We start from the raw sequence: 56374 nt of genomic DNA, 5'->3' as shown, positions 1-56374 counted from the left end.
AATAATAGTGTTCTGAACACGATATCCACCTCCCTAACATCCCGTAGGTTGTTTCGAATCCGGGGCATGAGCAGGTCTCCTGGCTTAAGTTCCTCATTAACTCCCGTCTTCCCGGATATAACTATCCAGTGACCTTATGGTGAGTTAACTCCCTTCTACAGTGGCGGGCACCGCGTCAGCTTTGACTGACTTCCCTTAAGATTTTTCCTCTGAAAAATCGTACTCGTCCCCATATGAAATTATAGATAGAATAAGAAATTTCTTGCCCAATTTCAATGCATTTTAGAGAATCTTTAGAATTCTTCAGAATTACCTTCTTCAGAATCACTCAATCTAAAACAAAAAAAGCGGATACCTCCTGCACGGGGATATCCCTTCTTTTCTTGAAAGCTTAGCCCGAAAGCAATGCCTCATAGCTGCACAGGCTGGTCAGGCGCCCCTGTTCGGTCAGTTTGACCACGCTGTTGTTTAACTCAATACATCCTTCCTTTTGCAAAAGGGCTATCAGATTTTTTGTAAGCTCCCCATCCAGGCGCAAATAACTTTGTATCTCAGCAAGGTTTGCTTCACTTTCCTCATGGTGATAAAGATGAAACAACAGTATCATTTTCGCAAAGCCTATTTTTTGATTGCGGCGTCTGCTCAGCGTGCTCACAAGCCCCCGGCCGGGAGCAAAGATAAAGACCAGCAAGAAAGAAATTCCCGTCATCATGGCCATACAACCGGCGATGGATACGTCCAGCAGGGCTGCCGCCCGATAGCCTAATAAGCCGTTGATGGCCCCGATCGCTCCGCTTAAAATCAACATCCGCTTTAAATCATCGGTAAGCAGATAGGCCGTAACCGGTGGGCCAATCATAAACGCTACCACCAAAATGGAGCCCACCGCCTGAAAAGCCCCTACCGTGGTAAGGGAAACCAGGGTCATCAGGCCGTAATGGACCAGGGTCGGCGCAAAACCCAACACAGAGGCCAGCATGGGATCGAAGGTGGCAAGTTTCAGCTCCTTGAAGAAGATGATGATCACCGCCAGGTTAATAAGCAAAAGAGCCCCTGTGGTATGAATGGCTTTCGCGCCGAGATCCACTCCCCCCACGATCATGCGGTCAAAGGGAGCAAAGGCCAGCTCCCCCAGCAGCACCGAATCAGTGTCCAAATGCACTGAACCCGCATAGCGCGTAATCAAGATAATGGCTATGGAAAAGAGGAGAGGGAATACGATACCGATGGCTGCATCTTCCGCCAAAAGCCGCGTACGCCCCAGCATTTCCGTCAGCCATACGGTGACGACGCCCATTAACGCCGCACCGGCGATCAGAAACGAGGAGGAAAGATCATGGGTGACGAAAAAGGCCAGCACAATGCCCAGCAGAATCGTATGGGTGATGGAATCCGACATCATGGCCATTTTCCGCAGCACCAGAAAGACACCGGGCAGAGCGCAGGCCACCGCCACAATGACGGCAATGAGTTGTATTTCAAATTGTGGGGACATCAGGCCCACTCCCTTCCAGTTTCAGCATCAGCTTATTCTTCCTGTGCCGGTATACCCTGTGCAGAATACCTCTTCCCGGAGCAAACAGAACACTGATCACAACGAGGAGACTGGCGCACACCACAATGGCCGGTCCTGTGGGCAATTTAGGCACCGCAGAGCTGGCGGCGGTTCCCACCACACCGGACACAGCGCCGAAAGCGGCGGCAAGCCAAACCATCACCCCTAACTTATTGGTCCATTGGCGGGCGGCTACGGCCGGACTAATCAACAGTGCACTCATGAGAATGACCCCTACCGTCTGCAGACCGATGATAATGGTCAATACAATCATAAACGACAGCAGTAAGTTCAGCTTTTTGGGGGAAAAGCCCAGATTATGGGCAAAATCACTGTCAAAGACAAAGAGTTTAAATTCTTTCCAGAACACCAGGACAAGGAGCAGCAAAACCGCACCGCAGACGCTCATCAGGATAATGTCCCTTTGCAGTAAGGTGGAAGCCTGGCCGAAAATGAAGCGCTTGAGCCCTGCCTGGTTGGAATTGGGGATCTTTTGCACATAAGTCAGCAGAACCATCCCCAAGCCGAAGAAGAAGGACATCACCAGGGCCAGAGCGCTGTCAAATTTGATGCGGGTGTGCCGGACAATACCCACGATCAGCGCCGTGGCGATCAGTCCGGAGAGCAAGGCCCCCAGAAGCAGGATTTCCGTATTTTTGCTGCCGAGCAGGATAAAGGCGATGACCACGCCGGGCAGGGCGGAGTGGGAAACCCCGTCGCCCAGAAGGCTTTGCTTCCGCAATACGGCAAAGCTTCCCAATACCCCGCTGATCATCCCCAAAAGAGCCGAACCCAAGGACACTGTTTGAAACGTATAGTCATTAAGTAAGGCAAGCCAAGTGTTCATATCACACAACGCTCCTCAAAAGGGCACCGGTACTCCGGTAAGCCATTTTCAAGTTTTCCTCATGAAAAACCTCTTCCACCGGTCCGCTGGCAATCACCCGCAGATTGATCAGGGTCACCCAGTCGAAATAATCGGCCACTGTCTGAAGATCGTGATGGACCACCACCACGGTTTTTCCCTGCTCTTTGAGTTCCTTCAGGAGCAAGACAATGGCTTTTTCCGTTTGGGCATCCACTCCTTTGAAGGGCTCATCCATGAAGTAAATCTCGGCCTCCTGGGCCAGCGCCCGGGCCAGGAACACCCGTTGCTGCTGGCCGCCGGAAAGCTGGCTGATCTGGCGGGAGGCGTATTGCTCCATTCCCACCTTTTTCAGCATTTGAGCGGTCAACTCATAATCTGCCTTGCGGGGCCGCCTGAACCAGCCCAGCTTACCGTAACAGCCCATCAGGACCACATCCTGCACCGTGGCCGGGAAATCCCAGTCCACACTGCCGCTTTGGGGAACGTAGCCGATACGGTTTTTCAGGGAATGGCCCTCGCCCTTTCCCTCGCTGAAGCAAATTGCCCCGGTGACGGGCGTCAACAGCCCCAGCATCGCCTTAATCAAAGTTGTTTTTCCTGCCCCATTGGGCCCGACCACCGCCATCAAAGTTCCCTTGGGTACCTTAAGATTAACATCCCATAAAACCGGTTTGGCATCATAGGCCACGGTGAGAGTTTCCACCTCTACCGCATGCTCCATCCCCTTCATATCCACATCTATCCCTCCTATGCTTTTAAAGCATCCACAATCGTGTCGATGTTGGAGCGGAAGGTTTTGATATAGGTCTCGTCGCCGGATCCTTCCCCGCCCAGGGAATCGGAATACAGCTCCCCGCCGATGGCCACGTCAAATCCTTGGGCCTTAACCGCCGCCTGCAAGGCTTGGATGGTTTTGGGCGGCACCGAGGACTCCACAAAAATCGCCTTGATCCGCCGTTCGACGATAAAGCTTGCTAAGGCGCTGACATCACTGGTTCCCGCTTCAGAATCCGTGCTGATGCCCTGAAGGCCCCGAACCTCGAAACCATAGGCGTTGCCAAAATACTGAAAAGCGTCATGGGCCGTGATCAGAACTCTCTGCTCTTTGGGCAGCTCAGCAGCCCGCTTTTGGATATAGGCATTCAATTCATCAAGTTCTGCAAGGTACCGTTCCAGATTGGCTATGTATGAGTTTCCATGTTCCGGATCAGTCTGGGCAAAACCTTCTGCTACACCTTGGGCCGCTTGTTTCCAGAGTGTCACATCAAACCAAATATGCGGATCATAGACTCCTCCATCGTCTTCGGATACCAGCAATCCCGATTTGTCTATCCCTTCTTCTACGCAAATAACAAAGACGTTCTGAGCAGATAGATTTTCAAACAGTTCGCTCATTTTTCCCTCAAGGTGCAGCCCATTGTAGACTACAACATCCGCCTTTTGCATCCGCTCCACATCCCCTGCACTGGCCTGATAGAGATGGGGGTCAATTCCCGGCCCCATCAGACCGTTTACACTAACATGCTCTCCACCGATCACACCGGCTAAATCTGCAAGCATAGTCGTCGTGGCCACGACATTCAGCGAACCTTCCCCGGATTCCGTTTTGTCAGCTGTCTGGGAGCAGCCTCCCGTCAACAGAATCAAACTCAGTACAATACCCAACATTTTTTTAAACTTTTTATTCATAGCGAACCCTCCTGTTATGTTTTTTAGTCTTGGTGTTAGGTAAGGGAAATACCCTTTCTCTTGACTAATCCAATCTATGAATCCTAAGGAGGGAGTGTTACGAATAGACTAGACTAAAATTAAAAAAAAGGATTTGATAAGCTATGGATAACAAGTCCGGCTCTGAGTATCGTACAGTACGCGGCTATCAAATAGCTAACTATCAGGAAAACAAGCTGACTCCTGCCATGGAGGATTATATGGAAATGGCTTGCCGGCTTTGTCTGGAAAATGGCTATACACGGATCAATAAACTTGCGGAGCTATTAAATGTGCGTCCCTCTTCAGCATCAAAGATGATTGCCAAGCTGAGCGAGCTGGGCTATTTGCAATATGATCTTTACGAGAGCATTCTCCTGACCGAGAAGGGAAAGGAAACCGGTACCTATCTTCTCTATCGTCATGATACGGTGGAGCAATTTCTGAGACTGATCGGAAATATTAATCCTCTGGAGGAAACGGAACTGATTGAACACTCCCTCAATGTCTCTACCGTATTGCAACTCCATACTTTGTTGAACTTCTTTGCCCAAAACACTGCTATTCAAGAAGGCTATGAGACCTTTAAAAAAGCTGCTAAAGAAAACCCGGCTTCGCCGAGCCTTTGATTCATATCCCTAGTGAAGTGAAGCCGTTAATTGCACCAGTGAAAAAATAAACGGACTTTCCCTATGCCGGATTCATAGGAAAAGTCCGTTTATTGGTGTTTTTGCTGCAGTTTCTGGCAACTTTTGTGCTATTATACAAATAGAAAGGTACTACGTTAGGCGAGGTAGAACTTATGAAATTTAAAAGAGTGACCTTAGACAATTTGGCTTCCGAACATATTTGCTGTGCCCTCACCGATAAAAAAGGCGAAACCTGTGTCGCATCAAAAAAGGCCTGGCTTAGTCAACGCTTAGGCGAGGGATTGGTCTTTGACAAACTCGATGTACGGGGAAAAGTTTTTATCGAATATATCCCGGCTGAAAAAGCCTGGTGCCCCATTACAGCCAATCATTATATGTTTATTAACTGTTTCTGGGTTTCCGGGCAATACAAGGGTCAGGGCTATGCTAACTTATTGCTGGAGCGTTGCCTGGCTGATGCCAAAGCAAAAGGAAAGCAAGGGCTTGTGGTTTTATCTTCCGAAAAGAAAATGCCCTTTCTCTCCGATCCGAAGTACCTGAAATACAAGGGCTTTCAGATCGCCGATCAAGCGCCTCCCTATTACGAACTGCTTTATCTTCCTTTCAGTCCCCAAGCAAGTGTTCCCCAATTTAAAGCTTGTGTGAAAAACGGCCCTATTGATGAGGAAGGATGGGTTGTCTATTATACCAATCAATGTCCCCATACCGAAAAATATGTTCCGCTCCTCATCGATCATTTAAAATCAAAAAAGCTTGCCGGCAAAGCCGTCAAAATTGAAACAAGGGATCAGGCACAAAAAGCACCCAATCCTTTTACCACCTATGCTCTTTTTTATAACGGCCAATTTATTACCAATGAAATCCTTACCGAAAAAAGTTTTGATAAGCTTTTTACCAAATTAAATCCCCGCTGAAAACCCTTCCCATCATCATTATCTCTAAAACTACAGCTATCGGCCCGAGCCGTTTTTCATCCTTTGCTGGTGGTGCTGTAGCAGAGGCATGGGGGCCTATTCTATATCCTGCGCACTGAGCAGACCGGCGAAAGGATGGGCACTCCGTTTTCGTCATAGGTTATATTGGCGATCACCCCATAAACTTCTTTCAGCATGGAAGCCGTAATGACTGCCCTGGGTTCCCCCGAGCTGTAGAGGGCGCCCTTTTCATCAACCACCACAATATGCTGGGCATATCTTGCCGCAAGATTAATATCATGCAGAACCACAATCAGATCCACATTTTGCTCGGCCACTATTTTCTGCAGAAGTTGACACAGCTCTAACTGCTTTTGCAGATCAAGGGAGTTGACCGGCTCATCGAGAAGCAGGACTTGAGGATTTCTGACCAATGTTTGGGCAATAAAGACCAGCTTTTTTTGCCCTCCGCTTAATTCCGAAAAATTGCGGGAGGCCAGATAGTCTATATTAAGGGAACGCAAAGTATCCATAACAATGCTTAAATCTTCATCCGCTACCTTATAACCCAGTTCAGGCAATCTCCCTAAAATGACCATTTCCAAAACCGTAAGGGTCGATAGCTCCACATCCATTTGGGGCAAATAGGACATGAGCTTGATTTTATCCTCCGTACACATGGCGGTAATGCTTTCTTGGCCGTAAAAAATCTCCCCCTCATAATCCAACAGACCGAAAATGGTTTTAAGCAGGGTGGATTTTCCCGCCCCGTTAGGACCAAGGATGACATTAAAGCCTTTGGCAAAGGTAAGATTAAAATTGGCAAACACCTTAAGGGGTGCTTTGCTTTTTTTATAGGTTTTATAGGAGAAACTTAAATTATCTACCCTTAACATCACATACTCCTCATTTTTTTACTGAATATAATGGCAATAAAGAAAGGAATACCAATAACTGAGGTAACCAAGCCGATGGGCAGGATAACCCCTCTGACCATCAGCTTGCTGATGACAAAAGCCAGACCCATGACAAAAGCACCCAACAGCCCTGATAAAGGCATAAAAAATCGTTGATCTTCACCGACCAGCTGACGGGCAATATGGGGGGCGATCAGACCGACGAATCCTATGGTCCCCACAAAGCAGACCGATACGGCAGCCAGCAAAGAGCTTACGAAAATAACCATTCTCCGCACTTTGGCCGTATCGACACCGATACTTCTGGCTTTGGTATCATCCAGGGTCATTGCGGTCAGTTTCCAGGCATTTTTGAACAAAACCAAAAAACACACTATCAGCACCACAAGGACAATAAAAAATTTGCCCCAGGTGGTTTTCAATAAGCTGCCGAAATTCCAGAAGATTAAACTTTGCAGTTTATCCTCGTCGGCGACATACTGCAAGATCATGGTCAGAGAGTTAAACAAGAAATTTAACGCTACCCCAAAAAGAATGATGGCCGTTTTATTGATTTGTCTCTGCCTGGAAAAGGTATAGATGGCCACTGCCACCAAAAGGGCAAAGGCGAAAGCATTGACCGTCACAGCCAGGGTTTCCGGGACCTTCAGCACATTAGCGTTCAAAATCAATCCCATGGCCGCTCCGAAGGAAGCGGCGGCGGAAATTCCCAGGGTATAAGGACTGGCGATGGGATTGCGCAGGATGGTTTGCAATTCACAGCCGCTGATACCTAAGGATGCACCCACCACGATGGCCATAAGAGCCATGGGTAAACGGATATCCCTGATGATCATGGAGTTATGTCCATCCCCTTCTCCCGTGAGCAGCACCCGCAATACTTCACTAATCGCTATGGAAGAGGAACCGATGGAAATATTCAGGACCACTAAAACGATCATTGCTAGTGAAAAGCTCATAATCAAAAAGATTCTTCTCTTGATCAGCTGATTATATAATTTGCGGTTGGCATTTTCTTCATGCTTAATCTTGATTCACTCCTTAGCCTTTCTTGGCTGAAATCAGCTCAAACCGGCATCCAAAAGGGCTGCGGATCGTTGGCGCCAACTTTCCGAAGCCCTTTGCCGTTTTTATTTTTTTAAGGAAGTACTGTTTTCAAGGCCCGTAAACCAGGTGCTGATATCGCTGTCCACCAGCATAAATTTATCGAAAAATTCATCAAGGACCACCTCCGGATCAAGGTCTGCGAATTCTTCAGGATAGAAGAGCTTGGCCATCTTCAGACAAGGATAAAAGGCATAAATGGAACGGCTGGTTGAATGGGCAAATTCATAGACCTTGTTATTTTTAACCGCCTGCAAATTGCTCCAGCCGGTTCTGTTGATAATATCGTACTGTGGGGGTTCTTTCTTTTTATTAAGGCTGTCCAGCCAACCGTCATTGACACCGCTGAGAATGATATAATCCGGATCAGCTTTGATGACATACTCGGGATCAAGGGTATTGCTGCTTCCTCCCGCGGATGCCTTATCTAAAAGCACGGCATCGGCAATATTGTCACCGCCGGCAATAGCAATGGGCAGACCCCACCCGGAAACGCTGGTTCCTGTGCTCCCGAAGACCTCGGAGTAGCCTGACTTTTCATAATAAACCGTGGGCTTATCCTGACGCTGGGCAAGATTCTTGGCAGTAATGAGTCCATACTGCTTATCCATGAACGCCACGACTTCGGCGGCTTTTTCTTCTTCCTGGAATATCTTGCCCAAGAGCTTCATGGTCTCCTGAACCGACTTATCTAATTTTTTGCCGGGTACATCGATGAGCACGATATCGATTCCTGCCGCCGCAAGCTGATCTTCTATTTCCAAGGCATATTTATGGGCAGCCATGGCTGAGTTGACGATGAGAACATCGGGATTCATGGACAGCACCATTTCCAGGTCAAAGGGCGCGTTATGATCGGAGATCTGGCCTATATGCTGGGTATAGTCCCTAACCAGGGGCTTATACAGCTGGGCATATTTTTGAATGCCACCGCCGCCGTCCTGTCCGGAAGCAACCAGCATTGAAAAGGCCTCCTTCCCTTTCAGCGGTATAATATAGTCGATGACATCCATGGTGCTGATAGCATAGGAGGAAATAGGCAGGTCAATGGTTACCTCTCTGCCTTTGACATCCTTTATGGTTATAGAACTTGTCGTCTCTTTTTTAACGGGCATGGTATCCTTATTCAGAGGGGATATTACATTCGCGCTCCCCTCTTCAGCAGCGACATAGCCGTATTGAACAGGATCTTGACCGGCTTCCTTTAAAGCCGCGGCCACCCCATTGATAATCCCCTTACTGGTCAGTGTCGCACCGGCAACCACATCCACATCCAGGGACTGAGCTTCAATAATACGCTGGGGTATTTTCTCGATGGCGATGCCGCCAACATCCTCAGTTTCCGTATTTTCGCCTACAGTAATCTTCGTGATTTTTCCTTCCTTATCCACGTCCGCTGTCACTTCAAGATCCCCGTGATAACCGGGCGCTTTCGCCGTGTAAGTCCCGGCTGCAACTGCTTTTTCAGCAGGTGGGTTTTCCGCCGGTTTGTTGGCAGCTGCTGAATTGCAGCCCCCCAGGAGCACCATCATGACGATGACCAATAAAGCAGCTGTTTTTTGTCTATAGCTTTTCTCCATTGTTCTCCACCTTTCTTTCTGACTTCTTCTCGTTTGAGCATCCAAGCTTCTGCCCTGGTTTCTTACGTCTTCCGCTTGATTTTGGGCAAAGAAAATAAACCACCCTCCCCTCCGGAAAATGAATTGTAGTTTTATCAACAGGCAGGTCTCCTGGCTCGCGCCTTTATTTATCGCCTTCCCAGTCTTCGCCAGTGGCATGAAGATAAATAAATCTTTAACGGCGCTTACAGTAACGGGGGTTGCTCAGGATTTGCACCTGATTCCCTTTTCATTACTTACGTAAACCTGTCAATAGTTTCTTATTCAGCTTTAAACAACCAAACTATATCCCTTTATCGCTGAAACCAGTCTCGTTCAATTGACCAGTGGTTAGGTCGATATAAGGCTTAATATCAAGTACAGGAGTATTATCCAACATATCCACTCCTTCGAAAAACAAGCGGTTACCCTCTCTTTTCCTGAACCGGACTATGGACAGGCCGATGCCGTTGGGCCGGTTGGGAGATCGTGTGGAAAACACACCCATGACCTGATTGTTTCTGCGGGAAAGGGTCGTCAGCTTATATCCCGGGGATTTATGAAAATAAAACAAAATGGCCCCATAGCCCCCTGCTTGGATATCGGCAATACCTTCCTGGTATTCTTCGAGAACTTCAATAACAGCCATCGTTTCTCCCGAAAGAGTGCTTTGCCTGGGGGCGTCGCCCTTTTCCTTATAAGGAGACCGGATATATCCGATCGGTTTCATTAAGATCTCCACTGACTTCTCCTCCTCAGACCGTCTTTTTACCTGTGCCTGCGTTCATAATCGGCGATATTATCCAGCATTTTATATAAAATCCGCCTGGCGGTTTCCCGCTCCTCCTCTGTAAAATCTTTGGCCAGAATTCGGTTCAATCCTTTAAACACTTCATGAAATTCCTCTTCAAAATCCCTTGCTTTTGCTGTAACATAGACAATTTTTTTACGGCCGTCTTTAGGATCTTCTTCCCTGTATACATAACCTTCTTCTTCAAGCTTTTTCAAGGCTCTCGCTGTGTTTGCCTTATCGATATTGAGTAGTTCGCTTAGCTCTTCCTGGGTTATGCCATCGTAATTAAACAGCAATTGGGTCAAAAATGCCCATTGTCCCTGTCCGATGTTATAGTCTTTGATATTTCTGCCGATATAGGTCTGACTATAACGATCGATGGCTGAAATAGCCTTGATCAGTGATTTTCTTTTGTCTATACGCTCGTTCATGCTCTTCCCTTTGCTTATGTAGTTAGTAGTTCTGAATAACTAGTTGCGAAAGCAACGAATTATTCCTAATAAATTTACTTTATTTGATGCTTTTCAACACACGTTATTAATATGCTATACTATTCAATCAAATCTGTCAATCATCCTATTCAAGGAATATGACTTTTTCTATAACAACAATGGGCGGGTCGTACATGACAAGAGTTGAGGAGACCATCCCACTGAGAAAAAGATTGAATCCTACTTTACCCGATAAGAGATCCACGCTGCCAGCCGCCCTACGGTTCTCATGAGGATAATCCGCGCCAGCGCCGATGTAAACCTACCGAATTTACGGTATAAAATATTAAATAAAAAATAAGATTTGCGCTGGGCCTTATGTTCCGGCCTACGGCGCCATATATTGGGAAAGGAATAAAACTCAAAGTAGATCCATAGATAGCCCTTATCTAATTCCTCTGCCGTCATTCCCTTGGGCTGAAAGACCACATGAGCAGTATTGTACTTTGACAGCTCATGATCGAGTATGCGGCCTTCCTCTTTCATCCGGCCATGCAACTCTGTGCCGGGATAGGGAGTGAGAATATGAGAAGTTAAGGTTTCAATTTTGTTCCTGACCAGCCAATCCAGTGTTCTCTGAAAAACATCCGGTTCATCCCCGTCCAGACCAAAGACCATGCTGGCATTGATCATAATGCCCCGGCTGTGAATTTCCGTGATAATCTTTTCATACTTCTCGAACTGGTTATCCTTATTTACTCCATGCAATGAGGAATTATTGATCGATTCAAAACCGATAAAAAGGCTCTGGCAGCCCGTCTCCGCCATCAAATCCAGCACATCGGGATAGTCGGCAATTTTCGTCGTGACGGCAGCACTCCATTTTAACTCCCTGCCCTGCAGATTATTAAGCAGTTCACGAGTATAGGCGGGCACACCGATGAAATTATCGTCAATAAAAAGGATATGCCGGGTTCCCAGGCCTTCAATATCTCTGAGCACATCCGCAACAGGGCGACGGATATACATCCTGTTCCGGCAGCTGTTATAGCAGAAGCCACAGCGGTTGGGACAGCCGCGGCTTGTGGTAATGATATTGGTATAGAGGTAGCGGTCTTTATCGATTCTGTTATAAGCCGGCGAAGCAATCTCCTCGCCCCGGAAACCTGCCATATCATGATAGACCCGTTGTAATCTGCCTTCTTCCGCATCTTCGATCATCCGTGTCCATACCCGCTCGGCGGCGCCAATACAAATAGCGTCGAAATATCCACTGCACTCGTCCGGGCTGCTGGTAACATGGATCCCCCCGGCCACGACAGGTATCCCCAGCCGGCGAAACTTTTCAGCAATCTCTACAGCCCTGGGCATGACATCCAAAGTAATGGTGATGCCAACCAGCTCCGCGCCGCAAGCATAATCTATTTTCTCCACATTCTCATTTACCATAATCACCTCGTGACCCTCAGGTGTGAGACCCATCAGAGTAAGCAATGACAAGGGAGGAGCCATCCGGGTCTTTAGATCCGTATCCATAGGCCTTTTATTCATTTTAGGCTGGATCAGTACAATTTTCATAATCTCTTATCTCCACTGCTGTTTTCCAGCTTCTAATTTCCAGCTACTATCTTCTATCTTTTAGCTTTTATCTACTATCCACCAGCTTCTATCTTTTACCTCCATCTGCATATCAGCACATAAACCAGATCCGCCAGGACTACCGTCACCCAATGGATAACGATAAACAGCGTAAACTTTTCCACAATACCGTTAGGTTCACTTAAAACCAGCAAATAGAATATGGCAATAGCGGCGAGAGTAAGAATCGTCGCTACCGCCAAGCACTTGAGCAGGACGTCTGTGTGATATTCATCATAAGGGTGCCTGCGCGTCAAAAGCATCAACACAACCAAAATAGACAGGGCTATCAGGGTATAGGCGATGTAAGCATGATATCCGGACGCCAGAAAATGGCTCCAGCCGGTCCAAAAGGAATCTCTGCCGTCCGACCGGTCGTAGTACAAAATATTAACAAACTCAACATGACCGGAAGTTATCAGAAAGATTAAACTGTAGAAAGCAGTAAAGAGGCTTAGTCCGATAGCATTGGTGGCCGGATTCTTAAGCAGTTGCTTCATTTTCTATCCTCCTCAATGAAAAGAAAGAGTTCCTCAATGGACACCTTAAAAAGTTTGGCCAGATCATAAGCAAGCCATAGGGAAGGATCAAATTTACCTGTCTCTATGGCATTGATGGCTTGACGGGAAACTCCCACTTTTTCTCCCAGCTCTTTTTGAGTAAGTCCCCATTCTTCGCGAAGACGCTTTACATTATTCTGCACGGCATTACCCCCTGTTATGATGTCAGGTACACCTTACATAAAAATAGCAGATCGGCGGTATGGTGTCAAGTCAACCTTACATTATGGATAAAAAACACTATATTCCCTCCATCCTTCTCTATTTTTGCTCTAATAAAAAAACCGCACGAACTAATCATGCGGATCTTTTATGCTGAGAATCAGGTGACAAAAGATGTTATGGATAAATTATTGCCCCAGCATTTCATCAAGATAGGTTTGGGCTTTTGCGGGGTTAGCCATTGACTTATCCATCGGCAGGTCAAACACGACGCTTGCCCCATCAAAATTCGGGTCGGCTGTCAGCACACCCGTATTTTCATCATACTTAAATGCCTCTGAATTGTAGAACGAGCCAGTATTAACGCCGAGATATAAGCCTCTGTCAGCAAACATGGCTACTTCGTCGCAGTCAATGATTCGGTACATTACGCCATCCACGACATTTTCGATATAGCCGCCGTTCAGGGTATGGGCATTGACTTGCCACGGCTTCAGCCCCTTGATATAGGGGGAAACATAGAACGACGGGTAATTCTCATCCTGCGCAGCCGGCATAGGCCTCCCGTCCTTCTTTTGGATGGCAACCACGGTGTAGGTGCGGTCGCTGAGAATATCGCCATTGCTGTTGTAGGTGGGGTTATCGGTAATGTCCTGGCCCGACACAAGGCCGAGCAGGGTAAATGTATAATCGCCTGATGAAACGGACTGATTGATGTGCCACCAATCCTTTCTCGACAAGTTTTCTCGCTTTGAATAATCTGCTCTTGACCGTACCGGCCGGTAACTTCAAGGTTACGGCTATATCCGGCACACTCATTTCCACCGTATAGTACAGGATTGTCGGGATTTTGAATTTATCAGGCAAGGCTTCAACCAATTCCTGGACGATACGAATTTCCTCCTGCTCCATAAAGCTGACTTCCGTACTGACGTTACTCGGCACATTTTCGTCTAACGGCTCTGCGGGAGCCAAGCGGTTGCGGCGGGCATACTTGCGTTTCCAGCCTTTCCAGATAAAAACGGCTGTGGAAAAGATAAAGCCTTTGGGATTGGCCGAATCATTTAATTTGGGTAGTTGTTCAAATATCTTTGAAAATGTTTCTTGAAATAAATCGTCTGCATCCTCTCTGGAATATGTAAGGCTGCGGCAAAACTTATAAAGGGAATCGCCGTACTCGTCCACGAGGCCGGCAAGCATAACAAGTTCCAATGTAGACCTCCTTTCGAAATCCCGTACACCTGTAAATAGTCGCGGAATCATGAACGGTTCACTTATATATAAAGATTCCTAATCAAAGAATAGGTATCAGGTATGTAGATGAATACAAAGCAGGGCTGATGCAAAACGAAAACTATTGTTCGTTGAGCAGCAGCCCCTTCTATTCCCATATCTTTATTTTTAAGCATTTTTTTGTTTGTCCATATACATCAATTGATCTATTCTTTTCAGAAAAGCCGTGGTTGTCGTTTCCGGTTCCTTTGCACAGCAATCATAGCCGATGCTGAGGCAGATCTCATAGGGAGTTATCTTTTCCAGATTAAACTGCGACACTTTTTCACTAAACCTCTGCACCGCTGAGATAAGCTCCGCCCGGTCATCAATTTCCATAACTATAACAAACTCATCTCCACCGTATCTGGCGATAAAATCCGTTTTTCGGAAAGTTTTTCTAAGAATTTGCGCTGTATATTTTAATGCCTGGTCGCCACTGTCATGCCCATAGGAGTCGTTGATGGTTTTAAAAGAATCTATATCAATCATAATACCGGCAATCAGATGATGGCGCTGATTTTTTATCTTCTCCTGAAGATAATTATCAAGATATCTCCGATTATAAACACCTGTCAGATAATCCGTATTCAGCTGATCTTTTTGGATATTGATAAAGATAATCAAGATAGATAAGGTTGAAGCTATCCAAATCATGACTGCTCCGGGAAACATGAATTGAATAACCCCGCCTACCATCGGCGGAATGGCAAAAAAGAGCAGGTACGCATACTCTTTTTGATCGATTTTTTTCCTGTTCCTGATTAAGAATGCGCTGGTGTAAATGATCATATAAAGGCATATTCCTAACAGAAGAAAAATAAAACGGCCTCGATGATAACCATTGTCCTCGTCAAAGATAAAGTAAATATTCGTAAAAATACTGGCAACGGATAAAATCAAGTTGACTAAAACCGGAAGGAGTATGGGGAATAACACTTTGGTCAAACGCTCTTTGCTGCTATAAATATAAAAATCCACATAATAGTACCAGATCATACAAATGACCGGATTTAAAGTATTATAGAATATGATTGACGCTATACTCAGCGTTCTCGCCAGGCTGCCCGGCTCACCATCTAAGATCCATAGCATCGAGTCCAACACCAAAAGAAGAACATTGGTGGAAATCAAAAGAAAAAAAAGCTTCTGATCCAGTGAATACTGACGGTCTGGGCGACGCATGTTCAAAAAAATTACGCATAAGATGGTAATCGCAAAAAAATTTAATTCCACATAGTGTACTATCAATGGCATCATTATAGGGTCACTTCCTCAGAACTTTAAATCTTCCTATTTTCCAGCGCCATGCCACAAACAAGTGAAACTGAGAGCCTTAATATCTTTAATTCTACAAAATAGATCATAAAACCTTGTCGTGGCCGTTTTTTATATATTCCAGAACACGATCAGCTCCTAATCTATAAAGAAAACCCCGGCTTCGCCGTGCCTTAAACCCATGCTTGCAAATGAGGCGAAGTCGCTGGTTGCCCTTATACTAACTGGAATCTTGTCTTTCCCAATACTCCTTCAGTTGTTGAATTGCCTATAGATTTACTATATAAATAAAAAAGCCTGGCCTAAAGCCAAGCTTTTCTATTCGTTTAAATTTCAGTTGAATCCAGTTTAAAGTTTTTCTTATTATTGGCCGGTAACCTGGGATTTAGTCTGCTGGACTTCATCATCTTTAGCCATAAGAGCAGGCTTATAATACCCTTTAGCCTGGGCCATCTGGAACAGCTTATACTGGGATGCTTCATCGTTATTGCGGATCTGTTGAATGGTAGAACGCAGCTCGGGGTTCGCGCATTCGGAAATAGTGTTGGCATAGAAGGTCAGACTGCTCTTTACAGAGGAAAGAGCATCATTGACCATGACTTTTTCGTCTATCATTTCTTATTTCCTCCTTTAGTTCAAAAAGCCTAACAATTGTTGTTTGGTTTTCATAGCATCCTGTGCACCATCTGAAAAAAATTGCTTAATTTCAGGATCGGTCGCTTGCTGGGCATAAGCCTGCAATTTTTGGTGGGCAGTTTCATGAGCACCAATCAAATGGCGCAGATTTTGCAGTTCAACTTGGTTTAATTGTGACATATTAAAAACTCCTTTCAAGATATTTCCGTACTTAGTATTTCAGAATGCAGGCATAATATTCATGATAAAACACTCAGTTTCCAATCATACCGTTTCGGTATATCAAATTCATCCTATGACACGGGGCTTTCACTATATCTCTATACTTTCAAATCTTGTTGCATAATGAAATTTTAATAGCTTGGTCATTTGTGTGTTGACGATTTCAATATGATCCATCTTTCCAAAATTCACTAAAATCTCCAAGCGAATTTCCCGCTCATCCCCTTCATTAAGATCATAGTAGGGGGGTTGATGGTTTTGCGGAGGAAGCATCCAGGTACCCCCATCAGGATTATAAGTCAAATGATTCATACGGAGACTGCCTTCAATCACAGTAATTTTATATATACATTTGCCGACCTGAACCGGAAGCAGACAGGAATTTGGTCCAAGGCTGAGCTGCCCACTAAGGGTGATGATATCGTCCAGGTATTCGCATTGGTGCATTTTTCGCGGGGATTTTTTAGTATCACTGTTTTCCGGAACAATCATAACGATGCATTTTGCATATTTAACGACATGTTCTGTAACAGAACCGATTTTCTGAACCCATCCTATCCTGGTCGATTTCGTCATCACGATAATATCTGTGTCGTTTTGCCTGGCACAAGTTAAAATTGCCTCGCCGGCATGCCCAAATACGACTTCCTTTTTGAGGTCATAACCGTTTAATTGATATGCCACGGCATCCAAAGTTGATTCTAACGGAGATTTTGCTTTTTCAACTTCTTTCTCCGAATACAAATGTTCTACATCTTCCCGGACCATTAAGAGAACGATTCTTACATCATTTGGTTGATAAAGTGACTTCACCAAATCGACAGATTTCATGCTTCGCTCTGTCCCATCAATAGGAATCAAAATGTTTCTCACCATTTTTCATCTCCTCAAATAAAGAAGCTGACGATTCTGCTCCAGGCAGAAGTCATCAGCTTTAAAAGCGGTTCCGGCAATGCCGAGGGAGTACTTCATTCCCTTTGCGTTATTGTAGCATATATACAGCCTTCTTTTCAAGATTCCTTCGTATGAACCTTGACACCCCATTGGGCCAGTTGCATCAGAATAGGCATCAGATCGTCGCAGGCCTCGGTGAGTGTATATTCGACCCGCACAGGCATCTCCATATACTGCCGGCGGACGATCAGCCCGTCCTCCTCCAGTTCCTTTAATGAACTAACCAGCATGGTGTTCGTGATCCCGGCAATTTTGCGCTTCAGGGTATTATATCGCGTCGTCCCGTCCTGATGGAGCGCGCATAGTATGGACAGCTTCCACTTCCCGCCGATGATCTTCAGCGCGCTTCCCAGCGGACAGTACTCCATGCAGGGGCATTTGGTTTCGCAGGAGACGACACACTTTACATCTCTCTCAGTCATATTTTCCTTACCTGCCTATAATTTTCTGCGTACTTGAATTTAATTTCTATTATACTAATATTGTACTAGGTAGCAATTTAAGAGTAAATAGCTATCTAGTACTTTACATAAGGAGAGGATAAAATGATTATCAACGACGACATCAAAGCTGTTATTGAGGGTTCCGCCTTTGTTACGCTTGTCACAGTAGGATCAGACGGAACACCACACCCGATCATCGCCGGCAAAGGTGAGGTTTCGGGAGATCAGGTGATTTTCGGCATCTATAAGATGGAAGTCACGCAGAAGAACCTGAAAACAAACGATAAGGCATGGATTGTCGGCGCTACCAAAGAAGGCGGCCCGAAAGGTTATCGCCTTTCCGGCACAGCCCAAGCCGTCGACAAACAGCTCATCTTCACTGCACAAACAGCGGAGAAGATGCTATAAGGTGAGGGTTTAATCTTAATCTTTCCAGCTGATCAAAAAGCCACCGGGCTAATAATACCCTGTGGCTTTTTATGTATATAAATTTGCTCTTGGGTCATAGTGAGGACATATTGGTTTGTTATACTGTCGGAGAAATTTACCCCAACTATACCCCGGAAAGGTGATACAGCCGATGTTTAGAATATTGGTGGTTGAGGATAACAAAAATCTTAGAACACTCATAGCGGCCCGCCTGAAACAAGCCGGCTATCAGGCTTTTCAGGCAGTGGATGGAGAAAAAGCGCTGGCGATTCTTGACAGTGAACAAATCGATCTCATGATAACCGATATCATGATGCCGGTCATCAATGGTTATCAACTGACAGAAATGCTGCGGCAGGCTCATTATGATCTGCCGGTTCTTATGGTTACTGCCAAGGAAAGTTTTGCAGACAAGGAAAAAGGGTTCCGGGTCGGTACGGATGATTATATGGTAAAGCCCATCAATATGAATGAATTGATCCTGCGGGTGGAAGCGATTTTACGGCGTGCAAAAATTGCCAACGACCATAAACTGCAGATTGGGAATGTGGTGCTGGATTATGATACCTTAACGGTTACCGCACCTGATATGACCTATGAGCTTCCTAAAAAAGAATTTTATCTTCTGTTTAAATTGTTAAGCTATCCGAAAAAGATTTTTACCCGCCAGCAGCTCATGGATGAAATCTGGGGTATGGACTCGGAAGCCAATGACCGTACGGTGGACAGCCATATCAAGAAGCTCCGCAAGAAATTTGAAAGCCGGCCGGAATTTCAAATTATAACCATCCGCGGACTGGGCTACAAAGCGGAGAGAATGCTATGATCAAAAAAATATCCCGTTCTATCCGTGCCAAATCCACACTGATCGCTTTGGTTATTCTGTGCTTTTCCTGTGCCGCCTCCTTGGGGCTTGCTACAGGATATTACACGCTGTTTTTGAACGACGGCCGGGAATTGGCACCAGGCACGCTGATTTGTTTGCTGGCAGGGGTCGTCGTGGCTTGCTCTGTTATCGGCTTTATCCTGCTTTATTTTGCCGCTAAATTTATCTCCGATCCTCTGATTCATATGAGCACCGCAACCAAGGAGATCGCGAAGGGCAACTTTGACGTTGTCATTGAGCATAAGAGCGAAGATGAATTAGGAATACTGGCCAAAAATTTCACCCTAATGGCTGCTGAGCTAAAAACAATGGAGTACCTGCGCAAAGACTTTATGAGCAATGTCTCCCACGAATTCAAGACCCCCATAGCCTCTATTCAAGGTTTTGTGGAAATGCTCCAGGACAGAAATCTTTCCGATGAAGAATTTGATCAATATACTCAGATCATTATCGAAGAAACAAGCCGCTTAAATCGTTTGTGCTCCAATATGCTGAAAATGTCACGGCTGGACAATCAGGTGATTTATGATAAATCGGTGTCATTTTCCCTGGATGAGCATATTCGCAAGGTGGTCCTCCTGCTGGAAGAACAGTGGAGCAAAAAAAATCTTGATTTGGATATTTATCTGGAACCGATTATGTATTGGGGTGATCCGGAACTGCTGCAGCAACTCTGGATGAATTTGATTGAGAATGGGATCAAATTCTCCCCTGAGCATAGGACCATTACGATTACCGCCAAAGAACTATCGACCACCATATTGGTTAACATAGCGGATGAGGGAATCGGGATTGCCGAGGAAAACGTCAGCCGGATTTTTGAGAAATTTTATCAGGCCGACACATCACATGCCCAGGCGGGAAACGGATTGGGGCTGGCTATTGTGAAACGGATTGTAGAGCTGTGCGGCGGAACTATACAATGTGAAAGCAAACCAGGTGCCGGAACCACGTTTACTGTAATCTTGCCTAAATAAAATTCCATAGGCCATATTGAGGTCACAAACCAGATGTACAATAGCCTTACAAAAATCAAAGGAGGCCTCACTATGAAGTACACTACTCCACCTAAAGGGTTGCCCCAAAAATGTTTAAACCGCAAATCTCCTTACATGGCCGGAACCCGGATATGGTGCTCATTTTGCAAATATACCGGCGGCAATTTATGCTCACCGGTATGCAAACTTATCGGTTACAAAGATTAAATAGACAGTCTGTTCGTTCATCGTCATAATAAAAAACCGAGGCCGCAGAGTCTCGGTTCTTTATTGCCCTCTGACATCTGAAATTTTACATTCGTAACCATCAAGTCCTTTAGTATACTTTTTATTTCTTGCGTAATTTCAAGGTGATGTTTCGCTGTTCCGCCATTGCCTGCAATAAACCAACCGCAGAGGCCGCTTTTTCTTTTAAAGGAGCATCCGATCCTGTTTCAGATATAAGCTGCTCCAATACCTGTTTTATATCTTCTGCTTCCAAAAGGTTGACCGCAAGACAAAACAAACTCTTCCGCCGTCCATCATCGTAGTTGGCCAACAGTTCTTCCAACATACCGACCTTTTCGTTCAATTCCTGTCTATAGGTGTCAATCCCCCATCTTTTCGCTTTCTCCATGTCTCTGAACTGATGCAAGTGAGTGATGAAAGAATCCGCTTGGTCAGCACCCTCATATTTTGGGCAGGGAAATTGATTACACTGATAACAATATTCAAACCCCTTGCGCTGACTGCAAGATAACACCCCGCATTTAGGATGTTTGGCAAGAAAATCTTTCCCGGCACAACCGGGACATTGTGATGCTCCATTCATTTGATAACGTGGGCACAGTCCGCAATTTAATCCACAAGCTGAGAACAATGAATAGTCTCTTTGTTTATATTCCATACTTAACCTCCCCTAATTCTCTCAATTGTTATGAGGATCATTGTTTTACAAGTGAAATCTATTATAATTGGCTATAGGCCTTGCTGAAGGTAGGATCAAAAAAAATTAATCTAAGCCTCAGACAAGACAAAACATGGCATAAAAAGTCGGACCTAACTCCATGAAAATTGATAGGATATATCTACAGACAGGAGGTAACAATTGTGGGCTGGATTGAAGGTATCAGTGACGCAATCAACTATATCGAAGACAATATCACCGAAGAACTGACCATAGATAATATTGCAAAACAGGCATTTGTGTCCTCGTTTTATTTCCAAAAGGGCTTTGCCATGCTTTGCGGTTTTACGGTTGGAGAGTATATCCGGCAGCGCAGGCTCACCCTTGCCGGCAGTGAGCTTGTTTCTACTGATGGAAAAATTATTGATATTGCTTTGAAATACGGTTATGACTCACCGGATAGTTTCACGAAAGCATTCCTTCGTTTCCACGGTGTCACACCTACTGCTGTTCGAAAAGACGGAGCAATGATCAAAACTTTTGCTCCCCTAAAAATCAAATTTTCATTGGAAGGCGGTTTTATCATGGATTACAGAATTATTGAAAAAGAAGCGTTCACTATCATGGGTATATCTAAGGTGTTTAAGTATGATACTGCGGGAACAGAAATTCCGAAGTTCTGGACAGAACATTATCAAACGGGAAAAAACAAGATTGTCTGCGGAATGTACGGAGTATGTGTAGATGAGAGCATGGGCTCAGATGAGTTCGAGTATCTGATCGCGGACGATTATGCTTCCTCCAGCGAACTTCCGGATGGCTTTATTACAAAGGTTATTCCGAAACACTCCTGGGCTGTTTTTGCCTGCAAAGGCGCTATGCCCCAATCCCTGCAAAATACGAATCAAAAAATCTTCTCCGAATGGCTGCCTAATTGCAAGGATTATGAAATTGCAGCGGGGTACAATATTGAAATGTACACCAATATAGCGGATTATCCGAACGGGAACCAGGATGAAAACTATTACAGCGAAATTTGGATTCCTGTTCAGAAAAAATAAGCGTTAAGATGGAACCAAGCAATTCTCTCAAGAGGATGCATGGTTCCTCTTTTTTGTTACAATGCTTTATGTCATCCCTGCTCATATCAAATTCACCTGCTTTTCCAACGGTGACCTTATAACCACGGCGTAGCAGTTCTATAAAAACAATATTCTTAAAAATGAGGCTAATATCCTTCAATGTAGTATTTTTCATTGACAGTGAGAATCTTCTTTCCCTGCAAATCCTGTCTGCGGACACGATAGAAAAGAAAGGCATCCTCACCAGCCTTAATATAGTTCAATATTGTTTCTGGTGCAACAGTGCGTCCCTCACTTTTGAGATATTTTGAAATTGCCGTAGCAGAGAAGGTCATCCCAACATTTGCCATCATATAGGAATTGATGCACTTTTCCCAGCCGGTGACTCCCTGAATCTCATCAAAAAACAGATATACCTTAGATATATCTTCATTCGAAACGATAAAGACATACCCTAACCATAGGCTGTTGGCTATGTAAAATATAGAATTATTGAATTGGATATATGGTATCTTATAAAGTATTATTTAGATATCACGAAGAAAGATGCCATTCTTTCTTGTATTTAAACCATTAATGGCGATAGAAAGGATAAACATGATTAGTGCAAGAAATCAATTTACGGGGAAAGTTGAATCTATCCAGGAAGGTACAGTAAACTCCATCGTGACCTTAAAAACCGACAAAGGTGAAACAATTACGGCCACGATTTCCCTGGCATCAGTAAAGGACTTGGATCTTGCTCCTGGGAAAACAGCGACAGCAGTGATCAAGGCCACGGAAGTGATGATCGGCGTCGGTGAAATGCAGCTCAGCGCACGGAATCAGCTTGCAGGTGAAATTGTTAAGGTAGAAAACGGCACAGTAAATGCGATCGTGACCTTAAAAACCGACGGCGGAATGATGATTACTTCCACGATCTCTATGCTTGCCGTGAAAGAACTTGATCTTGAGCCCGGCGTCAAAGCCAAAGCGATTATTAAAGCGACTTCCGTAATGATTGCCGTTTAAGACAGAACATATTTCCGGCCATCTTAGAATCTCCTGAAACATAAAACCCCGGAGGATTCCCAAAGTAAGCTATGCTTAAGGGATCCCCGGGGTTTTATCTTGTTTATGCTTCGTGGCATATTTTGATGAAATCCTGCATGGCGCTTGTCAGAAACTTATTTTTATGATAAACAACCATCAGTTTTCGGTTGAAGTTAATCCCCTTTACTTCGATTTCCTTCAATGAACCTGAAGCAATGTATTCTTTGACCAGGTGATAAGGCAGTACGGCAATGCCTATCTTATTAATGGCCGCGTTAATCAAAGCCGTTGTACTGGTGCTTTCCCAATAGGGTTTAATTGCGAAACCGAGCTGGTTCATTAGTTGTTCAAAGAGGTTCCTGACACCCGCACCTTTCTCGCGCAGCAAGAGATTTTCATTGACGATATCTTGCCCAGTTATCGCCGTCTTGTTTAAAAGGGGATGGTCCGGGCAGGCAACAATAACGATATGATCGTTATAAAAGAAATCTCCCACTAAATCAGATTCATTTGGTACTTCTTCCACCAAGGCCAAATCCAATTCATTTTTCCTGAGTTTATCCAAAAGAATCGAGGATTTGTTTACCATAACCATGACATCTGAGTCAGGATAAAGGCTTTTGAATTGTGCGATATACTGATGGATCAAAACGACACCAACAGTATAATTGGCACCGACGACCAGCTTCTTCCGATAGGCATCCTGCTTCAGGACATCATCCAATTCATCAAATAAGTTAATAATATGGCATGCATATTGATATAATTTTTCTCCTGACGAGGTGGCATATAATTTCCGGGACAGCCGCTCGAAAAGGATTACTCTGTAAAAATTCTCCAGTTCTTTGATAGCCTGACTGACAGAAGGCTGTGTCATAAAAAGCTTAGCAGCGGCAGCCGTCATATTTCGCTCGTCATAAACTGTGATAAAAATTCTCAGATGCCGGATCGTCATTCACCTTAATCCCCTTTATCTATTAAAGTTCAAATCTCCCCATAAGCTCCTGAAGCTGTTGAGATTGATGTGCTAAACCGAAGGATAATGCGTTTCCCTATAAAGCGGCATCCCATTTATAATTAAGTAACCAAGTATAAATTAACACAACCATATTTATATCAATTCAAACCATCACATATCATTGCAATTATAATAGTTTTGATTCAGTTGTGTAAAGTTTTATTTAAGATTAAGATGTCCCAAATCCATATGCCATCCAAGTCACGGTACGCATGAGGTAGTAACCTTACTGAATATTTATTATCCAGTCGAAAGCCGTGTTGAAAATTCGCCCTTTTTAAAAATTAGGAAGCAGGCTTCGCGATTTTCCAAATTGCCGGATTTTAAGGGAAGAGACAAAAAATCCGTATTAGCTCGCTAATACGGATCTCGTTTACAATGGCGGAGGAGGTGGGATTCGCTCCGCTCGGATTCCCTCGCTATCACGCCGGGTCGGGAAAAATGCTTCCTAAGGGCGCATTTTTTATCTCCCTCCCGTTCGAATCCCACCTCTTCAACCCTCTCTATTCCAACAAAAAATCCGCATTAACTTACTAATGCGGATCTCATTTACAATGGCGGAGGAGGTGGGATTCGAACCCACGGACGGTTGCCCGTCAACTGATTTCGAGTCAGCCCCGTTATGACCACTTCGATACTCCTCCACACTATAAAGCTTAAATGACAATCACTACTTTATTCTCATTTAAGCAAATTAAACTTTACCTTAGCTTCCGAAAGAAATCCTTCAGAATCTGGGCACACTCTTCTTCCAATACCCCCGCCACCACCTCCACACGGTGGTTCCAGCGGTTCACATCCAGAACATTGGTCACAGAACCTACTGCTCCGCCTTTAAGATCAGCCGCGCCAAAGACAAGGGTTTTTAGGCGGGCCTGAACCAAACTACCGGCGCACATTGGGCAAGGTTCCAGGGTCACATAGAGAGTGGCTTCAGAAAGACGCCAAACTCCCAAGGCCTGAGTTGCCCGCTGTACAGCCAAAACTTCAGCATGGGCCGTGGGATCCTGCCTTAGCTCTTTTTCATTATGAGCCTTGGCAATGACTTCTCCCTTATGCACCACCACTGCCCCGATGGGAACTTCTCCCTGGGCAAAGGCGATTTCAGCTTCTTCAAGGGCTAAGCGCATATAGTCCTGATGATTCATAATACCTCTGTATTAATGGTGGCCCCGGGAGGACTCGAACCCCCGCAAGACAGGGTTTAGGAAACCCCCGCTCTATCCACCTGAGCTACGAGGCCAAATTTGGTTTGCACAACCACATTATTATTGTAAAAAAGTCCGTAACTCGCGTATCGAACTACGAACTTCAGAACTCCATAATGGCGGAGGGGGTGGGATTCGAACCCACGGCCCCTTGCGGAGTCACCGGTTTTCAAGACCGGCTCCTTAAACCACTCGGACACCCCTCCGTGACGTGACGAAATTTAGTATAGCATAAAATTTTTCCTCTGTAAATGTTCAAGATCTATCTAATTTTAGGGAATCGAGAAAGCACGCAGAATGATTCCTTATGTAAACTTTCTCTTCTCCATGTTTATTCTTGTAAATTTACATAAGCACTATAATACAACAACTATAATCTAATCACTATTACCTAATCACTATAAACCTTACCAGCTAATGCAACTACCCAATATACTCGACGCCCAAATAAGGCTGAAGCGCTTTAGGAACTCTCACTCTGCCGTCAGCTTCCTGATAATTTTCAAGAATGGCGGAAACCGTGCGGCCGATGGCTAAACCACTGCCATTGAGAGTATGGAGAAACTCAGGCTTGGCTTTCGGTGCCCGGCGGAAGCGAATATTGGCCCGGCGGGCCTGAAAATCTTCAAAATTGCTACAGGAAGAAATCTCCCGGTAAGTATTAAAGCTGGGCAGCCATACTTCCAGATCGTAAGTCTTGGCTGAAGTAAAGCCCAGATCCCCCGTAGATAGAGCCATCACCCGATAGGGAAGCTCAAGCTCCTGGAGAATACTCTCCGCATCCCGGGTTAAGGACTCCAGTTCCTCATAAGAATTTTCAGGAAAGGCAAACTTCACCAGTTCCACTTTATTAAATTGATGCTGCCGGATCAGACCCCGGGTATCCCGGCCTGCCGAACCTGCTTCCGCACGGAAACAAGCACTATAGGCACAGTGATGAATCGGCAATTGCTCGGCTTCCAGGATTTCTTCCCGATACATGTTGGTGACCGGGACTTCGGCAGTAGGAATTAAGAAATAATCGGTTCCCGCCACCTTAAAAGCATCTTCTTCAAACTTAGGAAGCTGCCCGGTACCAATCATAGAATTGCGATGAACCATATAAGGAGGCAGAACTTCCACATATCCTTTAGCGCTATGCCGGTCCAGCATAAAGCTGATTAAGGCTCTTTCCAGCTTAGCACCTAAACCTTTATAAAAAGTAAAGCGAGCTCCTGTAACCTTCCCTGCCCGGGCAAAATCCAGGATGTCCAGCTTTTCACCGATCTCATAATGAGCTAAGGGCTCAAAATCAAAGGAACGGGGATTCCCCCAGGCGCGAACCTGAACATTGGCCTCCTCATCAGCTCCTACAGGAACTGATTGATGAGGAATATTAGGAATCTCATAGAGCACAGCTTCCATGCTCTGCTCAATCTCACCTAATTTATCTTCGAGATTCTTAACTTTTTGTCCCACTTCCCGCATCTCTAAAATAAGCTGTTCCGCATCTTCCCCATGTTTTTTCCGGCGCCCTACCTCTTCAGAGACCGTGTTTCGCTTGGCTTTTAATGATTCCACTTCAAAAAGAAGCTTGCGGCGCTCTTCTTCTTGTTCCAGAAAATCATCCAAGCTGACATTGGAATTTCTTTTTTTAAGCGCTTCCTTAACTATTTCGGGGTTCGTGCGTACAAATTTGAGATCTAGCATCTGAAATCCTCCATATCTGACCACTTCCATTTAGATTTGTCCATTGACGATATCCAGAAAATAACGGTAAATGCGGTCATCCTCTGTTTGTCCAGGATGAAAGGCACTAGCTAACATGTTGCCTTGTCGTACAAAGACTATTTTACCATTATATTCTGCTAAAATCCCTACATTAGGGGCAATTTCCTGAATATAAGGAGCATCATTGAAGATCGCCTTCAGCGGTGTGAGTCCTAAAGCCGGAATGGTTAAATAAGCCTCCGTCCTTCCCGCCATAGGTTCCTTAGTCACCGTCAAATCCATCAGCCCCAGCCGATCATTTCCCTGACCGGGAGATTCTTTGCTCAATAAAACCATTCCGGCCGATAGCCCGAAAATAGGAAAATCCGTCATGGCTAATTCCTTAATCCTATCTCCCAGACCAGGTTGCCCAAGATTGTTCGCCTTATTTCCTGTGCCTGTCATGATTAAACCCTGAATATCGATTAAATCTTCCCTTTGCTGAACCTTAATCACTTCGCACCCTAATTGCCTCAAAAACCGGCAAGGATCATGATCGGTTCCCTCCAGAGATAATACTCCGATCCTCTCATTCATGGATAATCAGCCCCATTCTGCTCGTACTCTGTACCACAGTGGTACAGAGTACTGACTCTCTGCACAGTGAGACGGTTCCTACTTAAAACACTGGCCTTATATTATATTGAGATTATTCCTCAGATTCTATTTCTTCTAATTCTAATTCTGGTTCTTCAGTATCTTCTTTATTGTCAACGACAGCAATAGCTACCACTTTGCTTTCACCGGTTCTCATGGCCATAACTCCCTGGGCTGAACGACCTTGTTTGGAAATACCGGATACTTCCTGACGGATGATAATTCCATCTTCAGTGATGATCATCATATCGTTTTCAGGTCTCATCACCTTAAGCCCCACCAGTTTACCTGTTTTAGCATTGAGCTTGGTAGCAATGATTCCCTTGCCGCCCCGTCCCTGCACTCTATACTCAGAGAGACTGGTCCGCTTGGAGAAGCCTTGCTCTGTCATGGATAGTATTTCCACTTCTTCCTCATATATCACATCCATACTCACCACAAGGTCCCCTTTTGCCAAAGAAATCCCTTTGACTCCATGAGCGGTTCTGCCCATTTGACGTACATCAGACTCCAGGAAACGAATACATAAACCATTTTTAGTTGCTATGATGATATGCTCATCAGGCTTGGTTAAACGAACTCCGATCAGTTCATCATCACCGCTTAAACTGATGGCAATTAAGCCGTCTTTGCGAGGTGAGTCATACTCCTTCAGCAAGGTCTTCTTGACAATCCCATTCCTGGTGGCCATAAAGAGATGGAAATCCTCATTATACTTTCTGATGGATAACACAGCGGTGATCTTTTCTTCACTGGGATTAATGCTTAAGAGATTGACAAGTGCCGTTCCTTTGCCTGTACGGCCTGCTTCGGGAATTTCATGAGCTTTTAAACGATACACCTTGCCCCGGGTGGTAAAGAAGAGAATATATTGATGGGTCGAGGTGGTAAAGATCTTCTCCACGAAATCCTCTTCCCGGGTGGCCATGCCATGGACACCTTTACCCCCGCGCCGTTGGCTTTTGTAGGTATTCAGAGGCATCCTCTTGATATATCCCCTGTGGGACATGGTGATGACCACTTCTTCATCATCGATTAAATCCTCGATGTTCATATGGGTGGCATCAAAAGAAATCTCCGTACGCCGTTCATCACCGAATTTTTCTTTGACCTCTTGCAGCTCTTGCTTAATAATATTGAGCACCATTTGCTCTGAATTGAGAACTGCTTTTAAATAGGCAATGGTCTCTTGAATTTTTTGATACTGCTCTTCAATCTTCTCCCGTTCCAAGCCGGTCAGCCGTTTCAGGCGCATATCGACAATAGCCTGGGATTGCTTGTCACTAAGTCCGAAGCGAGACATTAAATTATCTTTGGCGCTCTGCTCATCAGCGGAAGTCCGGATAATACTGATCACTTCATCGATATAATCCAGGGCTATTCTCAAACCCTCTAAAATATGGGCTTCAGCTTCAGCTTTATTCAGCTCAAAGCGGGTTCTGCGCACAATTACATCTTTTTGGTGTTCAATAAAGTGATGAATAATTTGTTTAAGATTAAGAACTTTCGGCTGACCGTCCACTAAGGCTAAAATATTGACCCCGAAGCTGTCTTCCATCTGGGTATGCTTATAGAGCTGATTGAGAAGCACCTGAGGATTGATGTCCCGGCGCAGTTCCATGACAATCCGCATCCCGGTCCGATCCGATTCATCCCGGAGATCCGTAATGCCTTCGATCCTTTTCTCGCGAACCAGTTCAGCAATTTTTTCAACCAAGCGGGCCTTGTTCACCATATAAGGAATCTCAGTCACGATAATCCGCATTTTCCCGGATTTCTCCATCTCCTCAACATGGGCTTTGGCACGGATTCTAAAGCTTCCTTTACCGGTTCTATAAGCAGAGATAATCCCTTCCGTTCCCATAATGGAGGCGCCGGTAGGAAAATCAGGTCCCTTGATATAGGTCATCAGTTCTTTAATCTCGATGTCAGGATTATCGATCTGAGCAATCGTTCCCTCAATCACTTCCGTGAGATTATGGGGAGGGATATTTGTAGCCATCCCCACCGCAATTCCTGCCGAACCGTTAACCAAGAGATTGGGGAATTTAGCCGGCATCACCTTGGGCTCTTGTTCCCGCTCATCATAGTTAGGTTGAAAATTCACCGTATCCTTATCGATATCGGCCAGCATATATTGAGTGATTTTAGCCATTCTTGCTTCCGTATAACGCATAGCCGCAGCTGAATCACCGTCAACCGAGCCAAAATTGCCATGTCCGTCGATCAAGGGATAACGGGTGGAAAAATCCTGAGCCAGCCGAACTACCGCATCATAGATAGAGGAATCCCCATGAGGGTGGAATTTACCCATGCAATCCCCCACCAGACGGGCGGATTTACTGTAAGGCTTATTAGGAGTCATCCCCAATTCATGCAGGGTATAGATAATGCGGCGATGAACCGGTTTTAAACCATCCCGTACATCCGGCAAAGCCCGGCTGACGATAACACTCATGGAATAATCGATAAACGATTTTTTTAGTTCTTCCGATATTTCGATAGGGAGAATCTTTCCTCCCTGAATTTCAGTCGACATGTGCTATCCTCCCTTAGACGTCCAGATTACGGACATATTGTGCATTATCCTGGATGAATTCACGCCTTGGTTCGACCACGTCACCCATGAGAATGGTAAAGAGCTCGTCCGCTTTAATGGCATCTTCCATGGTCACCTGCAGGATCGTTCTTTTGGCCGGATCCATGGTGGTTTCCCAAAGCTGTTCCGCATTCATTTCCCCTAAACCTTTGTAACGTTGAATTTCCACTCGATCACGGCCGATTTCATCTTGTAACTTGGCTAATTCTTCATTGCTGTAGACATAATGGATATCCTTCCCCTTCTTCACTTTGAACAGAGGGGGTTGAGCAATATAGACATAATTGTTTTCAAGCAGAGGCTTCATATAGCGGAAGAAGAAGGTCAGAAGCAAAATCCGGATATGGGCGCCATCCACGTCGGCATCGGTCATGATCACTAATTTATGATAGCGGGCTTTTTCAATATCAAAATCCTCGGAAATCCCCGTACCCATGGCTGTGATCATCGCTCTGATCTCAGCATTGCCTAAAATTCGATCCAAACGGGCTTTTTCCACATTGAGAATTTTGCCACGCAGGGGAAGAATAGCCTGAAAACGGCGATCCCGGCCTTGCTTTGCCGAACCTCCCGCACTGTCGCCCTCCACGATATACATCTCACAAAGCTCTGCTTCCTTCCAGGAGCAATCAGCTAATTTCCCCGGCAAAGCACTGACTTCCAGAGCGCTTTTGCGCCGGGTTAATTCCCTGGCCTTGCGGGCTGCTTCCCGGGCCCGGGAAGCCTGAATGGATTTTTCAATGACTTTCTTGCCTATGGCGGGGGTTTCCTCAAAAAACGCCGATAAGCCTTCTCCGGTGATGGAATCCACAATCGAACGAATTTCCGAATTCCCCAATTTGGTCTTGGTTTGACCTTCGAACTGAGGTTCAGGAACTTTAACCGAGATCACAGCAGTCAAACCTTCCCGGATGTCTTCTCCCGATAGGTTGGCTTCGTTGGCTTTAAGGATATTGTTTTTCCGGGCATAATCATTAGCCACCCGGGTCAAAGCTGCTTTAAAGCCGGATTCGTGGGTGCCCCCTTCATGGGTATGAATATTATTGGCATAAGAAAAAAGATTTTCCACATAGCCGTCATTATATTGCATGGATACTTCAACCTGGACCCCATCTTTTTCTGCTTCAAAGTAAATGGGTTCAGGATGAAGGGATTCTTTGGAACGGTTGATATACTTGACAAAATCATAGATGCCGCCGGTATGATAATAAACTTCTTGTTTGTCTTCTCTGGCATCAAGCAAGGTAATCGATACCTTTTTATTCAAGAAAGAAAGTTCACGAAGACGGTGAGCTAAAGTATCAAAGAGGAACACAGTGTCCTCGAAAATTTCCGGATCGGGAGAAAAGGTAATGGTGGTTCCGGTCTGATTGGGATCCACCTGACCAATCACCTCCAGTTCTGTCTTGGTTTTACCGCGCATAAACTCCTGATGATAAATATTCCCGTCTTTCCTAACGTCCACATGGAGCCAGGTGGATAAAGCATTGACCACGCTCATTCCCACGCCATGAAGTCCCCCGGATACTTTATAAGCGCTGCCGCTGAATTTTCCTCCGGCATGGAGAACCGTTAAAGCCACTTCAACAGCCGGCTTGCCTAATTTAGGATGAATATCCACCGGAATACCCCGGCCATTATCCACCACGGAAATACTGTTATCTTTATGGATCGTGACTTCAATGGTATCGCAGTAACCGGCCAAGGCCTCGTCGATACTATTATCCACGATTTCATAGACCAAATGATGCAGACCGCGCAGACTTGTGGAACCGATATACATCCCCGGTCTTTTTCTGACCGCTTCTAAACCTTCAAGGACTTCAATCTGCCCTGCATTATAATCATTGGTTGGAATAGTTTCCTTGATTTCGGCTTTTTCTTGCAAAGCTGATCCCTCCCAAATTCCCTCTACTTATACAGCTAACCTTTTAATTATACGACCTTTCAACCCTTTATTCAAATAAAGGATTTATCCCCGGCTAACACAATCAAAGAAACCTCACTGCAGACTTAGAGAGGTTTCTTTTTGATCCTTACTATTCTTCACCGATGATCATGGAGCTGGATCGCTTTAATAAGGTGCTTGATGATATAGGGGAAAAATAATTGCCGTCGCTGGCAATAATTAAAGATTTTTCTTTACCTTTTTCGGATATGTAGTTTATTTTTTGTTTTTCTTTAATTTTATTTAAAAAATTCTCTGAAATTGAATTTCTCATCGCCGTCTCCAAATCCAGAATAGCAATGATCTTTTCCTGATTAATCAGGATATCGCCGCCTAAATGTAAAAACATAAATTAATCAATCCTCCCAATCTGCCCTTTTTCTACTTTGAGCAATAAGGATGCCCTTTGCGTCAGGGTTTCCGCACTGGTCATGGTCATAATGGTTTGTTGCAAGGATTTTGTATAGTCTAATAAATAGCTTTTCCTAAATCGATCCAATTCAGACAACACATCATCCAGCAAAAGCAAGGGATAGTCGCCTTTTTCCTGGCGAATAACTTCCAGTTCCGCTAATTTAGTACTTAAAACGATGGAGCGCTGCTGACCTTGGGAGCCATAGAGACGGGCCGAACGCTCATTAAGCTTAAAAAGAATGTCGTCCCGATGGGGCCCGATTAAAACCATCTTTCTTTCCATTTCCAAAGACATCTTTTCTGCCAAGAGCTTAGGAAATGCAGCCAAAGCTTCCTCCAGATTATTTTTCCCCAAGGCCTGATAGTCCATGGTCAGCTCTTCTTTCCCTGAAGAAATCTGCCGATAGATTTCCTGGCCTTTTTGCGAAAGCAGGCCGGTAAACTCCCAGCGATTCCTGATAATTTCCGAGCCAATCCGGAGGATTTGTTCATTCCACAGTTCAATCTGAGCAATCTGGCTTTTGTTCCCTCCCTGTCCTTGTTTCAGGAGGGCATTTTTTTGCTGAAGCACCTTGTTATAGGCATTAAGAAGCTGAATATGTTTGGAGTGATGCTGAGCAATATGTAAATCTAAAAAACGTCTCCGCTCAGCCGGCCCGCCTTTGATCATCACCAGGTCATCCGGTGAAAAAAAAACCACATTAATGGTACCGACATATTCAGATAATTTTCGACAAGGAATTTGATTGATCTTAATAATTTTTCTTTTGTCTTTATAATGGCTTTCTAAACGTAATTTTCGCCGCTGCACGATGAAATCGCCGTAGAGGTGGAATTCATTCTCTCCCCAGCGGGCCAGTTCCTGCTCCCGATGGACACGGTAGGACTTTCCAGTTAAAAGATAATAAATACCTTCCAGGATATTGGTCTTTCCTTGTCCATTTTCTCCTTGCAGGATCGTTAAACCTGGCCGAAAATCCACTTCCTGATCCTGATAATTTCGAAAAGATTTTAAATGCAGCCATTTTATTTCCATAGTAAGCAGCCGGCTTAAGAGGTCCGCACAGGCAAAGCAAGATAGAGATAGTTGGGATCATCAACGGGACGAATAATTCCCGGGCTGTAAGAACCCGACAATTCAAAAACGATCTCTTCAGAATCAATAATTTTAAGCACATCCAATAAAAATTTGGAATTAAAAGCAATCTTGACGTCATTGCCCTCTTTTTTTACTTCCATCTGCTCAGAAATCTTACCTAATTCTGAGGTCTGATCAATGGACAGTCGTTCTGTATCCACTGAAAGTTTGATAATACTGGTATGGCTCCCATCCCGGGCTAACAAAGAAGCTCTTTCTACAGAGTCTTGAAAAAGTTTCGCTGATAATAAAACCTTCGTTTGGCAGGATTGGGGGATAACTTGTTTATAATTGGGGAATTGTCCTTCAATTAAACGGGAGAGGAGATGGACAGCTCCAAACTGAAACACAATTTGCGCCTGATTAAAGCGGATGAATAAATGTTCATCCTCATCCCTGAGCAAGCGATAGATTTCCCCCAAGGTTTTGGCAGGAATAATACCCTGAAACTTGATCTGTTCAGGATTAGAAATTTCGGCAATCCGGTAAGCCAAACGATGGGTATCCGTAGCAATTAAACGTAAGTTTCCATCTTCAATCTGGAGAAGGCAGCCTGTAAACACAGGACGGCTCTCCTCAGCGGAACAAGCAAAAATAGTCTGCTTAATCATGGTTTTAAAAATGGAAACAGGTAAGTTAAAGGTTTCCGCATCAAAGAGATCCGGTAATAAAGGAAATTCCTCCGGGTCATAGCCTCTGAGGGATAAATCCGATTCATTGTAATGAATATTGATTACATCATTTTGCAGCTCCAGTTCGATCAGAACATCGGGCAGCTTGCGCACTAGATCGGAAAAAAGCCGGGAAGGAAGAACCACAACGCCTTCTTTTTCAACCTGAGCCGGAACGACGCAGCGGATGCCAATTTCTAAATCCGTCGCTTCGAAGATCAAGGATTGTCCTTCAGCTTTAATCATAATCCCTTGAAGAACAGGCAAGGTGTTTTTATTTGATACTGCTTTTTGGACAGTATTCACTCCCGTGATTAGGGAGTCCTTGGCACAATAAATTTTCATGAAAGCAGCCTCCTCAAAAAACTTATCAACAGTGGAATATTTTTAGGGGAACAATAATAAGCTATTAATTTAGTCGTATTAGTACTATAGCTTGTCTCAATGTGGATAATGCAGCTTGTCCGGCAGATGCTCAGGGTTAGGAATGAGTAAAAACATGTGAATTAATCCTTGAATTTATCCACATGTTAACAAACTCGTTTTTATATAAAATCTATCCCAAAAGGATAAACACTTTATACACATAGATAACCCCAACTAGAGGGATTGGATCATTTGAATGATTTCATTAATTTTCCTATCCAAGAGAGGATCTTTTTGGCGGTTCTCGGAGATTTTATCATAGGCATGAAGAACGGTGGTATGATCTCTTCCCCCAAATTCATCACCAATCCTGGGTAAAGAATTGTCGGTCAGTTCTCTGGATAAATACATGGCGATCTGACGTGGAAAAGCCACAGCCCGGGTTCTCTTTTTGGCCTTAAACTCACCTAAAGACAGATGATAAAAATCGGCGACGGCTTGTTGAATCATTTCAATGGTGATTTCTTTAGGAGTGCTGACCGGAATAATATCCTTAAGAGCTTCGGCTGCCGTCTCAACAGTGATCGGGTTGGAAGTTAAGGAGCCTACGGCCATCACTCGGATTAAAGCTCCTTCCAGCTCTCTGATATTGGAGTGAATTTTGTCCGCGATATAGACCATGACTTCATTGGCCACTTGCAGGTTTTCCAGCTTGGCTTTTTTTCTCAGGATAGCGATGCGCGTCTCCAAATCCGGCGCTTGGATATCTGTGATCAATCCCCATTCAAAACGGGAACGCAAGCGATCTTCAAGGGTGGGGATTTCTTTAGGAGGACGGTCGGAGGAAATAATAATTTGTTTATTGGCATCATGGAGGGCGTTAAAGGTATGGAAGAACTCCTCCTGGGTCCCTTCTTTACCGGCAAGAAATTGGATATCGTCAATCAACAAAATATCCACATTGCGGTAATGATTGCGAAATTCAATGGGATTTTGATCACGGATGGACTCAATGAGTTCATTGGTGAATTTTTCACTGGAGACATAGAGGACCCTGGTGCTGGGGGAGCGCTGAATGACAGCATTGCCGATAGCGTGCATCAGGTGAGTCTTGCCTAAGCCGACGCCGCCATAGATAAATAGTGGATTGTAAGCCAGGGCGGGAGACTCGGCTACAGCCAGAGCGGCGGCATGGGCAAAGCGGTTGCTGTTGCCAATGACAAAGGTGTCAAAGGTATACTTTGAATTGAGGGTTTTATTGTCCGCGGGTTCCGCTTTAGGACCAGAAGGAGCTTTGTTTTGATTGTCTCCTGGTTGTGATGTTTCATGCATTGAAGTGACAATAAAGCGCAAATTCATGGATTGGCCAAGGATGGATTGAACTGTGGAGCGAATGATGGGGGCATAACGGCTCTCCAGCCAATCCTTGGCAAATTCATTGGGTACGCTGACGATCAGAGTGTCCCCTTCAATATCAAGGAGGTATGTGGAACTGAGCCAGGTTTCAAAACTTGGTTTAGAAAGTTCATTTTCCAGTTTTGATAGGGTTTCTTGCCAAAGTACTTGTAGAGAACGGGGTGGCATTCAGTGGACCTCCCTTTGTCTAATGATGTAGAAAATATGACAATAAAAAAGTTATACACAAACTTATACACATTTGTGGATAACTCACTAAAATTATTGCTGTGTACAAATGATGGAAACGAGAGCATGGAAATTAAAGGCGGTGTAAAATCATAATACCAATTTTTTTTAGGGTTATCAACAGGAAGTTAGTCCTAATATAAATTTATTCACAGGTGGATAACTTTTTCAGCGGTCAAGTTATCCACAATCTAATTGTAGACTCTGCTTGACAGGGCTAAAAAACTTAGAGTATAATCTCTAGAGATGTGCAATTTTTATTTGTTTTTTCCCTTGAAGGAGGTGCAATAGCTGTATGAAGCGGACTTATCAGCCGAAGAATCGTCGTCATAAAAGAGTACATGGTTTTTTAGAGAGAATGAGCAGTACATCAGGAAGAAACGTGCTTAAACGCCGTCGTTTAAAAGGGCGGAAGAAATTATCAGCTTAAGGCCGCAATCTTGTGGCCTTTTTCAAATGAATAGGGATAGTTGCTATCTTTTCTTTCAGAAATAGGTTTATTCTGAAGTTTGTGAGTAAAACTAGGGTTAGAATGTTTTGAATTACGGAGGGGCCATGTTGCAGAGACATCTTAGATTGCGTCAAAAATCTCTTTATAGAAAGGTTTTTGCACAAGGGAAAAGTTTCTCCGGCAAATATGTAGTTATCTATGTAGCAGAGGGCCCCTCACGGTTCGGGTTTATTGCTTCCAAAAAGGTCGGCAATGCCGTCGTTCGTAATCGGGCTAAACGTTTGATGAGAGAAGTCATTCGGCTCCATCTTGCTGAGATGAAAGAAAATACCCAAATAATTTGTATTGCCCGTTCTTCAATTAAAGGAGTTTCCTATTCTCAAGTAGAAAATAGTCTTTTGAAAAGCTTATATAAAGCAAAGGTTATAAAGGACCGTTGATTGATGAAGCGTTTATTAATTGGTGTGATTAGGATTTATCAACGTTATATTTCACCTCTTAAACGACCATCCTGTCGTTTTTATCCCACATGTTCTGAATATTCTATTCAAGCGATACAAAAGTACGGGGTTGTTAAAGGCGGTTGGAAATCCCTAATCAGGATTTTAAAATGCCATCCCTTTCACCCTGGTGGTTATGATCCAGTTTAAGGAGGGTTTTTGTGAGTACATTTGTCGGATGGATGACCGAATTGCTGAAGTGGTTATATAATTTAACCGATTTGGTTGGTTTCGCCAGCTATGGCTTGGCGATTATTCTTCTCACCATTATTATTAAGACGTTGATTTACCCTCTTACCTGGAAGCAGATGAAGTCCATGCGCAAGACCATGGAGATTCAGCCTAAGCTTCAGGAAATTCAGAAAAAATATAAAAGCAACCCCGAAAAGCTCAATCAGGAAACGATGGCGCTTTATAAGCAGCATAATCTCAATCCGGCCGGGGGCTGTCTGCCTTTACTTGTTCAATTGCCGATTTTCTGGGCTTTGTATAATACTCTCTTTCATTTTGACAATTATATTGCCGATCCCAGTCAAGCGATGTTTTTATGGTTCAGCATCACCGAGAACGGCAACTTGGTTCTCGCCATCCTGGCAGGCGCTACAACCTTTTTACAGACGAAGCTTACTACAGCGTCCAATCCGGCTATGAAGGCTCAAAATAACACTGGAAAACCTGATCCTGCTCAGTCGACGCAAAAGATGATGCTTTATTTCATGCCTCTGTTTATGGCCTATATTACTTGGACCGTGCCATCAGGCCTTGGTTTGTACTTCTTTACGATGAATATTGTTTCTGTTTTTCAACAGCTTTATATTAATCGCAAACTGAATAAAGAACAGGTTGAGGTTGCATAGAGTTACAAAGGGAGGATATCCATGAGATTTGCTGAGAAAACAGGTAAAACTGTCGAAGAAGCTATTAATGCTTGTCTGAACGAATTAGGAGTTGAGCGAGACCGGGTAAGGATTGAAGTGTTGGAAGAGCCTATGAAAAAGGGACTTTTCGGGTTGCTGGGAACCACCCTTGCCAAAGTGCGCGTCAATTATGAAGATTGTCCGGGTGAGCTGGCCTGTTCGTTTCTTAAAGATGTGTGTGACTCAATGGGTGTCATTGCTGAGTTTAACTATAAACAACAAGGGCAGCATTGGCTCATTGATATTTCCGGTGAAGAACTGGGCATCTTAATCGGCCGTAGGGGAGATACTCTGGAAGCTCTTCAGTACTTATCCAATCTTGCTGTAGCTAAGCAGCTTGCCGAAAAGGTTCGTGTTATTATTGATGTGGAAGGGTATCGTCAGCGGCGGGAAGAGACCTTAGTCCGCTTAGCCAAGCGGTTATCTGATAAAGTAAAGCGTACCGGAACTCGTGTTGTCTTAGAACCTATGAATCCTCATGAAAGAAGGATTATCCATACTGCTTTGCAGGATGATGCACGGATCTCCACCTTTAGTGAAGGTGAAGAACCCAATCGTAAAGTGGTTATTTCCTTAAAACGGACAAAAGAAATTTCCTGAGGGGTAAGGCTACCCCTCTTTTTTTGTATTAGGCACTGCCTTTCATGGTATATTAGGCAGGAGCAGTTTTGGATATTGATTGAATTGGAGCGGATCCCATGGATGATACGATTATTGCTTTAGCTACGGCTGTAGGTGAAGGAAGTATACATGTTTTAAGAATAAGCGGACCTCAGGCGAAGGGGATCATTGAGCAAGCCTTTACACCTCACCACCCTCAGCGCTGGCGGGAAAAAAGCAATTTTACATTGCACTTAGGTCTTTTTCGGGCCGGGGAAAAGGTCCTGGATGAAGTGCTCATCGGCAGAATGTCAGCTCCAGGCTCTTATACAGGGGAAGATGTCTATGAGATCAATTGTCATGGCGGTCTTTATATCGCCGAGCGGATTATGAGAGAATGCGTACGTTTGGGGGCACGTCTTGCTGAAGCCGGAGAATTCACGAAGCGCGCCTTTCTTAATGGCAAGCTGGATTTAATTCAGGCTGAGGCTGTTGTGGATTTGATTTCAGCCAAAACGGACAGTTCAGCCGATCTGGCCCTTGCTCAGATGGATGGCTTGCTTTCTCAAAAAATCGTTTTGCTTAAGGATCAGGTTATGGAGACCCTGGCTTTTATTGAGGCCGGTATTGATTTTCCTGAAGATGATGTGGAAAGTTTGGATCGGGATGCCCTTCTCCAGCGCATCAGTAAGGGACTTGAGCTGGCTCGTGATTTGCTTGAAGGGAGCAAGACGGGAAGAATCCTCCGGGAAGGCATGCTGACGGTGATTGTCGGACAGCCTAATGTGGGCAAATCCAGTCTGCTTAATGCTTTGATGGGGGAAGAGAGGGCTATTGTTACAGACATACCGGGTACGACCCGGGATGAGATTCGGGAATCGGTCACTATCGGCGGTATACTTTTGCAGCTGGTGGATACGGCGGGAATTCGTGAAAGCGAGGATCTCGTTGAAAAACTGGGTATTGAGCGATCCTGGAAAGCTATGGAGAAAGCCGAACTGATTCTTCTGATCATTCAGGCCGGCCAAGAGCTTAAGGCTGAAGAGCTGAAGATTTTAAGTCAGTATGATCAAGATGTGATCGTTTTAATTAATAAAATGGACCTTATGGTCGGCCGGGAACAGGCGGAGGAAGTTCTTCAGAACTACCCCACTCAGCAAGGAGTTTGGATTCCTTTTTCGGTGAAAGAAAATTTGGGCTTTAAGCAGTTGGAGAGAGAGATTAAACATAGGGTCTATCAAGGTAAAGCAGAAAAAAGTAAAGAGCCTTTAATCTCCAATATCCGTCAAATCACGGCCTTAGAGAGAGCTGCATCAGCCTTGACAAACGGTTGGGATTCGGTTAAGAACGGCCTTCCCTGGGATATCGTATCCATTGATATCCGTCAGGCTCTTCAGGAAATTTCCCAAATGACGGGGGATAGTGTTGAAGAGTCCTTGCTGGATGATATTTTCTCACGATTTTGTATTGGAAAGTAGGAGGAACCGTGGAATATTTGGCGGGAAACTATGATGTGATTGTGGTAGGCGCCGGACATGCGGGCTGTGAAGCGGCTTTGGCTGCCGCACGTATGGGTTGCCGAACCTTGTTGATCACCCTCAGCTTAGATAATATAGCCCATATGGATTGCAACCCCTCTTTGGGAGGGCCGGCCAAAGGCCATTTAGTCAGGGAGATCGATGCTTTAGGCGGGCAAATGGGCATTACCGCCGATGAGACATCCCTGCAGGTCCGTATGTTGAATACGGGAAAAGGCCCGGCGGTTCATGCTTTGCGGATCCAGTCCGATAAGCAAGCCTATCATCTTCATATGCGCAATGCTATTTTAGGTCAGGAACATTTAGTTCTTCACCAGGCTTTGGTAGAGCGCATCAAAACCGAAGATGGGGAAGTGAGCGGTGTCGTAACGCGGACAGGAGCCTTCTATGCTGCGCCCAATGTGATTTTAACCAGTGGGACCTATTTGCGGGGACGGATCATTATCGGCGATGCTATGTATGAAGGGGGCCCTAATGGACAGCAGACAGCCATGAACCTTTCCGGTGCCTTAAAAGATCTTGGCTTGGAGCTGGGACGTTTTAAAACAGGGACACCACCGCGGATTCATCGCCGCTCTGTGGATTACACCAAGTTTACTGTCCAGCCTGGGGATCCTGTTCCCTGGCGTTATTCTTTTATGCCCACCCAAAGCATGTTTTGGGGTCGTGATGTGGACAAACAAATTCCTTGTTGGTTAGGGTATACCACACCGGAGACTCATCAGATCATCCAGGATAATATTCACCGGGCCCCCTTATACTCAGGAAAAATCGAAGGTATTGGCCCCCGCTATTGTCCTTCGATCGAAGATAAAGTTGTGCGCTTTGCCGATCGTCCTTCTCATCAAATCTTCCTCGAACCTGAGGGCTGGGATAGTGACGAACTCTATGTGGCAGGATTATCCACCAGCATGCCGGAGGAAGTACAGTATGATATTATCCATAGTGTTCCCGGGTTGGAGAAGGCCGAACTTTTGCGTCCCGGCTATGCTATAGAGTATGATTATGTGAAGCCCTATCAGCTTTCCCTGAGCCTGGAAGTGCGCAAGATTCCCGGACTTTTCACGGCAGGGCAGCTTAATGGGACCTCCGGTTATGAGGAAGCGGCGGCCCAGGGTTTATTGGCAGGAATTAATGCAGCACTGCGGGTTCAAGGGAAGGAACCTTTTATCGTCCGCCGCTCTGAAGGTTACCTGGGCGTATTGATCGATGACTTGGTCAATAAAGGGGTCAAGGAGCCTTATCGGTTGCTGACTTCCCGAGCGGAGTATCGTTTGATTCTCCGTCAGGACAATGCGGATCTGCGCTTAACTCCCCGGGGCAGAGAGATCGGTTTGGTTAAGGATGAGCGCTGGGCGGCTTTTGAAAAGAAAAAGGCAGCCATCGCTGAAATTAATGCCTTATGGCGGGGAACTACTTTTTCACCTCTTAATGAACATTTGGCAGAGGTTTTGGCAGGGGTTCATTCCGCGGCAGTTCATGGCGGCATCAGCGGCGAGGAACTGATGAGAAGACCGGAAATTACGATTAACGAAATTAAACAGCTTATGCCTCAGCTGGGGTCCTATGATGAAGAAGCGCTGCTGGAAGCGGGGATTGAAATCAAGTATGCGGGCTATATTGAAAAACAGCTTGCCGAAATTGAGCGCTTCGCTAAGATGGAAGAGCGCTTAATCCCTGAGGATATTGTTTATGATGAGATTAAGGGATTATCTACAGAGGGACGGCAAAGGCTGAAAGAGGTTGCACCTTTTAATATGGGTCAGGCTACTCGGATTACAGGAGTGACGCCGGCGGATATCTCCGTTTTATTGGTCTATCTGGAACAAAAGCGCAGAGGGGGTCAGGTTCATGCTACCTGAGCATAAAGAGCTTCTGGGCAGATTAACCCGCGAACGATTGAATATTGAACTGAGTGCGGATCAGCTTGAAAAGTTTTCTATTTATGCAGATCGATTAGTTGAATGGAATGAAAAAGTCAATTTAACAAGTATTACGGAACTCGAAGAAATAATTCTGAAACATTTTGTGGATTCACTTACTTTGGTTTCTTTAGTTCGGGGCAACAAGCTTGCCGATATTGGAACAGGGGCTGGGTTTCCCGGAATTCCTCTAAAAATTCTTTTGCCTGAACTTGAGATTTATCTGGTGGACTCTTTGGCAAAGCGCTTGGACTTTTTAGAAAGTGTTATTAAAGAATTGAAATTAGCAAAGGTCAAAACAGTACACGCCAGAGCGGAAGATTTTGCCAGGGACTCCCATTACCGGGAAACCTTTGATTGCGTTACATCCCGGGCAGTTGCCCGCCTGCCTGTGTTGCTGGAGTATGCTGTCCCTCTGCTTAAAAAAGGCGGGTACTTTTTGGCAGCAAAGGGATCCAAAGCTCAGGAGGAGGCTATGGAGTCACAAAAGGCTTTGACGGTCTTAGGGGCTGAGATCAAAGAAATTAAATTCTTTAACCTGGGAGCCGAAGCCGAGCACCGGGCCATTATCCTGGTGGAGAAAACTTCACCAACTCCCCCTGCTTATCCCCGCAAGGCTGGTACTCCAGCGAAGAAGCCCTTGCTGTAGCGATAGAATTGACTGGCAATGATTTTGCTGATGATTTTTGAGAGAAGCGCCTTTGGGCGCTCTTTTTTCTTTCAACGATCAGATTTCCATGCAGCTTAGCTGCACCACTGATGAATCGAAAATTTAGTGTGGGTCGCGTAGTTTACGAGGCATTATTTTTCAGAGCAGCAAGTATAAGCTTGTGCACTATACTTTCTAAGCATAAGGGCAACCAGGGCTCCGTTTCATTTGCGAGCCTGGTTTTCTTTATTATCTATTTTCCTTTGCTTTTCCGACGAAATCCCTAGTTTTATCGGGTGTGATTTGATACTATAGTCAATAGACGGTGAGTTATCCACTATAGTCAATTGATAATAAACTATTGACTACAGTATGTCTGAAATTCAGCCTTGCAGTGTTGAGAAGGAGGAGTCACACTTTGGCTAATATTATTGCAATTGCCAATCAAAAAGGTGGAGTAGCCAAGACGACTACAGCCGTTAATTTAAGTGCCTGCCTTGTTGAACAGGGAAAAAAGGTGCTGCTCCTAGATCTGGATCCCCAAGGAAATGCGACAAGCGGTTGTGGTGTAATTAAAAGTAAGTTGAAGAATAGTATTTATGATGTACTTATTAACGAAGTGCCCATCGACAGAATTATAAAACAGACAGAGTTAACTGGACTATTTATTGCACCCGCTCAAATCGAACTTGCCGGTGCTGAGATTGAGCTGGTTGGACTGGAGCAAAGAGAAGGCAAACTTGCTTCAGCTCTCATGAACATTAAGGATGACTATGATTTTATTATTATTGATTGTCCTCCCTCTCTGGGTTTGCTTACTCTCAATGCTTTAACTGCCGCAACGGATGTCCTTATTCCCGTTCAGTGTGAGTATTATGCTCTGGAAGGCCTTAGTTTGTTGATGGATACGATTCAAAGGGTAAAAGGACGCTTAAATCCTCGTTTAAATATCTTGGGTGCGCTGCTGACTATGTTTGATGCCCGGACCAATTTAGGTATCCAAGTGGTTGATGAAGTTAAAAAGTACTTTAAAAGTAAAGTGTTCTCGACTATTGTACCGAGGAATGTGCGGCTAGGAGAAGCTCCAAGCCATGGCAAACCAATTGTCCTGTATGATGATCGTTCACGGGGCGCAGAGGTTTATCGCGATTTAGCAGAGGAGGTATTGCAGCGTGTCTAAAAAAGCTTTAGGTCGTGGCCTGGAAGCATTGATTGGTGCCGAACCTGTGAGCAATGAAGCCTCAGTTCATGAAATTGAGTTGGATAAAATACGTCTTAATCCCGATCAGCCAAGGAGGAGTTTTAACCAGGAAAGTTTGGAAGAGTTAGCAGCTTCTTTAAAGACACATGGCTTGCTTCAGCCCATTTTAGTTCAACTTAAAGATGAAGAATATATTATTGTTGCCGGTGAAAGACGTTATCGTGCCGCCATTTTGGCCGGACTTGCTAAAATTCCCTGCCTTATTAAAACGGGAAGTGAGCAGGAGTTGGCTGAAAAGGCTTTGATTGAAAACATCCAAAGGTCGGACCTTTCACCAGTTGAAGAAGGCTTGGCTTATGCCCGCCTCATCAAAGAGTATGAACTAACTCAGGAACAGGTTGCCGAAAGAGTCGGAAAAGGACGCCCGACGGTGGCTAATCTTCTCCGTATCATTCAATTGCCGGATCCGGTGCTCCATTTAATTCAGGAAGGTAAATTGAGTCTTGGTCATGCTAAAGTTCTCTTGGCGATCAAGGATTCATCCCTGCAAGTCCTTTTGGCCCAGAAGGTAGCGAAAGAAAGCTTACCGGTGAGAGACTTAGAAAGTCTGATTTTAAAATATACTGAGCAGCACGTGACTCCTAAAAAAGCTAAAACGAAGAATTCATTCCTATTCACTCAGATTGAGGATCAATTGCGGTCTTCATTTCAAACGAAGGTAAAGGTTAAAGGAGATGCTGGTAGAGGCAAGATTGAAATTGAGTATTTTTCTGAAGATGAGTTTAATCGTCTTTTGGAGATATGGAATATCAAAGTTGATTAGAAATGTTCCACGTGGAACATTTTCTTTTGCACTATCAGACAGTATAAGCTAAGTGCAACCAGCGATTTCGCCTCATTTGCAAGCATAGGCTTAAAGCAATAAGTGCGAAAGCAGTGTTTACGGGGGTTTCTTTACCCTTGTCAAAATCCTCAAGGGTAGATATTAACTGTATTTGATAAAGAGACTTCGGGGGAATGAGTATTGATTTCTAGGTTTTTGTAAGCTATAATCCATGTAATGTTTATTTGAGACCCCCTTGTGCTCAGGAACTAGATTAAAATGGTTTGTTGTTCCACGTGGAACACTTATATTAACTGAGCCGAGTTCAATGATAAATAATAGTAACTGATTCGATAATGCTGCGGGTATATGGGAGTTGCTTTACATGGATAAGCAAATTCAGAAACAGGAAACAATATTGCGCGAAATGAACTGCGGGGTTGAGTTGAAAAAATTGTTCCACGTGGAACAGTGATGAAGGTGAAAATGTGCTGGGTACAATTGTGAATTCGTTAGCGATCATTGGCGGAGCCTTGGTGGGTATACTTTTCGGTAAAGCCCTGCCTGAAAAAATAAAAAGAACAGTGATCCAAGGGATAGGGCTGGCGGTTATTCTCATTGGTTTAAGGATGGCTTTGACAACCAATAACCCGCTGGTGGTTATAGGGAGCTTGGTTTTAGGAGGAATAATCGGCGAATGGATTGATATTGAGGATAAGCTTCAGCAGCTGGGGAAATGGCTGGAAAGTAAATTTGCTAAAGGAGGAAATGGCAATTTCACCAAAGGATTTGTTTCCTCAAGCTTAATGTTTTGTGTGGGGGCCATGGCTATCATGGGGGCTCTGGAAAGTGGACTTAAAGGAGTCCATGACACACTCTATGCCAAATCCATGCTGGATGGTATTACCTCCATTGTCTTGGCTTCATCCATGGGGATCGGTGTCTTGGTTTCCGCCGTTCCTGTCTTTCTTTATCAAGGCGGGATAACAATCTCCGCTGCACTCCTGCAAGGATTTCTTTCCGATCCCGTTATAGCGGAGATGAGCGCTACGGGTGGATTACTCATTGTTGGAATTGGTCTGAACATACTGGAGATTAAAGAAATAAAGGTAGGAAATCTACTGCCGGCAATATTTATTGCGGTACCCATCACTATGCTGCTAGCGCAGATGGCTTAGCCGTTAAAAATGGATTGAGGAGGATATTATGAATCTGGAAGAAATAATGCCCTTATCCTACTGGGCGATTGCTTTGGTGGCTGTATTATGTATCGTCGAATTTATTTGGATTGTTATTTTGCAGAATCGCCTGAAGGGGTTTCAAAAATCCTATCTCGCCCTGCAAACCTTTCTTGATGGGAGCTCACTGGACCAACAGCTTAAAGAATATATAAGCGGGGTTAACCATATTAAGGACAATGTGGAAAAGATGGAAAAGAGAATGGACCAAGTAGAGCTTAAGCTCCGTTCTTCTATCGATAGAGCTGAGTTGGTGAGGTTCAACGCCTTTGACAATATGGGAAGCGACCTGAGTTTTGCCTTAGCATTGCTTAATCAACAGGGAGACGGTGTCGTTCTTTCATCGATTAATAATCGCGAGGAATCAAGAGTCTATGCTAAACCGATAAGCCATGGCGAATCCAGTTATCATCTATCTCAGGAAGAAAAGGCAGCCATAGGAAAAGCCAAGGAAACGATCAAGATTTAAGGACAATATGAATTAAAGCCTATAGTGATATTTAAATAAAGAAGGGGTTGTCGCAAAGCGTTGGTGAGCAGTGCGACAACCCCATTTTTAATAGTTCTCATTATTAACAGTTCAACTGTATACTTGAAAGTTCCCCCCAAAAAAGCAGCCTGAGAATACTCTGCCAAAATTACCCTTGCCCACACCTTGCAATTCCCTTCAAACAAGCTATAATTATTATTAGGTGGAAATTAAAAAGTCGCCGTGACCTGAAAGTGTTGACGCACTTCCAGGCACGAGCAGGTGTACAGGCACCTACACGTAACAGTCCAGCTGTCCACGACGACATTCTTATTATACAACGCTGCCCGTTTCCGCACAAGCAGGATGCCTGTGCTGGGGGTGAGGCGGGTATAGTGGGATGTTGGCAGGAAGCAGACTGTGCGGCTTCACGCAGCAGGAGATTCAGCCTATTCCTGACCCAGGCAACGGAAAGGGATTGTTCGCGTACCCGGTTATGCGGACCGCTTTTCTGTTCACAGCCGGTTTGCTTCCGGTTGAGTAGGGTTGGGTATTTAGGATCCAGCAGATAACGAAGCATAGCGCATGTGTAGGGTGAAAAAAACCTCGCATGCGCTTTTTAATTTCCCCTATCAAAGCAGCCGTCGGGGCCGGGTCATGACCTGGAGCCTCGCCGCTGCTTAAAATAGGGGGTATAGAAAAGGGATGACGGATTATCGCAAGATGTATTTTCAATTGGCGGCTCAGGTCGCCGATGCCGTGGATATTCTTTTAAAAGCGCAGCAGGAGGGAGAGAGAGAATTCGTGGATGGAGAGCCCTATTCCGGACTCAAAGGCATTGCCCTTCAGGATGAAAACCATGATTCTGAATAAAGAAGGAGAAGGAGAGTTCCCGGCTGCTGCTCGGAGCAGGGAATCATTTGGGGATTAAGTCATTCAGTGCGTGGCTTTAGAATGGATATCCGGCCTATCTCTATACTTTATGATTTGATTTCCCCGGTGGTTACAGCCGAAGTGAAAGAGTATGGAAATAGAGTTTGTCCCCAAACGCGACAACGTTGTCGCGTTTGGGGACAAAGTTCGTGCCGGATGCCACCACCCAAGAATGGCAGGGTCTGAAAGCTGAAATCCATATAGCGATCCCCTAAATGACGAAGAGACTGTCTTATTGGGACGGTCTCTTTGCTCGTTGAGTTATGGATGTCAGCTGAATAACCTAATATAAAATATACAATGTGAATTAAGAAATCCTCGTTTTAATATAAGCATTGGCCAGGAGCTCACTCATCGTCTCGGCCATTTTCCAAACCAAGCCGAGACGGGTATTCTGTAAAACCATGTATTCCATGAACCCTCCCACATTGACAATACCGGTGAGATGAACTTCCCCTACAGAGGGAAGCTCCTTGTGGACTCCTGCTCCAGGCTTTAAAGGCCCATTGGCAAGGGTGATATTGCCAACAGAGTCCATCTTGCCCAGGCAAGCATCAATGGCGATAATAAAAGGATTGTAATAGGAGTTTTGGATATACTTAATGTACTCCGGTAAATTTGTGGCATGGACCGGCTGTTCAAGAGTTCCCAAAACACTGAGCTTAGGTAAACCTCTTTGACTTAGGTAAGTACCGATTAGCGGACCAAGGGCATCGCCGGTTGAACGATCTGTGCCAATACATAAAATCACCAGGGGGCGGTGGCGTTCACTGTGCAGAACATCGATCAGACGGGCCTCCATCTTCTGGGTTCCAATTTTATCATCAAAATGAGCCTTGTATTTATGAGACTCGGTAAACACCGAAAGTATGCTCATGAGTTCCCCTCCCAAAATATGTAAAACAATATATGTCTAAATTATTCCCTTGTTGCCGGGAATTTATGCATGAGTGGTAAGAAGAAGCCATAAGCATGAGGCAGGGGGGAGTATTTTATGAATAAAAGAGTCATTTTTCAAATTGCTGCAACCTATGTTGGAGCAGTTATGGGAGCAGGCTTTGCCTCTGGTCAGGAGATACAGCAGTTTTTCGCTAATTTCGGAAGTGCAGGAATCATCGGGATTCTGTGCAGCACGATTCTCTTCGCCGGCCTGGGGTGGATCATGCTTGATCTGCAGAAGCGGTGGAAAGTAACCTCCTATGCTGATTTTTTTGAGCATTTATTTGGTAAACGCTGGGGCAACAGAATGGACATCCTTGTGAGCCTGCTTTTATTCATCGGCATGGTGGCCATGATGTCAGGGGCTGGGGCGGTCTTTCGGCAGTTCTTTAACTTATCCCCTTGGCTGGGCATTCTTATCACAGCGTTGATCATATCCCTGGCCCTGTGGTTCAAGGGAGAAGGTGTGCTTTGGATTAATAGCATGCTTATACCCTTGAAATTCATGTTCTGTATCGGCATCGGCTTATGGGCCATACTCTTTGCTACGGGAACAAAAGACGCGGGAATAGAACTTGCCGCCAATCCTCTTATCCATAATTGGCTGTTCTCGAGTATTCTCTATGTTTCATTTAATCTAACCTTGGCTATGGTGGTCTTCGCCTCTCTCGGCAAGGAAGTTCAGAGGCCGGAAGGCCGCATTGGAGCTTTATTGGGCGGAATAGCTCTTGGTCTGTTTGCCCTGGTGATTGCACTGACACTTTTGAAGTTTCCTGAAGTCAGAGGTTTTGAGATACCCATGGTTGCCGTAGCGGGAAGTTTAGGATCATGGCCGGGCTTTTGCTATGTGACTGTCCTCTGGTTAGCTATGCTCACGGCAGCCATAGGCAATGGTTTTAGTCTGATTACCCATATGGAAAAGAAATTCAAACTCCATTATAAAAAGGCGGCAGCCGTCCTCCTTCTGCTGGTCGTTCCTCTTTCGGGGGTAAAATTTTCTTTAATAGTAAAGATGATTTATCCCCTATTTGGCTACCTGGGGTTGGTGTTTATTCCCGTGCTCTGTTGGTCCTGGTTAAAAAGATAGGTGGATACCCTTGCGGATACGGTTATTTTTGGGATAAGATAGATTGAAGGGGACTTCTTTCAGTGATAAACATGTAAGCATGGATTGGCAAGGAGTGATTGGGTGCATGAGATGTCCTTGATGGGTGGGGTCTTTGAAGCTATTGAAGCAACTTTAGCCCATCATCACGTAAAAAAGGTGCTTTTGGTAAAGCTTAAAATCGGACAATTAACCAATGCGGAGCCTGATGCCTTACAGATGGCCTTTGCAGCCTTTGCCCAAGGAACTGTGTGCGAAGGTGCTGAACTTCAGATTGAAATGTTGCCGGTAAAGGGCCGCTGTCGGAGCTGCAGTGAAGAATTTATGGTGCCGGGACTTATTTTTGCCTGCCCAGTTTGTCAACATCTGGGGATTGATATTACACAGGGAGAAGAATTGCTTCTGGAAAGTTTGGAGGTTGAAGAATGAGCAGCCAGCGTGAAATTGCCGTTATGGCCAATTTACTGCAGAATAATGACATTCATGCGGAAATCAATCGCAAGCACTTTGAAAATAACAACTGCTTAGCCGTTAATATGATCGGTTCCCCGGGGGCAGGGAAAACCACTCTCCTGGAACGAACGCTGTCCTACTTAAAAGAAAAGCACAGCATAGCCGTGATCGAGGGAGATATCTTTACCAGCAGAGATGCTGATCGGATAGCCCAGCATGATATTCCTGTGGTTCAGATCAACACCGGCGGCGGCTGTCATTTGGATTCCAAAATGGTCGAGAAAGTTCTTCCTGAATTTCAGTGGGATAATTTAGATTTGATGATTATTGAGAATGTGGGTAATCTCGTCTGTCCTGCCGATTTTGATTTGGGGGAAGAATTTAAGGTGGTTGTCCTTAGCGTTGTTGAAGGGGATGATAAACCTGCAAAGTACCCGGTGATTTTTCGCAATTCAAAAGTGGCCGTCTTAAATAAGATGGATTTATTGGCTTTGGTGGAAACGGATTTGGACGCCATGAAGAAAGATATATTTTACATCAATCCGGAGATTAAAATTTTTGAGGTCTCCTGCCGTACCGGAGAGGGTCTGCAAGAATGGGTCCAGTGGCTTGATGAAAAAATCCGGCAAACAAGGGATCAAGCCCATGAGTGATGCCGGCTTCCGACAAGGACTGGAGTATCTGGAGGCCGGGCAGCTCAAGGATGCGGAGGAAGCCTTCCAAAGCTATCTGCAAGAGCATCCGGAGGATGCTTTGGGTCACAATAAATTAGGTGTGGTTTACGGCAGGCTCCAGGATATGGAAAAGGCTAAGGCCTGTTTTTTAAAGGCCATAGAGCTGGACAAGAACTGTATTCATGCCTGGAATAATTTGGGAAATATTGCTCGTCAAGATGGAGAACTAGATCAAGCCATTCGTTATTATCAAAAGGCAGTAGACATAGACCCGATTAATCCGATTCCTGCTAAGAATTTAAGGACGGTACAAAGACAAGCCAAATGGTCTTTTTCAAGAATAAAGGACCTTCTCGGGAAGAATAGCGACTAATTCTTATCGATTGCCCATCGTGCCTATGTCCTAGAGACAGGTCGCATTGTCCTTCCCGGAGCTGCTAATGAGCTGGTTGGAGAGCTCTAAAGTACGTAAAGCCTATCTTTGGTGGGTAAGAGTCCCTTAAATTTAGAGGAAGTTGAAGGGCAAAGGTCGAATACTCTTAGCAAGAAAAGAGTGTTGAATGGAAAGGGTGATCTTAATGTATGTGAAGCAATTTATGACTTCTCGAGTATTTACAGTGAGCCCGGAAGATAATATTGCCGATACCATGGCTCTCATGAGAGAGAAGCAAATCAACCGTTTACCTGTAGTTGATAAAGGCAAGCTCGTCGGGATTGTTACGGATGGAGATCTGCGCGAGGTATCTCCCTCGCCGGCAACGACACTCAGTATTTTCGAATTGAATTATCTCGTGGGGAAAACGCCGATTCGCGATGTGGCGGTTAAAAAAGTCATCACCTGTACCCCGGATACCAAAATTGAAGATGCAGCCCTTCTCATGAGGGAACATGGCATTGGTGCCTTGCCGGTTGTTGAAGATGGCAAGTTGGTGGGGATTGTGACCGAGTCGGATATTTTTGATACGTTCCTGGACATCATGGGCTTCCGCAGCCCCGGCCAGCGCTTTGTTATTGAGACCAAAGATGAAGTAGGTGTCATGGTGGATTTATCCTCCATCATGAAAGAGCATGATGTTGATATTACCAGTTTAGCGGTCTATCATTTAAAAGATAACAGAGTTCAGATTCTCGCCCGCCTTAACGGGGACCGGGTGAATGAAGTCAAAGAAAGCCTTGTTGCTAAAGGCTATAGTTTAAGTCATTGATTTGATATGCGGAAAAGCACCTTGAGGGTGCTTTTCTGCTGTAGGCGGGGTTTGTTTGAACGCAGCTTTCTTCAGTGTTTAATCTTCTCGCGCCATGAAGTATAATGGAGAAGACCCTCAGGCCGTTGCAGTAGTGCAGGCAGAGGATGAAAAATGTTGTTTGCTGCCCGGGCCGCGTAACTTTACGCACAACGCGTACTCCATAGCTCCGGGGCTGGTCCACTCGCTCTCTTAACAGCATCTGCGGCGGATAAGCATGCTTTGGAGAGTGCCGCCTTGAGCGTTAGTTTTGTCCGCGCAGCTTATGGAGCGACCGGTGTGAAGCAAAATCCTGGAGATCCAGCTTTCAAGGCTACTTATAGAGTATCCTGAGCTTACAAGGAGGGGGAGTCCATGAACAGCTTCGATATGCTCATTCTGGCTATCGTTCTTATTGGCGCAATCCAAGGGTACCGCAAGGGCCTTATTTCCGGCTTGATCAGCCTGGGCGGCTCGATTCTTGGACTTGTTCTCGCTGCCAAAAACTATCCAATCCTGCTGCAATGGTTAGAGCAAAATACTCCTTTAAGAGACTGGCTGGAAACAGTCATGTATCAGCGCATGCTGCCTTCCGTGCAAGCTAAAGCAGCGATGATTCAGGAAGAGACCCTGGATAAGATCCTCTCCATGTTTCCTGAAGAGTTCAAAGATATTCTCAGCGGCTCCAATCTGCCCGATATGCAGATCTACACGGACAGTGTCATGCAATCCATTGCCCAAAACTTCACCCAGGCTTTCGCAGACAATGCTTTAAAGATCATTTCCTTTGCCTTGATCTACTTTGGGGTGATTCTGCTTGTGGAGATCGTCTCCGCCATACTGCTGGCTCCTTTGGGTTTATTGACGACCACCATCAATGGGGGCGGCGGATTCATCGTCGGCGGATTGGTTACCTTCCTTGGCCTGGCTATTTTTGTCGGGCTGTTTTCTCCCTTGATAACGATGGCTAACCCTGATGAAACCATAGGGTTCTTCGAGAACTCGACACTTTATCCCTATTTAAAAGAAACCTTCGCCTACTTAGGGGAGCTCCTGCGTTTTAATATTGAACAGGGTTTGAAGTGGCCCCTGGATTTACAGGAATTGAATTTGCCCATAGACCTTAAGGATATTCCTTTGCCTAATCTTCATAACGTTGATTTATGATCGGCAATAGAGGGCACAATGTGTAATGGCTAGCGAGAAAAGGGGGGCTCATTGTTGTGATTGCTTTGCAAATAGGAGATATAATTCGTCTGCGCAAACCACATCCCTGCGGGAGCACGGACTGGAAAGTCATGCGCACCGGTATGGATTTTCGTATTCAGTGCCTGGGATGTCAGCACCAGGCCTGGATTCCCCGAGTCAAGCTGGAACGGCAGCTGAAAGAGGTTCTTCAAAAAGCTCATCATCCTGAGCAACCCTAAGGGAAAGCTTGCGGTTTAGCCAAGATTCCCCTATAATCTTAGAGGGTTTGAGTGAAAATAAGCTGGAGGTTTTTTAAACATGACATTGCATGCAGGGATTGTTGGTTTGCCTAATGTAGGGAAATCAACATTATTTAATGCCATAACTCAAGCGGGTGCAGAAGCCGCAAATTATCCCTTTTGCACAATTGACCCCAATGTAGGAATGGTACAGGTACCGGATGCTCGCCTGCAGGTTCTCGCTGAGATGGTTCATCCTGATAAAATAGTCCCTGCTACGGTGGAATTTGTGGATATTGCCGGATTGGTCAAGGGAGCCAGCAAAGGAGAGGGACTGGGAAACAAATTCTTATCCCATATCCGGGAAGTGGATGCCGTTGTTCATGTGGTTCGTTGCTTTGAAGACAGCAATGTGGTGCATGTGGAAGGCAGTGTGGATCCGAAGAGAGACATCGACATCATCCAGTTAGAACTTATCCTTGCCGATATGGAAAGTGTGGAAAAGCGCTTAGAGCGTTCTGCTAAGCTTTTAAAATCAGGGGATAAGAAAGCTCAAATTGAAGTGGCCCTGCTTAACCGTTTAAAAGAAACCCTGGATGCCGGTCTGGCAGCCCGCTCTTTGGAATTCAGCGATGAGGAGCGGGAAATGTTGAAATCCTTCCCTCTCTTAAGTATGAAGCCGGTTCTCTACGCCGCTAATGTGAGTGAAGAGGAAATAGCTCAGCCTGACAATAACCCTTATGTCCGCAAAGTAAGGGAAATAGCCGCCGCGGAAAATTCAGAGGTGGTGGTGGTCTGCGCCAAGATCGAGGCTGAGATTGCCGAGCTGGAAGAAGAGGAGAAAAAGGTTTTCCTGGAAGACTTAGGCCTTACCGAATCCGGTTTGGACCGTCTGATTCGTGCCGCTTTCCATTTGCTTGGCTTGATGACTTATTTTACAGCAGGTCAAATCGAAGTGAGAGCTTGGGAGATTCGCCGGGGAATGAAAGCGCCTCAAGCGGCTGGAGTAATTCACACTGACTTTGAGCGGGGATTTATCCGCGCTGAAGTGGTCGCCTATAAGGACTTCGTGGAAAATGGCGGTCTTAATGGCGCCAAAGAAAAGGGTTTGGTTCGTTTAGAGGGAAAAGAATATATCATGAATGACGGAGATATCGTTCATTTTCGCTTTAATGTCTAAGACATTTGCCGGTACGATAAGAATTTCCATTTGCATAGTCTTGGTCAAAGTGCTATAATCTTTAAATGGTAGTCTTTATGTAGTCTATCCAGACTATGTATCCCTGCCCCTGTCATGGGGGCCGCAAGTCCGAGGGGAGGTGCAGTTATGAAAGCGTACGAAGTACTTTATGTCATCCGTCCTGATTTGGACGATGAGGCAGTTGCCGCAACAGTGGACAAGTTATCCGAAGTTGTTACCAACAACGGCGGAGCAGATGTTGCTATTGATAAATGGGGCAAACGCCGCTTAGCTTACGAAGTTAAGGATTATCGGGAAGGTTTTTACATCCTGATGAATTTTAATGGTGAAGCTCGTACGGCACAAGAGGTTGAGCGGATCATGAAGATCTCCGATGCCGTTGTGCGTTTCCTTACCACGAAAAAAGAAGATTAGTAGGGAGGGGTTACTATGTTGAACCGCGTCGTTTTAATAGGCCGTTTAACGAAAGACCCCGAGTTACGTTATACCCCGAACGGGGTTGCGGTGGCCAGCTTTAGCTTAGCTGTGGATCGCAATTTCAAGAATGCTAACGGGGAACGGGAAGCGGATTTTATTCCATGTGTAGTATATAGACAACTGGCTGAGCTTTGTGCGAATTATCTTGCCAAAGGTAAATTAGCAGCTGTCGACGGGCGGTTGCAGGTTCGCACTTATGATGCTCAAGATGGGCAACGCCGTTGGGTTTATGAGGTCGTCGCTGAGAACGTACGATTCCTTAGCCCTAAAGATGGCGGAAATTCCGGATATGGAGCATCTTCAGGAGCCAGTGATGCAGGGACTTATGGTCATGAAGTGAGCTTAGATGACGATATCCCATTCTAAATCGGAAAGGGAGTGAATTTTATGAAACGTGAACGCGGACGCCGTCCAAGAAAACGGGTATGCAGCTTTTGTGTCGATAAGGTAGAGTCCATCGACTACAAGGATACACATAAAATACGCAAGTATATTACCGAGCGCGGCAAGATTCTACCTCGCCGTATTTCTGGAAATTGTGCAAAGCATCAACGTCAGGTGACAGTAGCGATTAAAAGAGCTCGCCACATTGCGTTATTGCCTTATATCGTAGAATAAAGAATGAGGGGGAGCTGTTGCTCCCCTTTTTATACTTTCCTTGCAGGAAATCAGTGCCGGATTAGCGAACATTTTTTAGATGGGGATTAATAAGGTTATAACATACAGTACAGTGATAAAATATGACGGGAGGGGCACCCGTGGCTGAAGTCGATATCGTCAAAGGGTTAAAAGCCATTGAAGAGATTAAGGTAGAAATGCTTAAAGCACAGTGGGCCATGCAGGAGGGATCTCTGCGTGGATCGGAAGGAGATATGCTCCAAGGTTTAGCTGATCTTGTTGCTTTAAGCTATTTGCTGACCCGCCGCATGGGGTTTGATTTTTCAAAGTTGGATCGCACTCTGTTGCAGCGTTTAGAGGAATGGAAAACCGAGGATCACCATAAAGTAGAAACTCAATGGGGTGATATCAGCTTATTGCTAAGCTATCTGGCCCCTGAAGATTGAACGAGATTTCCTTTTTTAATAGATTGGAGCATCGGAATGTACGTCAGTGACCAAAAAACCACCAATACCTTAGCAGTGCTTGTCCTGGTGATCGGGCCCTGGCTCGGAGTCTCTATGCAAGTTTGGGGATGGATGCTGGATATTCTCTTACTTATCGCCTTGTTATGGGTTGGACGAAGTGTCGGAAGACAAAGATTACGCTA

65 protein-coding genes, 3 tRNA genes and 3 riboswitches (1 of these 71 cut by a window edge) are annotated in these 56374 nt (G+C 45.0%); of the genes, 34 read left to right on the top strand and 34 right to left on the bottom strand.

All coding sequences use genetic code 11. From position 1 onward, the window contains the following. Positions 1 to 52: 52 nt before the first annotated feature. A riboswitch (cobalamin riboswitch) is annotated at positions 53 to 242 on the bottom strand. A 149-nt stretch (positions 243 to 391) separates the two neighbouring features. Genes BUA14_RS09965 through BUA14_RS09950 form a run of 4 tightly spaced genes read right to left on the bottom strand, consistent with a single transcriptional unit; the run spans position 392 to position 4112 of the window. Continuing rightward, complete coding sequence (locus tag BUA14_RS09965) at positions 392 to 1495, bottom strand: metal ABC transporter permease (protein WP_072772469.1); 1104 nt, start codon at positions 1493 to 1495, stop codon at positions 392 to 394. Continuing rightward, positions 1479 to 2402 carry a metal ABC transporter permease gene (locus BUA14_RS09960; RefSeq protein WP_072772468.1) on the bottom strand — a complete coding sequence of 308 codons (924 nt, stop codon included), beginning with the start codon at positions 2400 to 2402 and terminating at the stop codon, positions 1479 to 1481. Before BUA14_RS09960 ends, BUA14_RS09965 begins: the two co-directional genes overlap by 17 nt. A gap of 1 nt (position 2403) precedes the next feature. Further along, the gene (locus BUA14_RS09955) at positions 2404 to 3159 is read right to left on the bottom strand and encodes a metal ABC transporter ATP-binding protein (protein WP_072772467.1); all 756 of its coding nucleotides are present in this window, start codon (positions 3157 to 3159) and stop codon (positions 2404 to 2406) included. A gap of 11 nt (positions 3160 to 3170) precedes the next feature. Continuing rightward, a complete protein-coding gene (locus BUA14_RS09950; protein WP_072772466.1) occupies positions 3171 to 4112 on the bottom strand; it encodes a metal ABC transporter solute-binding protein, Zn/Mn family in 942 nt (313 codons plus the stop codon). Positions 4113 to 4255: 143 nt separating this feature from the next. Here BUA14_RS09950 and BUA14_RS09945 point away from each other — a divergent pair, with 143 nt between their 5' ends. Further along, entirely contained in the window at positions 4256 to 4759 is a 504-nt protein-coding gene (locus BUA14_RS09945) for a metal-dependent transcriptional regulator (protein ID WP_072772465.1), read from the top strand. A 173-nt stretch (positions 4760 to 4932) separates the two neighbouring features. Further along, entirely contained in the window at positions 4933 to 5694 is a 762-nt protein-coding gene (locus BUA14_RS09940) for an N-acetyltransferase (protein WP_072772464.1), read from the top strand. Positions 5695 to 5795: 101 nt separating this feature from the next. Here the strand turns inward: BUA14_RS09940 and BUA14_RS09935 are convergent, their stop codons facing one another. The 15 genes from BUA14_RS09935 to BUA14_RS09865 form a co-directional block, all read right to left on the bottom strand. Next, entirely contained in the window at positions 5796 to 6590 is a 795-nt protein-coding gene (locus BUA14_RS09935; protein ID WP_072772463.1) for an ABC transporter ATP-binding protein, read from the bottom strand. Then, entirely contained in the window at positions 6590 to 7570 is a 981-nt protein-coding gene (locus BUA14_RS09930) for a FecCD family ABC transporter permease (protein ID WP_072772597.1), read from the bottom strand. Before BUA14_RS09930 ends, BUA14_RS09935 begins: the two co-directional genes overlap by 1 nt. A gap of 171 nt (positions 7571 to 7741) precedes the next feature. Further along, positions 7742 to 9295: an ABC transporter substrate-binding protein gene (locus BUA14_RS09925; RefSeq protein ID WP_072772462.1), complete on the bottom strand. Its 1554-nt coding sequence runs from the start codon at positions 9293 to 9295 to the stop codon at positions 7742 to 7744. A gap of 123 nt (positions 9296 to 9418) precedes the next feature. Beyond that, positions 9419 to 9599, bottom strand: a riboswitch (cobalamin riboswitch). Positions 9600 to 9617: 18 nt separating this feature from the next. After that, positions 9618 to 10055 carry a tRNA (N6-threonylcarbamoyladenosine(37)-N6)-methyltransferase TrmO gene (tsaA, locus tag BUA14_RS09920; protein WP_072772461.1) on the bottom strand — a complete coding sequence of 146 codons (438 nt, stop codon included), beginning with the start codon at positions 10053 to 10055 and terminating at the stop codon, positions 9618 to 9620. Positions 10056 to 10081: 26 nt separating this feature from the next. After that, a complete protein-coding gene (locus tag BUA14_RS09915; protein WP_072772460.1) occupies positions 10082 to 10537 on the bottom strand; it encodes a MarR family winged helix-turn-helix transcriptional regulator in 456 nt (151 codons plus the stop codon). 240 nt (positions 10538 to 10777) lie between these two features. After that, entirely contained in the window at positions 10778 to 12115 is a 1338-nt protein-coding gene (locus BUA14_RS09910) for a B12-binding domain-containing radical SAM protein (protein ID WP_072772459.1), read from the bottom strand. A gap of 95 nt (positions 12116 to 12210) precedes the next feature. Then, entirely contained in the window at positions 12211 to 12675 is a 465-nt protein-coding gene (locus BUA14_RS09905; protein ID WP_072772458.1) for a hypothetical protein, read from the bottom strand. Then, entirely contained in the window at positions 12672 to 12878 is a 207-nt protein-coding gene (locus BUA14_RS09900) for a helix-turn-helix transcriptional regulator (RefSeq protein ID WP_072772457.1), read from the bottom strand. The genes BUA14_RS09905 and BUA14_RS09900 overlap by 4 nt, the downstream gene beginning before the upstream one ends. Before the next feature lie 207 nt (positions 12879 to 13085). Continuing rightward, positions 13086 to 13454, bottom strand: a complete 369-nt coding sequence (locus BUA14_RS09895; RefSeq protein WP_242954619.1) for a hypothetical protein — start codon at positions 13452 to 13454, stop codon at positions 13086 to 13088. 82 nt (positions 13455 to 13536) lie between these two features. Then, on the bottom strand, positions 13537 to 14109 hold the full coding sequence (locus BUA14_RS09890) for an RNA polymerase sigma factor (RefSeq protein WP_242954618.1): 573 nt from the start codon (positions 14107 to 14109) through the stop codon (positions 13537 to 13539). A 189-nt stretch (positions 14110 to 14298) separates the two neighbouring features. Continuing rightward, a complete protein-coding gene (locus tag BUA14_RS09885; RefSeq protein ID WP_072772456.1) occupies positions 14299 to 15429 on the bottom strand; it encodes a GGDEF domain-containing protein in 1131 nt (376 codons plus the stop codon). Between the two features lie 381 nt (positions 15430 to 15810). After that, positions 15811 to 16062: a spore coat protein gene (locus tag BUA14_RS09880; RefSeq protein WP_072772455.1), complete on the bottom strand. Its 252-nt coding sequence runs from the start codon at positions 16060 to 16062 to the stop codon at positions 15811 to 15813. A gap of 15 nt (positions 16063 to 16077) precedes the next feature. Continuing rightward, a complete protein-coding gene (locus BUA14_RS09875; protein ID WP_072772454.1) occupies positions 16078 to 16263 on the bottom strand; it encodes a hypothetical protein in 186 nt (61 codons plus the stop codon). A gap of 132 nt (positions 16264 to 16395) precedes the next feature. Further along, entirely contained in the window at positions 16396 to 17181 is a 786-nt protein-coding gene (locus tag BUA14_RS09870; protein ID WP_072772453.1) for a universal stress protein, read from the bottom strand. Between the two features lie 36 nt (positions 17182 to 17217). Then, positions 17218 to 17290, bottom strand: a riboswitch (Fluoride riboswitch). A gap of 25 nt (positions 17291 to 17315) precedes the next feature. Further along, positions 17316 to 17681 (bottom strand): winged helix-turn-helix transcriptional regulator, encoded by a 366-nt coding sequence (locus BUA14_RS09865; protein ID WP_072772452.1) that lies wholly within the window; start codon positions 17679 to 17681, stop codon positions 17316 to 17318. A gap of 123 nt (positions 17682 to 17804) precedes the next feature. Between BUA14_RS09865 and BUA14_RS09860 the strand changes: the two genes are divergently transcribed. The 4 genes from BUA14_RS09860 to BUA14_RS27870 all read left to right on the top strand — a co-directional run bounded on the left by BUA14_RS09860 (position 17805) and on the right by BUA14_RS27870 (position 20222). Beyond that, positions 17805 to 18110: a pyridoxamine 5'-phosphate oxidase family protein gene (locus BUA14_RS09860; RefSeq protein WP_072772451.1), complete on the top strand. Its 306-nt coding sequence runs from the start codon at positions 17805 to 17807 to the stop codon at positions 18108 to 18110. A 172-nt stretch (positions 18111 to 18282) separates the two neighbouring features. Beyond that, a complete protein-coding gene (locus tag BUA14_RS09855; protein WP_072772450.1) occupies positions 18283 to 18957 on the top strand; it encodes a response regulator transcription factor in 675 nt (224 codons plus the stop codon). Next, the gene (locus BUA14_RS09850) at positions 18954 to 19994 is read left to right on the top strand and encodes a HAMP domain-containing sensor histidine kinase (protein WP_072772449.1); all 1041 of its coding nucleotides are present in this window, start codon (positions 18954 to 18956) and stop codon (positions 19992 to 19994) included. The genes BUA14_RS09855 and BUA14_RS09850 overlap by 4 nt, the downstream gene beginning before the upstream one ends. Before the next feature lie 72 nt (positions 19995 to 20066). Next, positions 20067 to 20222: a hypothetical protein gene (locus BUA14_RS27870; protein WP_178371667.1), complete on the top strand. Its 156-nt coding sequence runs from the start codon at positions 20067 to 20069 to the stop codon at positions 20220 to 20222. 121 nt (positions 20223 to 20343) lie between these two features. Here the strand turns inward: BUA14_RS27870 and BUA14_RS09845 are convergent, their stop codons facing one another. After that, positions 20344 to 20901, bottom strand: coding sequence for a DUF3795 domain-containing protein (locus BUA14_RS09845; RefSeq protein ID WP_072772448.1), 558 nt, complete (start codon positions 20899 to 20901; stop codon positions 20344 to 20346). A gap of 203 nt (positions 20902 to 21104) precedes the next feature. Between BUA14_RS09845 and BUA14_RS09840 the strand changes: the two genes are divergently transcribed. Next, entirely contained in the window at positions 21105 to 21962 is an 858-nt protein-coding gene (locus BUA14_RS09840) for an AraC family transcriptional regulator (protein WP_072772447.1), read from the top strand. 618 nt (positions 21963 to 22580) lie between these two features. Then, positions 22581 to 22994: a TOBE domain-containing protein gene (locus BUA14_RS09830; RefSeq protein WP_072772445.1), complete on the top strand. Its 414-nt coding sequence runs from the start codon at positions 22581 to 22583 to the stop codon at positions 22992 to 22994. A 103-nt stretch (positions 22995 to 23097) separates the two neighbouring features. Here the strand turns inward: BUA14_RS09830 and BUA14_RS09825 are convergent, their stop codons facing one another. The 13 genes from BUA14_RS09825 to dnaA all read right to left on the bottom strand — a co-directional run bounded on the left by BUA14_RS09825 (position 23098) and on the right by dnaA (position 36307). Then, entirely contained in the window at positions 23098 to 23970 is an 873-nt protein-coding gene (locus BUA14_RS09825; RefSeq protein WP_072772444.1) for a LysR family transcriptional regulator, read from the bottom strand. 618 nt (positions 23971 to 24588) lie between these two features. Continuing rightward, positions 24589 to 24677: transfer RNA gene (locus BUA14_RS09820), tRNA-Ser, on the bottom strand. Between the two features lie 57 nt (positions 24678 to 24734). Further along, the gene (gene tadA, locus BUA14_RS09815; RefSeq protein ID WP_072772443.1) at positions 24735 to 25181 is read right to left on the bottom strand and encodes a tRNA adenosine(34) deaminase TadA; all 447 of its coding nucleotides are present in this window, start codon (positions 25179 to 25181) and stop codon (positions 24735 to 24737) included. Positions 25182 to 25197: 16 nt separating this feature from the next. After that, positions 25198 to 25276, bottom strand: a tRNA-Arg gene (locus BUA14_RS09810). Positions 25277 to 25358: 82 nt separating this feature from the next. Beyond that, positions 25359 to 25447, bottom strand: a tRNA-Ser gene (locus tag BUA14_RS09805). A gap of 217 nt (positions 25448 to 25664) precedes the next feature. Further along, a complete protein-coding gene (gene serS / locus BUA14_RS09800; protein ID WP_072772442.1) occupies positions 25665 to 26930 on the bottom strand; it encodes a serine--tRNA ligase in 1266 nt (421 codons plus the stop codon). A 30-nt stretch (positions 26931 to 26960) separates the two neighbouring features. Continuing rightward, entirely contained in the window at positions 26961 to 27527 is a 567-nt protein-coding gene (gene pdxT, locus BUA14_RS09795) for a pyridoxal 5'-phosphate synthase glutaminase subunit PdxT (protein ID WP_072772441.1), read from the bottom strand. A gap of 112 nt (positions 27528 to 27639) precedes the next feature. Further along, positions 27640 to 30126 (bottom strand): DNA gyrase subunit A, encoded by a 2487-nt coding sequence (gene gyrA / locus BUA14_RS09790; protein WP_072772440.1) that lies wholly within the window; start codon positions 30124 to 30126, stop codon positions 27640 to 27642. A gap of 13 nt (positions 30127 to 30139) precedes the next feature. Further along, positions 30140 to 32074: a DNA topoisomerase (ATP-hydrolyzing) subunit B gene (gyrB, locus tag BUA14_RS09785; protein ID WP_072772439.1), complete on the bottom strand. Its 1935-nt coding sequence runs from the start codon at positions 32072 to 32074 to the stop codon at positions 30140 to 30142. A gap of 151 nt (positions 32075 to 32225) precedes the next feature. Next, positions 32226 to 32483 (bottom strand): extracellular matrix regulator RemB, encoded by a 258-nt coding sequence (gene remB / locus BUA14_RS09780; RefSeq protein ID WP_072772438.1) that lies wholly within the window; start codon positions 32481 to 32483, stop codon positions 32226 to 32228. A 3-nt stretch (positions 32484 to 32486) separates the two neighbouring features. After that, positions 32487 to 33584, bottom strand: coding sequence for a DNA replication/repair protein RecF (recF, locus tag BUA14_RS09775; protein ID WP_072772437.1), 1098 nt, complete (start codon positions 33582 to 33584; stop codon positions 32487 to 32489). A 14-nt stretch (positions 33585 to 33598) separates the two neighbouring features. Continuing rightward, a complete protein-coding gene (gene dnaN / locus BUA14_RS09770) occupies positions 33599 to 34702 on the bottom strand; it encodes a DNA polymerase III subunit beta (RefSeq protein WP_072772436.1) in 1104 nt (367 codons plus the stop codon). A 255-nt stretch (positions 34703 to 34957) separates the two neighbouring features. Continuing rightward, positions 34958 to 36307, bottom strand: a complete 1350-nt coding sequence (gene dnaA / locus BUA14_RS09765; protein WP_072772435.1) for a chromosomal replication initiator protein DnaA — start codon at positions 36305 to 36307, stop codon at positions 34958 to 34960. A gap of 355 nt (positions 36308 to 36662) precedes the next feature. Here dnaA and rpmH point away from each other — a divergent pair, with 355 nt between their 5' ends. The 13 genes from rpmH to BUA14_RS27860 all read left to right on the top strand — a co-directional run bounded on the left by rpmH (position 36663) and on the right by BUA14_RS27860 (position 47548). Further along, positions 36663 to 36797 carry a 50S ribosomal protein L34 gene (rpmH, locus tag BUA14_RS09760; protein WP_011462335.1) on the top strand — a complete coding sequence of 45 codons (135 nt, stop codon included), beginning with the start codon at positions 36663 to 36665 and terminating at the stop codon, positions 36795 to 36797. A 125-nt stretch (positions 36798 to 36922) separates the two neighbouring features. Continuing rightward, positions 36923 to 37258 (top strand): ribonuclease P protein component, encoded by a 336-nt coding sequence (gene rnpA / locus BUA14_RS09755; protein ID WP_072772434.1) that lies wholly within the window; start codon positions 36923 to 36925, stop codon positions 37256 to 37258. Beyond that, entirely contained in the window at positions 37259 to 37468 is a 210-nt protein-coding gene (gene yidD, locus BUA14_RS09750; RefSeq protein WP_072772433.1) for a membrane protein insertion efficiency factor YidD, read from the top strand. Between the two features lie 11 nt (positions 37469 to 37479). Then, the gene (locus BUA14_RS09745) at positions 37480 to 38175 is read left to right on the top strand and encodes a YidC/Oxa1 family membrane protein insertase (protein WP_072772432.1); all 696 of its coding nucleotides are present in this window, start codon (positions 37480 to 37482) and stop codon (positions 38173 to 38175) included. A 21-nt stretch (positions 38176 to 38196) separates the two neighbouring features. Next, positions 38197 to 38835, top strand: coding sequence for an RNA-binding cell elongation regulator Jag/EloR (gene jag, locus BUA14_RS09740; RefSeq protein ID WP_072772431.1), 639 nt, complete (start codon positions 38197 to 38199; stop codon positions 38833 to 38835). A gap of 98 nt (positions 38836 to 38933) precedes the next feature. Beyond that, on the top strand, positions 38934 to 40313 hold the full coding sequence (mnmE, locus tag BUA14_RS09735; RefSeq protein WP_072772430.1) for a tRNA uridine-5-carboxymethylaminomethyl(34) synthesis GTPase MnmE: 1380 nt from the start codon (positions 38934 to 38936) through the stop codon (positions 40311 to 40313). Between the two features lie 8 nt (positions 40314 to 40321). Beyond that, a complete protein-coding gene (mnmG, locus tag BUA14_RS09730) occupies positions 40322 to 42235 on the top strand; it encodes a tRNA uridine-5-carboxymethylaminomethyl(34) synthesis enzyme MnmG (RefSeq protein WP_072772429.1) in 1914 nt (637 codons plus the stop codon). After that, the gene (gene rsmG, locus BUA14_RS09725; protein ID WP_072772428.1) at positions 42225 to 42944 is read left to right on the top strand and encodes a 16S rRNA (guanine(527)-N(7))-methyltransferase RsmG; all 720 of its coding nucleotides are present in this window, start codon (positions 42225 to 42227) and stop codon (positions 42942 to 42944) included. The genes mnmG and rsmG overlap by 11 nt, the downstream gene beginning before the upstream one ends. A 418-nt stretch (positions 42945 to 43362) precedes the next feature. Then, a complete protein-coding gene (locus BUA14_RS09720) occupies positions 43363 to 44124 on the top strand; it encodes a ParA family protein (RefSeq protein ID WP_072772427.1) in 762 nt (253 codons plus the stop codon). After that, positions 44117 to 44968 carry a ParB/RepB/Spo0J family partition protein gene (locus BUA14_RS09715; protein WP_072772426.1) on the top strand — a complete coding sequence of 284 codons (852 nt, stop codon included), beginning with the start codon at positions 44117 to 44119 and terminating at the stop codon, positions 44966 to 44968. The genes BUA14_RS09720 and BUA14_RS09715 overlap by 8 nt, the downstream gene beginning before the upstream one ends. 488 nt (positions 44969 to 45456) lie before the next feature. Beyond that, positions 45457 to 46146 carry a DUF554 domain-containing protein gene (locus BUA14_RS09710; RefSeq protein WP_072772425.1) on the top strand — a complete coding sequence of 230 codons (690 nt, stop codon included), beginning with the start codon at positions 45457 to 45459 and terminating at the stop codon, positions 46144 to 46146. Positions 46147 to 46174: 28 nt separating this feature from the next. After that, entirely contained in the window at positions 46175 to 46675 is a 501-nt protein-coding gene (locus BUA14_RS09705) for a DUF4446 family protein (protein ID WP_072772424.1), read from the top strand. Between the two features lie 705 nt (positions 46676 to 47380). Further along, complete coding sequence (locus BUA14_RS27860; protein WP_178371665.1) at positions 47381 to 47548, top strand: hypothetical protein; 168 nt, start codon at positions 47381 to 47383, stop codon at positions 47546 to 47548. 367 nt (positions 47549 to 47915) lie between these two features. Here BUA14_RS27860 and yyaC read toward each other — a convergent pair whose 3' ends face one another. Then, entirely contained in the window at positions 47916 to 48485 is a 570-nt protein-coding gene (gene yyaC / locus BUA14_RS09695; RefSeq protein ID WP_005815163.1) for a spore protease YyaC, read from the bottom strand. Positions 48486 to 48602: 117 nt separating this feature from the next. On the opposite strand from yyaC, the gene BUA14_RS09690 reads away from it, so the two are divergent. From BUA14_RS09690 to BUA14_RS09630, 13 genes are all read left to right on the top strand, one after another. After that, complete coding sequence (locus tag BUA14_RS09690) at positions 48603 to 49634, top strand: YkvI family membrane protein (protein WP_072772423.1); 1032 nt, start codon at positions 48603 to 48605, stop codon at positions 49632 to 49634. Positions 49635 to 49736: 102 nt separating this feature from the next. Beyond that, positions 49737 to 50081: a hydrogenase maturation nickel metallochaperone HypA gene (hypA, locus tag BUA14_RS09685; protein ID WP_011462320.1), complete on the top strand. Its 345-nt coding sequence runs from the start codon at positions 49737 to 49739 to the stop codon at positions 50079 to 50081. Continuing rightward, the gene (gene hypB, locus BUA14_RS09680; protein ID WP_072772422.1) at positions 50078 to 50758 is read left to right on the top strand and encodes a hydrogenase nickel incorporation protein HypB; all 681 of its coding nucleotides are present in this window, start codon (positions 50078 to 50080) and stop codon (positions 50756 to 50758) included. Before hypA ends, hypB begins: the two co-directional genes overlap by 4 nt. Next, on the top strand, positions 50718 to 51152 hold the full coding sequence (locus tag BUA14_RS09675) for a tetratricopeptide repeat protein (RefSeq protein WP_242954629.1): 435 nt from the start codon (positions 50718 to 50720) through the stop codon (positions 51150 to 51152). Before hypB ends, BUA14_RS09675 begins: the two co-directional genes overlap by 41 nt. 187 nt (positions 51153 to 51339) lie before the next feature. After that, complete coding sequence (locus BUA14_RS09670) at positions 51340 to 51984, top strand: CBS domain-containing protein (protein ID WP_072772420.1); 645 nt, start codon at positions 51340 to 51342, stop codon at positions 51982 to 51984. 393 nt (positions 51985 to 52377) lie between these two features. Further along, positions 52378 to 53169 (top strand): CvpA family protein, encoded by a 792-nt coding sequence (locus BUA14_RS09665; protein WP_072772419.1) that lies wholly within the window; start codon positions 52378 to 52380, stop codon positions 53167 to 53169. Positions 53170 to 53225: 56 nt separating this feature from the next. Then, positions 53226 to 53429, top strand: a complete 204-nt coding sequence (locus BUA14_RS09660) for a DUF951 domain-containing protein (RefSeq protein WP_072772418.1) — start codon at positions 53226 to 53228, stop codon at positions 53427 to 53429. 79 nt (positions 53430 to 53508) lie between these two features. Continuing rightward, positions 53509 to 54609, top strand: a complete 1101-nt coding sequence (gene ychF / locus BUA14_RS09655; RefSeq protein WP_072772417.1) for a redox-regulated ATPase YchF — start codon at positions 53509 to 53511, stop codon at positions 54607 to 54609. A 147-nt stretch (positions 54610 to 54756) separates the two neighbouring features. Next, complete coding sequence (gene rpsF / locus BUA14_RS09650) at positions 54757 to 55044, top strand: 30S ribosomal protein S6 (RefSeq protein WP_072772416.1); 288 nt, start codon at positions 54757 to 54759, stop codon at positions 55042 to 55044. A 15-nt stretch (positions 55045 to 55059) separates the two neighbouring features. Continuing rightward, entirely contained in the window at positions 55060 to 55473 is a 414-nt protein-coding gene (locus BUA14_RS09645; RefSeq protein ID WP_005815182.1) for a single-stranded DNA-binding protein, read from the top strand. 21 nt (positions 55474 to 55494) lie between these two features. After that, a complete protein-coding gene (rpsR, locus tag BUA14_RS09640) occupies positions 55495 to 55725 on the top strand; it encodes a 30S ribosomal protein S18 (RefSeq protein ID WP_011462317.1) in 231 nt (76 codons plus the stop codon). Positions 55726 to 55847: 122 nt separating this feature from the next. After that, positions 55848 to 56171 carry a MazG-like family protein gene (locus BUA14_RS09635; protein WP_072772415.1) on the top strand — a complete coding sequence of 108 codons (324 nt, stop codon included), beginning with the start codon at positions 55848 to 55850 and terminating at the stop codon, positions 56169 to 56171. A 36-nt stretch (positions 56172 to 56207) separates the two neighbouring features. After that, positions 56208 to 56374: the start of a DUF2232 domain-containing protein gene (locus tag BUA14_RS09630; RefSeq protein ID WP_072772414.1), read on the top strand. It continues 796 nt past the right edge of the window; the window shows 167 of its 963 coding nt (coding positions 1–167); the start codon lies at positions 56208 to 56210; its stop codon lies beyond the right edge, outside the window.

Source organism: Desulfitobacterium chlororespirans DSM 11544, assembly GCF_900143285.1.
Classification (GTDB): domain Bacteria; phylum Bacillota; class Desulfitobacteriia; order Desulfitobacteriales; family Desulfitobacteriaceae; genus Desulfitobacterium; species Desulfitobacterium chlororespirans.
This window is presented reverse-complemented; position numbering and strand designations above follow the sequence as displayed.

What these genes read in the sequence shown, in the direction of transcription:
- BUA14_RS09690 (WP_072772423.1), top strand. Translation starts at nt 48,603, where the DNA reads ATGAATAAAAGAGTCATTTTTCAAATTGCTGCAACCTATGTTGGAGCA.
- mnmE (WP_072772430.1), top strand. Translation starts at nt 38,934, where the DNA reads ATGGATGATACGATTATTGCTTTAGCTACGGCTGTAGGTGAAGGAAGT.
- BUA14_RS09925 (WP_072772462.1), bottom strand. Translation starts at nt 9,295, where the DNA reads ATGGAGAAAAGCTATAGACAAAAAACAGCTGCTTTATTGGTCATCGTC.
- rnpA (WP_072772434.1), top strand. Translation starts at nt 36,923, where the DNA reads ATGTTGCAGAGACATCTTAGATTGCGTCAAAAATCTCTTTATAGAAAG.
- BUA14_RS09870 (WP_072772453.1), bottom strand. Translation starts at nt 17,181, where the DNA reads ATGGTGAGAAACATTTTGATTCCTATTGATGGGACAGAGCGAAGCATG.
- BUA14_RS09895 (WP_242954619.1), bottom strand. Translation starts at nt 13,454, where the DNA reads ATGCCGGCTGCGCAGGATGAGAATTACCCGTCGTTCTATGTTTCCCCC.
- BUA14_RS09885 (WP_072772456.1), bottom strand. Translation starts at nt 15,429, where the DNA reads ATGATGCCATTGATAGTACACTATGTGGAATTAAATTTTTTTGCGATT.
- BUA14_RS09950 (WP_072772466.1), bottom strand. Translation starts at nt 4,112, where the DNA reads ATGAATAAAAAGTTTAAAAAAATGTTGGGTATTGTACTGAGTTTGATT.
- BUA14_RS09910 (WP_072772459.1), bottom strand. Translation starts at nt 12,115, where the DNA reads ATGAAAATTGTACTGATCCAGCCTAAAATGAATAAAAGGCCTATGGAT.
- BUA14_RS09860 (WP_072772451.1), top strand. Translation starts at nt 17,805, where the DNA reads ATGATTATCAACGACGACATCAAAGCTGTTATTGAGGGTTCCGCCTTT.
- BUA14_RS09855 (WP_072772450.1), top strand. Translation starts at nt 18,283, where the DNA reads ATGTTTAGAATATTGGTGGTTGAGGATAACAAAAATCTTAGAACACTC.
- BUA14_RS09960 (WP_072772468.1), bottom strand. Translation starts at nt 2,402, where the DNA reads ATGAACACTTGGCTTGCCTTACTTAATGACTATACGTTTCAAACAGTG.
- BUA14_RS09845 (WP_072772448.1), bottom strand. Translation starts at nt 20,901, where the DNA reads ATGGAATATAAACAAAGAGACTATTCATTGTTCTCAGCTTGTGGATTA.
- BUA14_RS09865 (WP_072772452.1), bottom strand. Translation starts at nt 17,681, where the DNA reads ATGACTGAGAGAGATGTAAAGTGTGTCGTCTCCTGCGAAACCAAATGC.
- BUA14_RS09880 (WP_072772455.1), bottom strand. Translation starts at nt 16,062, where the DNA reads ATGATAGACGAAAAAGTCATGGTCAATGATGCTCTTTCCTCTGTAAAG.
- rsmG (WP_072772428.1), top strand. Translation starts at nt 42,225, where the DNA reads ATGCTACCTGAGCATAAAGAGCTTCTGGGCAGATTAACCCGCGAACGA.
- BUA14_RS09705 (WP_072772424.1), top strand. Translation starts at nt 46,175, where the DNA reads ATGAATCTGGAAGAAATAATGCCCTTATCCTACTGGGCGATTGCTTTG.
- BUA14_RS09940 (WP_072772464.1), top strand. Translation starts at nt 4,933, where the DNA reads ATGAAATTTAAAAGAGTGACCTTAGACAATTTGGCTTCCGAACATATT.
- hypB (WP_072772422.1), top strand. Translation starts at nt 50,078, where the DNA reads ATGAGCAGCCAGCGTGAAATTGCCGTTATGGCCAATTTACTGCAGAAT.
- BUA14_RS09675 (WP_242954629.1), top strand. Translation starts at nt 50,718, where the DNA reads ATGAAAAAATCCGGCAAACAAGGGATCAAGCCCATGAGTGATGCCGGC.
- BUA14_RS09935 (WP_072772463.1), bottom strand. Translation starts at nt 6,590, where the DNA reads ATGTTAAGGGTAGATAATTTAAGTTTCTCCTATAAAACCTATAAAAAA.
- dnaN (WP_072772436.1), bottom strand. Translation starts at nt 34,702, where the DNA reads ATGAAAATTTATTGTGCCAAGGACTCCCTAATCACGGGAGTGAATACT.
- BUA14_RS09665 (WP_072772419.1), top strand. Translation starts at nt 52,378, where the DNA reads ATGAACAGCTTCGATATGCTCATTCTGGCTATCGTTCTTATTGGCGCA.
- tadA (WP_072772443.1), bottom strand. Translation starts at nt 25,181, where the DNA reads ATGAATCATCAGGACTATATGCGCTTAGCCCTTGAAGAAGCTGAAATC.
- BUA14_RS09635 (WP_072772415.1), top strand. Translation starts at nt 55,848, where the DNA reads ATGACGGGAGGGGCACCCGTGGCTGAAGTCGATATCGTCAAAGGGTTA.
- ychF (WP_072772417.1), top strand. Translation starts at nt 53,509, where the DNA reads ATGACATTGCATGCAGGGATTGTTGGTTTGCCTAATGTAGGGAAATCA.
- BUA14_RS09965 (WP_072772469.1), bottom strand. Translation starts at nt 1,495, where the DNA reads ATGTCCCCACAATTTGAAATACAACTCATTGCCGTCATTGTGGCGGTG.
- BUA14_RS09850 (WP_072772449.1), top strand. Translation starts at nt 18,954, where the DNA reads ATGATCAAAAAAATATCCCGTTCTATCCGTGCCAAATCCACACTGATC.
- jag (WP_072772431.1), top strand. Translation starts at nt 38,197, where the DNA reads ATGAGATTTGCTGAGAAAACAGGTAAAACTGTCGAAGAAGCTATTAAT.
- BUA14_RS09945 (WP_072772465.1), top strand. Translation starts at nt 4,256, where the DNA reads ATGGATAACAAGTCCGGCTCTGAGTATCGTACAGTACGCGGCTATCAA.
- yyaC (WP_005815163.1), bottom strand. Translation starts at nt 48,485, where the DNA reads ATGAGCATACTTTCGGTGTTTACCGAGTCTCATAAATACAAGGCTCAT.
- serS (WP_072772442.1), bottom strand. Translation starts at nt 26,930, where the DNA reads ATGCTAGATCTCAAATTTGTACGCACGAACCCCGAAATAGTTAAGGAA.
- pdxT (WP_072772441.1), bottom strand. Translation starts at nt 27,527, where the DNA reads ATGAATGAGAGGATCGGAGTATTATCTCTGGAGGGAACCGATCATGAT.
- BUA14_RS09915 (WP_072772460.1), bottom strand. Translation starts at nt 10,537, where the DNA reads ATGAACGAGCGTATAGACAAAAGAAAATCACTGATCAAGGCTATTTCA.
- dnaA (WP_072772435.1), bottom strand. Translation starts at nt 36,307, where the DNA reads ATGCCACCCCGTTCTCTACAAGTACTTTGGCAAGAAACCCTATCAAAA.
- BUA14_RS27860 (WP_178371665.1), top strand. Translation starts at nt 47,381, where the DNA reads ATGACGGATTATCGCAAGATGTATTTTCAATTGGCGGCTCAGGTCGCC.
- remB (WP_072772438.1), bottom strand. Translation starts at nt 32,483, where the DNA reads ATGTTTTTACATTTAGGCGGCGATATCCTGATTAATCAGGAAAAGATC.
- BUA14_RS09905 (WP_072772458.1), bottom strand. Translation starts at nt 12,675, where the DNA reads ATGAAGCAACTGCTTAAGAATCCGGCCACCAATGCTATCGGACTAAGC.
- BUA14_RS09830 (WP_072772445.1), top strand. Translation starts at nt 22,581, where the DNA reads ATGATTAGTGCAAGAAATCAATTTACGGGGAAAGTTGAATCTATCCAG.
- gyrA (WP_072772440.1), bottom strand. Translation starts at nt 30,126, where the DNA reads ATGTCGACTGAAATTCAGGGAGGAAAGATTCTCCCTATCGAAATATCG.
- BUA14_RS09930 (WP_072772597.1), bottom strand. Translation starts at nt 7,570, where the DNA reads ATGAGCTTTTCACTAGCAATGATCGTTTTAGTGGTCCTGAATATTTCC.
- recF (WP_072772437.1), bottom strand. Translation starts at nt 33,584, where the DNA reads ATGGAAATAAAATGGCTGCATTTAAAATCTTTTCGAAATTATCAGGAT.
- rpsR (WP_011462317.1), top strand. Translation starts at nt 55,495, where the DNA reads ATGAAACGTGAACGCGGACGCCGTCCAAGAAAACGGGTATGCAGCTTT.
- BUA14_RS09825 (WP_072772444.1), bottom strand. Translation starts at nt 23,970, where the DNA reads ATGACGATCCGGCATCTGAGAATTTTTATCACAGTTTATGACGAGCGA.
- BUA14_RS27870 (WP_178371667.1), top strand. Translation starts at nt 20,067, where the DNA reads ATGAAGTACACTACTCCACCTAAAGGGTTGCCCCAAAAATGTTTAAAC.
- BUA14_RS09645 (WP_005815182.1), top strand. Translation starts at nt 55,060, where the DNA reads ATGTTGAACCGCGTCGTTTTAATAGGCCGTTTAACGAAAGACCCCGAG.
- BUA14_RS09875 (WP_072772454.1), bottom strand. Translation starts at nt 16,263, where the DNA reads ATGTCACAATTAAACCAAGTTGAACTGCAAAATCTGCGCCATTTGATT.
- BUA14_RS09670 (WP_072772420.1), top strand. Translation starts at nt 51,340, where the DNA reads ATGGAAAGGGTGATCTTAATGTATGTGAAGCAATTTATGACTTCTCGA.
- rpmH (WP_011462335.1), top strand. Translation starts at nt 36,663, where the DNA reads ATGAAGCGGACTTATCAGCCGAAGAATCGTCGTCATAAAAGAGTACAT.
- rpsF (WP_072772416.1), top strand. Translation starts at nt 54,757, where the DNA reads ATGAAAGCGTACGAAGTACTTTATGTCATCCGTCCTGATTTGGACGAT.